This is a genomic window from Glaciecola sp. KUL10 (assembly GCF_003203515.1).
Lineage (GTDB): Bacteria > Pseudomonadota > Gammaproteobacteria > Enterobacterales > Alteromonadaceae > Glaciecola.
This window is the reverse complement of sequence record NZ_BGNG01000003.1, coordinates 1-57,671: the sequence shown is the minus strand read 5'-3', so window position 1 is coordinate 57,671 and position 57,671 is coordinate 1. Positions and strand designations below refer to the sequence as shown.

Annotated in this window: 50 protein-coding genes, 1 tRNA gene, 1 other RNA gene, 1 pseudogene and 1 riboswitch; of the genes and pseudogenes, 40 read left to right on the top strand and 13 right to left on the bottom strand. The window is 40.9% G+C overall.

Going from position 1 to position 57,671, the window contains the following annotated elements; genetic code table 11:
• Window positions 1-307: 307 nt before the first annotated feature.
• The 10 genes from KUL10_RS06435 (at window position 308) to KUL10_RS06390 (ending at window position 13,140) form a co-directional block, all read left to right on the top strand.
• The gene (locus tag KUL10_RS06435; protein ID WP_110428101.1) at window positions 308-2,239 is read left to right on the top strand and encodes a hypothetical protein; all 1,932 of its coding nucleotides are present in this window, start codon (window positions 308-310) and stop codon (window positions 2,237-2,239) included.
• A gap of 9 nt (window positions 2,240-2,248) precedes the next feature.
• The gene (locus KUL10_RS06430) at window positions 2,249-5,218 is read left to right on the top strand and encodes a carboxypeptidase regulatory-like domain-containing protein (protein ID WP_110428100.1); all 2,970 of its coding nucleotides are present in this window, start codon (window positions 2,249-2,251) and stop codon (window positions 5,216-5,218) included.
• Between the two features lie 102 nt (window positions 5,219-5,320).
• Window positions 5,321-6,289: an SPOR domain-containing protein gene (locus KUL10_RS06425; RefSeq protein ID WP_110428099.1), complete on the top strand. Its 969-nt coding sequence runs from the start codon at window positions 5,321-5,323 to the stop codon at window positions 6,287-6,289.
• The gene (locus KUL10_RS06420; RefSeq protein ID WP_110428098.1) at window positions 6,286-6,753 is read left to right on the top strand and encodes a DUF4402 domain-containing protein; all 468 of its coding nucleotides are present in this window, start codon (window positions 6,286-6,288) and stop codon (window positions 6,751-6,753) included. The genes KUL10_RS06425 and KUL10_RS06420 overlap by 4 nt, the downstream gene beginning before the upstream one ends.
• Window positions 6,754-6,767: 14 nt before the next feature.
• Window positions 6,768-7,613, top strand: a complete 846-nt coding sequence (locus KUL10_RS06415) for a fimbria/pilus periplasmic chaperone (RefSeq protein WP_110428097.1) — start codon at window positions 6,768-6,770, stop codon at window positions 7,611-7,613.
• A 170-nt stretch (window positions 7,614-7,783) separates the two neighbouring features.
• Window positions 7,784-8,479 carry a hypothetical protein gene (locus tag KUL10_RS06410; RefSeq protein WP_110428096.1) on the top strand — a complete coding sequence of 232 codons (696 nt, stop codon included), beginning with the start codon at window positions 7,784-7,786 and terminating at the stop codon, window positions 8,477-8,479.
• Window positions 8,480-8,704: 225 nt separating this feature from the next.
• Window positions 8,705-9,901: a hypothetical protein gene (locus tag KUL10_RS06405; RefSeq protein ID WP_110428095.1), complete on the top strand. Its 1,197-nt coding sequence runs from the start codon at window positions 8,705-8,707 to the stop codon at window positions 9,899-9,901.
• Window positions 9,898-11,016 (top strand): GDP-mannose 4,6-dehydratase, encoded by a 1,119-nt coding sequence (gene gmd, locus KUL10_RS06400; RefSeq protein WP_199509195.1) that lies wholly within the window; start codon window positions 9,898-9,900, stop codon window positions 11,014-11,016. The genes KUL10_RS06405 and gmd overlap by 4 nt, the downstream gene beginning before the upstream one ends.
• Window positions 11,016-11,945 (top strand): GDP-L-fucose synthase, encoded by a 930-nt coding sequence (locus tag KUL10_RS06395; RefSeq protein WP_110428093.1) that lies wholly within the window; start codon window positions 11,016-11,018, stop codon window positions 11,943-11,945. The genes gmd and KUL10_RS06395 overlap by 1 nt, the downstream gene beginning before the upstream one ends.
• On the top strand, window positions 11,938-13,140 hold the full coding sequence (locus tag KUL10_RS06390) for a DegT/DnrJ/EryC1/StrS aminotransferase family protein (protein WP_110428092.1): 1,203 nt from the start codon (window positions 11,938-11,940) through the stop codon (window positions 13,138-13,140). The genes KUL10_RS06395 and KUL10_RS06390 overlap by 8 nt, the downstream gene beginning before the upstream one ends.
• Window positions 13,141-13,376: 236 nt before the next feature.
• Here the strand turns inward: KUL10_RS06390 and KUL10_RS06385 are convergent, their stop codons facing one another.
• From KUL10_RS06385 to pspF, 6 genes and pseudogenes are all read right to left on the bottom strand, one after another.
• On the bottom strand, window positions 13,377-14,171 hold the full coding sequence (locus KUL10_RS06385) for an ATP-binding cassette domain-containing protein (RefSeq protein ID WP_110428091.1): 795 nt from the start codon (window positions 14,169-14,171) through the stop codon (window positions 13,377-13,379).
• Window positions 14,172-14,335: 164 nt separating this feature from the next.
• Window positions 14,336-15,319 (bottom strand): annotated as a pseudogene (locus KUL10_RS06380) (oligopeptide/dipeptide ABC transporter ATP-binding protein); the annotation flags it as partial.
• A complete protein-coding gene (locus KUL10_RS06375; protein WP_110428402.1) occupies window positions 15,319-16,212 on the bottom strand; it encodes an ABC transporter permease subunit in 894 nt (297 codons plus the stop codon). The gene KUL10_RS06375 and the pseudogene KUL10_RS06380, both read right to left, overlap by 1 nt.
• Window positions 16,199-17,230, bottom strand: a complete 1,032-nt coding sequence (locus KUL10_RS06370; protein ID WP_110428089.1) for an ABC transporter permease — start codon at window positions 17,228-17,230, stop codon at window positions 16,199-16,201. Before KUL10_RS06370 ends, KUL10_RS06375 begins: the two co-directional genes overlap by 14 nt.
• On the bottom strand, window positions 17,227-18,867 hold the full coding sequence (locus KUL10_RS06365) for an ABC transporter substrate-binding protein (protein WP_110428088.1): 1,641 nt from the start codon (window positions 18,865-18,867) through the stop codon (window positions 17,227-17,229). The genes KUL10_RS06370 and KUL10_RS06365 overlap by 4 nt, the downstream gene beginning before the upstream one ends.
• Window positions 18,867-19,946: a phage shock protein operon transcriptional activator gene (gene pspF / locus KUL10_RS06360; protein ID WP_110428087.1), complete on the bottom strand. Its 1,080-nt coding sequence runs from the start codon at window positions 19,944-19,946 to the stop codon at window positions 18,867-18,869. The genes KUL10_RS06365 and pspF overlap by 1 nt, the downstream gene beginning before the upstream one ends.
• Before the next feature lie 296 nt (window positions 19,947-20,242).
• On the opposite strand from pspF, the gene pspA reads away from it, so the two are divergent.
• From pspA to maiA, 7 genes are all read left to right on the top strand, one after another.
• Entirely contained in the window at window positions 20,243-20,956 is a 714-nt protein-coding gene (gene pspA, locus KUL10_RS06355; RefSeq protein ID WP_110428086.1) for a phage shock protein PspA, read from the top strand.
• A gap of 117 nt (window positions 20,957-21,073) precedes the next feature.
• Window positions 21,074-21,313 (top strand): envelope stress response membrane protein PspB, encoded by a 240-nt coding sequence (pspB, locus tag KUL10_RS06350; RefSeq protein WP_110428085.1) that lies wholly within the window; start codon window positions 21,074-21,076, stop codon window positions 21,311-21,313.
• Window positions 21,310-21,792, top strand: coding sequence for an envelope stress response membrane protein PspC (gene pspC, locus KUL10_RS06345; RefSeq protein ID WP_110428084.1), 483 nt, complete (start codon window positions 21,310-21,312; stop codon window positions 21,790-21,792). The genes pspB and pspC overlap by 4 nt, the downstream gene beginning before the upstream one ends.
• A gap of 237 nt (window positions 21,793-22,029) precedes the next feature.
• Window positions 22,030-22,830 carry a phenylalanine 4-monooxygenase gene (phhA, locus tag KUL10_RS06340; RefSeq protein WP_110428083.1) on the top strand — a complete coding sequence of 267 codons (801 nt, stop codon included), beginning with the start codon at window positions 22,030-22,032 and terminating at the stop codon, window positions 22,828-22,830.
• A 149-nt stretch (window positions 22,831-22,979) separates the two neighbouring features.
• Window positions 22,980-24,503: a sigma-54-dependent transcriptional regulator gene (locus tag KUL10_RS06335; RefSeq protein ID WP_110428082.1), complete on the top strand. Its 1,524-nt coding sequence runs from the start codon at window positions 22,980-22,982 to the stop codon at window positions 24,501-24,503.
• A gap of 200 nt (window positions 24,504-24,703) precedes the next feature.
• Entirely contained in the window at window positions 24,704-25,708 is a 1,005-nt protein-coding gene (locus KUL10_RS06330; RefSeq protein WP_110428081.1) for a fumarylacetoacetate hydrolase family protein, read from the top strand.
• Complete coding sequence (gene maiA / locus KUL10_RS06325) at window positions 25,705-26,358, top strand: maleylacetoacetate isomerase (RefSeq protein WP_110428080.1); 654 nt, start codon at window positions 25,705-25,707, stop codon at window positions 26,356-26,358. Before KUL10_RS06330 ends, maiA begins: the two co-directional genes overlap by 4 nt.
• On the opposite strand, the gene KUL10_RS06320 is transcribed toward maiA, so the two are convergent.
• Window positions 26,355-26,822, bottom strand: a complete 468-nt coding sequence (locus KUL10_RS06320; RefSeq protein WP_110428079.1) for an Lrp/AsnC family transcriptional regulator — start codon at window positions 26,820-26,822, stop codon at window positions 26,355-26,357. The genes maiA and KUL10_RS06320 overlap by 4 nt on opposite strands.
• 203 nt (window positions 26,823-27,025) lie before the next feature.
• On the opposite strand from KUL10_RS06320, the gene KUL10_RS06315 reads away from it, so the two are divergent.
• Window positions 27,026-28,072 carry a Glu/Leu/Phe/Val dehydrogenase dimerization domain-containing protein gene (locus KUL10_RS06315; RefSeq protein ID WP_110428078.1) on the top strand — a complete coding sequence of 349 codons (1,047 nt, stop codon included), beginning with the start codon at window positions 27,026-27,028 and terminating at the stop codon, window positions 28,070-28,072.
• A gap of 168 nt (window positions 28,073-28,240) precedes the next feature.
• An RNA gene (gene ffs / locus KUL10_RS06310) (signal recognition particle sRNA small type) lies at window positions 28,241-28,337 on the top strand.
• Window positions 28,338-28,370: 33 nt separating this feature from the next.
• Here ffs and KUL10_RS06305 read toward each other — a convergent pair.
• Window positions 28,371-28,643 (bottom strand): late competence development ComFB family protein, encoded by a 273-nt coding sequence (locus tag KUL10_RS06305; RefSeq protein WP_110428077.1) that lies wholly within the window; start codon window positions 28,641-28,643, stop codon window positions 28,371-28,373.
• A 208-nt stretch (window positions 28,644-28,851) separates the two neighbouring features.
• Between KUL10_RS06305 and KUL10_RS06300 the strand changes: the two genes are divergently transcribed.
• The 7 genes from KUL10_RS06300 to KUL10_RS06270 all read left to right on the top strand — a co-directional run bounded on the left by KUL10_RS06300 (window position 28,852) and on the right by KUL10_RS06270 (window position 37,035).
• Window positions 28,852-31,755: a TonB-dependent receptor domain-containing protein gene (locus KUL10_RS06300; protein WP_110428076.1), complete on the top strand. Its 2,904-nt coding sequence runs from the start codon at window positions 28,852-28,854 to the stop codon at window positions 31,753-31,755.
• Between the two features lie 333 nt (window positions 31,756-32,088).
• A complete protein-coding gene (locus tag KUL10_RS06295; protein ID WP_110428075.1) occupies window positions 32,089-32,853 on the top strand; it encodes a DUF3450 domain-containing protein in 765 nt (254 codons plus the stop codon).
• A gap of 6 nt (window positions 32,854-32,859) precedes the next feature.
• On the top strand, window positions 32,860-34,218 hold the full coding sequence (locus tag KUL10_RS06290; RefSeq protein WP_110428074.1) for a MotA/TolQ/ExbB proton channel family protein: 1,359 nt from the start codon (window positions 32,860-32,862) through the stop codon (window positions 34,216-34,218).
• 1 nt (window position 34,219) lies between these two features.
• Window positions 34,220-34,744: a MotA/TolQ/ExbB proton channel family protein gene (locus KUL10_RS06285; RefSeq protein WP_110428073.1), complete on the top strand. Its 525-nt coding sequence runs from the start codon at window positions 34,220-34,222 to the stop codon at window positions 34,742-34,744.
• Between the two features lie 12 nt (window positions 34,745-34,756).
• Window positions 34,757-35,155, top strand: a complete 399-nt coding sequence (locus tag KUL10_RS06280) for a biopolymer transporter ExbD (protein ID WP_110428072.1) — start codon at window positions 34,757-34,759, stop codon at window positions 35,153-35,155.
• A gap of 3 nt (window positions 35,156-35,158) precedes the next feature.
• Complete coding sequence (locus KUL10_RS06275; RefSeq protein WP_110428071.1) at window positions 35,159-35,767, top strand: energy transducer TonB; 609 nt, start codon at window positions 35,159-35,161, stop codon at window positions 35,765-35,767.
• A gap of 2 nt (window positions 35,768-35,769) precedes the next feature.
• Window positions 35,770-37,035 (top strand): lipopolysaccharide assembly protein LapB, encoded by a 1,266-nt coding sequence (locus tag KUL10_RS06270; RefSeq protein WP_110428070.1) that lies wholly within the window; start codon window positions 35,770-35,772, stop codon window positions 37,033-37,035.
• An 82-nt stretch (window positions 37,036-37,117) separates the two neighbouring features.
• Here KUL10_RS06270 and KUL10_RS06265 read toward each other — a convergent pair whose 3' ends face one another.
• Window positions 37,118-39,223 carry a GNAT family N-acetyltransferase gene (locus tag KUL10_RS06265; protein ID WP_110428069.1) on the bottom strand — a complete coding sequence of 702 codons (2,106 nt, stop codon included), beginning with the start codon at window positions 39,221-39,223 and terminating at the stop codon, window positions 37,118-37,120.
• A gap of 52 nt (window positions 39,224-39,275) precedes the next feature.
• On the opposite strand from KUL10_RS06265, the gene KUL10_RS06260 reads away from it, so the two are divergent.
• The 10 genes from KUL10_RS06260 to argS all read left to right on the top strand — a co-directional run bounded on the left by KUL10_RS06260 (window position 39,276) and on the right by argS (window position 48,356).
• Window positions 39,276-39,698, top strand: coding sequence for an acyl-CoA thioesterase (locus KUL10_RS06260; RefSeq protein ID WP_110428068.1), 423 nt, complete (start codon window positions 39,276-39,278; stop codon window positions 39,696-39,698).
• Window positions 39,699-39,843: 145 nt separating this feature from the next.
• Window positions 39,844-39,953: riboswitch (TPP riboswitch) on the top strand.
• A 53-nt stretch (window positions 39,954-40,006) separates the two neighbouring features.
• A complete protein-coding gene (locus KUL10_RS06255) occupies window positions 40,007-42,049 on the top strand; it encodes a TonB-dependent receptor (protein ID WP_110428401.1) in 2,043 nt (680 codons plus the stop codon).
• Window positions 42,050-42,164: 115 nt separating this feature from the next.
• The gene (locus tag KUL10_RS06250; RefSeq protein ID WP_110428067.1) at window positions 42,165-42,419 is read left to right on the top strand and encodes a YkoF family thiamine/hydroxymethylpyrimidine-binding protein; all 255 of its coding nucleotides are present in this window, start codon (window positions 42,165-42,167) and stop codon (window positions 42,417-42,419) included.
• Between the two features lie 6 nt (window positions 42,420-42,425).
• Window positions 42,426-43,028 (top strand): nicotinamide riboside transporter PnuC, encoded by a 603-nt coding sequence (gene pnuC / locus KUL10_RS06245; protein WP_110428066.1) that lies wholly within the window; start codon window positions 42,426-42,428, stop codon window positions 43,026-43,028.
• A gap of 23 nt (window positions 43,029-43,051) precedes the next feature.
• Window positions 43,052-43,843 carry a phosphotransferase gene (locus KUL10_RS06240; RefSeq protein ID WP_110428065.1) on the top strand — a complete coding sequence of 264 codons (792 nt, stop codon included), beginning with the start codon at window positions 43,052-43,054 and terminating at the stop codon, window positions 43,841-43,843.
• Window positions 43,844-43,900: 57 nt separating this feature from the next.
• Window positions 43,901-43,977: transfer RNA gene (locus tag KUL10_RS06235), tRNA-Trp, on the top strand.
• A 36-nt stretch (window positions 43,978-44,013) separates the two neighbouring features.
• Window positions 44,014-44,361 (top strand): hypothetical protein, encoded by a 348-nt coding sequence (locus tag KUL10_RS06230; RefSeq protein WP_110428064.1) that lies wholly within the window; start codon window positions 44,014-44,016, stop codon window positions 44,359-44,361.
• Window positions 44,362-44,393: 32 nt separating this feature from the next.
• Window positions 44,394-44,840 carry a ribosomal protein S18-alanine N-acetyltransferase gene (rimI, locus tag KUL10_RS06225; protein WP_110428063.1) on the top strand — a complete coding sequence of 149 codons (447 nt, stop codon included), beginning with the start codon at window positions 44,394-44,396 and terminating at the stop codon, window positions 44,838-44,840.
• Window positions 44,841-45,025: 185 nt separating this feature from the next.
• Window positions 45,026-46,612, top strand: coding sequence for a peptide chain release factor 3 (gene prfC / locus KUL10_RS06220; protein WP_110428062.1), 1,587 nt, complete (start codon window positions 45,026-45,028; stop codon window positions 46,610-46,612).
• 10 nt (window positions 46,613-46,622) lie between these two features.
• Window positions 46,623-48,356 (top strand): arginine--tRNA ligase, encoded by a 1,734-nt coding sequence (gene argS, locus KUL10_RS06215; protein WP_110428061.1) that lies wholly within the window; start codon window positions 46,623-46,625, stop codon window positions 48,354-48,356.
• Between the two features lie 121 nt (window positions 48,357-48,477).
• On the opposite strand, the gene KUL10_RS06210 is transcribed toward argS, so the two are convergent.
• Window positions 48,478-49,425, bottom strand: a complete 948-nt coding sequence (locus KUL10_RS06210) for a LysR family transcriptional regulator (RefSeq protein WP_110428060.1) — start codon at window positions 49,423-49,425, stop codon at window positions 48,478-48,480.
• A gap of 365 nt (window positions 49,426-49,790) precedes the next feature.
• Between KUL10_RS06210 and KUL10_RS06205 the strand changes: the two genes are divergently transcribed.
• The 4 genes from KUL10_RS06205 (at window position 49,791) to KUL10_RS06190 (ending at window position 55,111) form a co-directional block, all read left to right on the top strand.
• Window positions 49,791-52,391, top strand: a complete 2,601-nt coding sequence (locus tag KUL10_RS06205; RefSeq protein ID WP_110428059.1) for a TonB-dependent siderophore receptor — start codon at window positions 49,791-49,793, stop codon at window positions 52,389-52,391.
• 11 nt (window positions 52,392-52,402) lie between these two features.
• Window positions 52,403-53,230, top strand: a complete 828-nt coding sequence (locus tag KUL10_RS06200) for a sulfite exporter TauE/SafE family protein (protein WP_110428058.1) — start codon at window positions 52,403-52,405, stop codon at window positions 53,228-53,230.
• 28 nt (window positions 53,231-53,258) lie between these two features.
• Window positions 53,259-54,428, top strand: coding sequence for a histidinol-phosphate transaminase (locus KUL10_RS06195; protein WP_110428400.1), 1,170 nt, complete (start codon window positions 53,259-53,261; stop codon window positions 54,426-54,428).
• Window positions 54,429-54,550: 122 nt separating this feature from the next.
• Window positions 54,551-55,111: an NADPH-dependent FMN reductase gene (locus tag KUL10_RS06190; protein WP_110428057.1), complete on the top strand. Its 561-nt coding sequence runs from the start codon at window positions 54,551-54,553 to the stop codon at window positions 55,109-55,111.
• A 65-nt stretch (window positions 55,112-55,176) separates the two neighbouring features.
• Here the strand turns inward: KUL10_RS06190 and KUL10_RS06185 are convergent, their stop codons facing one another.
• From KUL10_RS06185 to KUL10_RS06175, 3 genes are all read right to left on the bottom strand, one after another.
• Entirely contained in the window at window positions 55,177-55,752 is a 576-nt protein-coding gene (locus KUL10_RS06185) for a hypothetical protein (protein ID WP_110428056.1), read from the bottom strand.
• The gene (locus KUL10_RS06180) at window positions 55,745-56,263 is read right to left on the bottom strand and encodes an RNA polymerase sigma factor (protein ID WP_158525332.1); all 519 of its coding nucleotides are present in this window, start codon (window positions 56,261-56,263) and stop codon (window positions 55,745-55,747) included. The genes KUL10_RS06185 and KUL10_RS06180 overlap by 8 nt, the downstream gene beginning before the upstream one ends.
• Window positions 56,264-56,385: 122 nt before the next feature.
• Entirely contained in the window at window positions 56,386-57,360 is a 975-nt protein-coding gene (locus KUL10_RS06175) for an integron integrase (RefSeq protein WP_110428054.1), read from the bottom strand.
• Between the last annotated feature and the right edge of the window lie 311 nt (window positions 57,361-57,671).

Below are 57,671 nucleotides of genomic sequence, written 5' to 3'. Positions count from 1 at the left end.
ATTAGATGTGCCAACAAAAGCCTCGCGCGGCAATCAGCTAAAAATACTCAACAGCACTTAATTCTCGATGCGTTATACAAAGTTATATCAACGCGATGTATGCACATTTATGCCTCGTTAATTTCTCTATCGGAAAATATTTGCCAACACTGAAGTTAAAAAAAGATATTAGTTGATTCGCGGACACGTAGAATCCCTTTCCAAGGGGGCACACTCGGTGGAGTTACTGAAAAAATTACGAAGTGTTTTTTTGGCTCAGCTTTTGCAGGTTGACTGTATATAGTGACAAACTGAAGAGCGTAAAATAATGAGTTATAGTCCTCAAGAATTAGAAGTTTTGATTAAGCAAGGAAAATTCACCCTTGTAGAACAAGAAATCATTTATTTTATTGAGAATGCTAGCGACAAATCCAATTACATCAAACTCAATGTACCCGCCGGCATGCATAGTGATAACAAAGACGCATACGAAGTCGAGTGTAATAGTATTGTTGCAGCTTATGCCAGTTTAATTGTTCAGATGTTTTGCAATGCTAAATATGCACCTTCCAAAATTCTGCTAGACACTTTTTTGACTCATAAGGTGGTTCTAGAACTTCTTTTTTCACTGAGCGCGTGGAAAACCACAGACGCACTGATTGAAAAACTAAATATGCTTGAGTTACTTAAATTTAAAAAGTTTCAATTCACTAAAAAACGAATGTATCAGTTGCACGGTTTTTTGGCGCTTTACTGTGTAGGGAGCAAATACAGGTTGCCATGGAAACAATTGTTTCATATTGCGCCAGAACTCACTTTGATTGCTTATCAAAGCATGCTCATTCACGGTGTATCTTTAGTAGATAAAGACCGTAATCGAGGCTTCGAAGCTTTGCTTCATGCTGCTGAGGGATTGCCGATCATTGAAATTAAAAACCCTGAGCAGGCTAAGGCTTTAGCACATCCTTATTTTTATTGCAGCTACACTACATCTAAAAATAAATACGAAATAAAAAAGTGGGTCGCAAAGGTACTGAATCATAACGCTAAACGTTGGTTAGAGCGAGATTTGTATGAGTTCAGTGCATCCTGTGATTCAAGACCGATATCTGAAAACCCAACGATTGGTGTTGTTTTAGAGCGATATACTAAAACACACGCTATGTACCGTTGTTACAATGCTCGTTTAGCTGAGCTATCGAAAGAATATAAGTTAGTCGCAATTATCGAACGTGGAGAGGCTCAAGATGCTGATCTCAGCGTTTTTGATCATATTGAAGTGTTCGAACCAAATGAAGATATCAACTCGATTGGTTGCCGAATTCGAGATTTAGAGCCTGACATCATGTTATATCCTTCTGTTGGTATGTCATGGTGGGGAATGTTTCTAGCTAACATTAGGTTTGCCCCTGTTCAAGCAATGCTTGGAGGGCATCCTAGTAGCTCATATAGTGATGCAATGGATTACTTCATTTTTCCAGGTGACAATCTTGACCTGGATGATATTCAAAAGTTCACTTCTGAAAAAGCAGTGGTTATAGACAATCTAGGCATTATCAAACAGGCGGCTGTTAAACATGACACTCTAACCAATGAAATGATCGAAGACTTTTCCAAACGCCAACCTGATAAGGAAGTGTTCACGGTAGGTGTGAACGGCGTCATTCAAAAAGTTAATGCAACTTTGATCAGCGTTTGTAAAGAAATTGAAATACAAACAACGCGACCTATCAAATTTATATTTTTCTCGCAGCATAAACCATACAGCCTTGGATTCATGGCAACAAAAGCACAACTCAATCGGTATATCAAGAATTTTGAGCTAGTGAGTTACGCAGAATATGTTGACTATTTAGCAACTCTTAGTCGTTGCGAACTTTTGTTACCAACAATCCCATTCGGGGGGTCCAATAGTAATATTGATGCAATGATAGTAAAACGCCCGAAATTGTTTATTGAAGGCAGTGGCGAACTATATACAAGAACTGATGGTTTCGATTGGTTGCAGGTTGATATGTATCATACTCTTTGTTGTAAGGGCACTGATGAATTACTCCGGCGGGCAGTGGAGATAATTGAAAATCAAGAAGTACTCGCTAGCCTGCAACAAGAAGTCAACGAGAAGTGTAGTCTTGATAAAGTGTTTTTCGATCCAAACTTAGTTACGGATTCGCGAGGTTACTCTATTAATCCGCATGTTCACAAAATAATTGAGATTGAATCAAGCAAACTCCTCGAACAAGATTTGATGGCCTCCTAGGAAGTTGTGATGCTTAGTAACTCTCTCAGGGGTTTGTTTTTTATTTTTTGTCTATCGTATTTGTCTGATTCAAATGCGCAAGATAGCGAACAAAACGCTAATTCACTGGACGCGCTAGCTTCAGAATTCAGTAATATGAATGAGAATCTGGTCGCTGGGAGGTTTGCAGAAGGCGATGAATTAGTCATTTCCGCAACATTAACTAATATACAGTTGGGCACTATTATAGGTGTTGCGAAAAACGAATCCGTTATGTTTGATTTCGAGGATTATATCAAAGTTCTGGATTTTTCGATTAGCTATGATCCCATCAATACTAGTTACATAGGCTGGTTTATTTCTGAAGATAAATCTTTCAATTTGAATATTTTTGCAGGTCAAACTGATAGTGGCAATAACCTTTCACTAAAATTATCAGAATCAGAGGTTTTAATCTCTGAAAATGAATATGAATTTATCGATGATCGACTATATATAGCAGAGGAAGTATTGAGCAGTATCTTTGAATTAAATCATAACTTTAATTTTCAAAGACTCGCAGTGAGAATTGTACCAAAAGGTAGTTTCCCTCTCCTTGATAAGCTAAAAAGAGAAAATGCGCGGGTTTATGGTAGTGGCTCCAGAACACCTGTGATGACGAACCTTCCCCGTTATTACGAAGTTCTTTCACCTCAGATAATCGATATACAAACATTCAGTACTTATCGCGAATCAACAGACAAAATACAAACCAGTGCTAGTATACAGGGTGCTCGAGATATTGCCTTACTGCATACTCAACTCTCGCTTACCGCAAATAGTGAGTCTGGTCTAAATACTGGAAGGCTGAACTTTTCGAGAGAGTCGCTAGATGGGCAAATACTGGGTGATACAGGTATCACTCGCTTTGAGTTTGGAGACGTAAGAAATGTCAGACAAGCTCAAGGTACTAGTTTGTCTGAGGCAATAGGGGTAAAGATTGGTAACACTAATTTAAATAGAAATTATGATAATGAACGTATCAATATAGATGGAGATGTACCTGATTCATGGGATGTTGAGCTATACCGCAATGGTGTATTGGTGTCTCAGCAGTTAAATGTGCAAAGCGGGCGTTACGAATTTTTAGATACTCCTTTGCTTTATGGGCGTAACGACTTTGAAATTATCCTTTATGGTCCACAAGGGCAAATTAGAACGAGAACTATAAATAGATTTGTCGATGAAAGTATAAATTCGGAAAAAAACATGACTTATGAAGCCTCTATCACTAAAGCGGGTAGGTCACTTCTTGGATTGAATGAATCGAATACTCAAACAGACTTAGGGTACAATTTGTCGTCAAGAGCGTCTATTTTTTCTGGAAATGGCAGTTCTTTGAATGTAGGTCTGCAGTCACAATTTGGCGGAGATATCGATAACAGTTCAATGACACTTGGAGCCAGTAAATCCTTCTTTAATAGAGGTGTGATTGACGCAAATTTGTCATACAACAATAGCAATCAAATTGGTTTCTCCTCTGGTCTGCGGTTTTCTGCCCTCGGACAGGCTATATCTGCCGGATATGGCGAGAATGACTTGAATGCAGAATCAATTGATCGCAGACGCTCATATCGATTAACTTTTGATGGCAACATATCTCCCTTTGATAGCCTTCGCTTACCAATGAGCAACGAGTTTCAATGGCTTGAATCATCATCTGGCAACGAATTTCAATATTCAAACTCATTAGGGCTGCGATTCGGTCGTTTTTCGTTATTTAACAATATTGATTACACCGAAGTGCGGAATGCTAATGGCAACACGTTCAATGAGTTAAACGGGGGATTGAATGTCCAAGCAAATTTTGGGACCGTTTTCGGTAGACTTGGTGTGAGTTACAGCCCAGACGCTTTAAAAACTATCACTTCTTTAAGAGGTAGTCTTAATTTCAACTTTGGAAATAATTACCGTTTTGGAATTGATAGCGCTAAAGATATGATTAGCGGTAATACGTTTTCAAGTTTGATTTTCGGTTACTCATTGCCAAATATTCGGTTTAGCGGAAGACTAGGGCATTCGAGCTCCACTGGGTTCGATTTGGGTTTAAACGCAAGCTTTAGCCTAAGTGGACATGATGCTAAATATCCTCATATCGAACAGAGTGCGCTCTCCAGCTCATCTTCTGGGCATCTTGCCGTTAGAGTGTTTTTCGATAAAAACCTAGATGGTATATTTGATGAGGAGGAGGATACTGTTTTACCCAATGTCGAGGTTCAGGCGGTTCAGTTTTTCCGAAAAGAAAAAACAAATTTTGAGGGGGTAGCTTTGCTTCAAAGGCTACCTAGTCAAAGAACGTCAGATATCATTCTCAATCGAGATTCGTTGCCTGAAAGCTTTTTAGTGCCTTTCATTGAGGGAGTATCTATTACGGCTAGAGCGGGTTTGGTTGATTTCCTTGACTATCCTGTCGTTATTTCATCAGAGATAGAGGGTTTACTAGAGGCTGATACAGAAACAGGTCTAGCACCTTTGGTTAGAATGCGTATTAACTTACTCAATACAAAAGGAGAGGTGGTTGCTCAAACACTGAGTGAGTTTGACGGATATTATATCTTTGCTGGCGTCCTGCCAGGTAAATATACACTTCAGATTGAAGAGGAAGACTACGAACTATTCGACTTGAAAGCGATTGAACCGATCGAAATTTTGTCGCCTGACATTCCTGATATTCTGACACAAGATATAAAGTTTGAAAAAAGAGAATACTATAAGGGGTATATAAGTGGTCATGGGCGATTTAACAATAAAGCATTAGCGTTACTTTACGCAGACAAGTTAAAAACAAAGCTCCCAAACACTTCTTTTTATGTAGAGAAGCACAATGAAAGTGGTGGATTTTATGTGTTCTCTAGTTTCCACCCACAAAAGCAGACAATTGAAGATGAGTGCTCATATTTCGAAAGCAATCAAGTTAGCTGCATCGCAACAATCTTTAAATTTAAAAAAAATAACCGTTAACTGAATGTAATTTAAATACTTGGTGCTAATTTTGCTTTGAGTCCAATACTACTTGATTAAACCCGAAAATGTCATGTTTTCGTCATCAGTTTGGAGCAGACCATGATTGTAAAACGAAATCAACTATTAATAGCTATCACAGTTGTCAGCACTCAACTAAGTCTTGCCGGCTGTGCTTCTTTGCCGAGTGTCAATCCTCTCAATTGGTTTTCTGAAGAAAACAAAGCATTGGTCAAAAATGATGATAATCAGAATATTCCACAGATTGATTATTTTAATGAGACAATAGAGTCTGAAATTCCCCTTACTACTCAAAATACTGATGAAGTCATTGAGGAAGTAGCTGTCATTATAGATCAATGGCAAGAGATGCAACCTAAACTCGCTAGGTTAATAGAGTTTGAATCTGACCTTTCTTATTTTATTGATAATTTTCAAGATGCTTCAAATAAACCAAGCTTTAACCAAACGCCCGATATTCCTAGATTCGACGCACAAAGTAACTTGGCTCAGGCAGACAGCTTTGAAGCGGTCGCAACAGAATCTGAATTAACCGAGTTGGCGGCAAACTTAAACGGTTCTAGCATGCCGATTCAACCCGCAGTGCAACTTCAATCGGTTCAGCAGGTGTTGGGAAGCTCCGAGGGCGTTTCTAGGGATAAATTTTCAGGTCTTGATCAGGCGTTCACGCCAAGTACAACCGAGGGGGTAGTAAAAGAAAAGTTTTCTGGTTTTAGTAATACCGATGCGTCTCCCATTATTTCGCAAACATCAAATGTTGAATGTTTAGCAACTCAGTCAGATGGGTTTTCAATGCATTTAGCCTCCTTTAAGAATAGAAACGCTGCACTTGAAATAATACAAAAATACAAACAAGTAGTGCCCAAGGACAACAGTTCGTGTTTGTCGTCGGGAAGTATTGCTGAGGTGGTAGTTAACGGCGTTAAGTTTTATAGCGCAAGGATCGGCCTTTTCTCTTCAAGAGAAAAAGCAGTTGAAACTTGTAGCGTGGTCAGAAAAGAACAAGATTATTGTGGAGTGGCCTTGTATAAGGGTGAAGCTATTTTATGAGTTTCGGCAAACGCTCGCTTTTATGTTTGTTGATTATAATTGCTGCTTTTTTTTCTCAAGCAACAATTACTGAATTACAACCTTTAGATTTTGGCAAAGTTGCTATCACAAAAAATGATGCTAGCGGCAGTATATCTATTGATGAGAGCGGCAATACGCAGGTGTCTGGTGGATTTGCTATTTTGGAACAAGGCCAACATGCTATTTATGAATTAAGTGATCTTCCAACCAGCCGAACACTCACAATTGATGTAGACATTATTAATTCAACTATGATTCCTGATCTAAGCAGTGAGGAAACGTTTGAACTATCAATAATACGAAACTCAAATACGGTATTCACCGGTGACAGTGGAACTGCAATTTTGTCCTTTGGAGGGCAAATAACTACATCTGGTTCTGGTTCAAATCGCTTTACGGATACAGATTACAACTCAACCATTCAAATTACTATTAATCTTTAACGGAGTTATTAACGATGAAAGTTCGTTGCAATAAATTGAGATTTAATACTCGCTATTTAAGTCTGTTCTCAATTATTTTGAGTCTATTGTCATTTCAAGTAAATGCTAGTCTATTGATTTCGCCGACTCGAGTTAGCTTTGACAGCAGAGAACGAAATAAGGAAATCATAGTTGTAAACACAAGTGATGAAGTAAGGAGTTACGCCTTAACATGGGACGAAAAAAAGCAAAATGAACGCGGGCTGTACGAAGATTTGGATAAAGATGAAGCAAATGTATTTAATACCGCCTCACCTTATCTGAGATTTTCACCTCGCAGAATAACATTGTCACCAGGTGAGAGTCAGAGAGTCAAATTACTCTTAAGACGCAAAGCTAACATGCCAACCGAAGAATTTCATTCGCATTTAAAGTTTACGTTGATTCCAACATCAGTGACCGCTCCTTCTGATTCTGAGCAAGAGGGTATTAGCATACGAATGAACTTCTTCTTAAATTATGCTATTCCAATCATAATAAAAAATCACCGAAACACGCCTGAAGTGAACTTATTATCCGCGACTTATATTAGGGAAGCTTCAGGAGAAAGCTTTGGAAATGTTGAGTTAAAGCTGGAAAATCTCAATCAGACGTCTAGTCATGGAAACTTCACTGTTTATTTCAAACCACAAGGTGGCAGCGAGTTTGAACCTGTTGGCTATGATAATGCGGTTAATATCTTTCATGAAATTGATACTATGACACGCAGTATTCCACTAGTTAAACCCGTTACGACACCAAACGGCAGGTTTAAATTAGTCTTTGAAGGAAAAGAAGAGTACACAAACAAGCTGAAAAGCGAGTTTTTTTGGGATATCTAAAATAAACGTATTTTTTTCTCAAGTATTGTTTTCTGTTGTCGATACCAATCATGTAGGCAATAAAGCCTTCTCGATGGCTCGAATACTTTTGAGTCTCTTCGAGTAAGACAGAGTAAGCGTAATGTAAACGTAGCTGTGTCATTGTATTACTTTAGAAATTGGAGAATTCCATGTTTAAACGCAAAAATTTAAGTGTCGCTCTTGCGGTATCATCTGTTTTACTTGCAAGTAGCTCATACGTTCAAGCAGAGGTTGCAAATGGTACCGCGACGGTAACTGTGCAAAACGCTTTCACAATAGCCAATACCGCATCTATCGATTTTGGTACATTGAGAGTTACTCGTGCCGGAGACAACACCTTGGATGTTGGAACACCTGGGTTTACAACACTAGATGTTGACGGAACTCAAACTGCGACTGCTGGTGCCAACAGTGGCGATACCGCTTCAACACTGACTATTACAGTTATTGCAGCGGGAACACCAGGACGTGTAGACGTTTCTGGCGCTGCTCCGTTTACTAACTTGCAAGTTGAGTTGGTAGCTACGGCAGGTGCTGATGCGAATGATGTAACAACTACAACAGATAACAATGCTTTTGCTGGTATCAACAACGTTGATTTAACAACAGCGGGTGCAGGTTCTGACGATAAATTTGTTATGTTTGTTTCTTCTGCTGATACTCGTATTGAAGGTGGCGTAAACAACGGTTCTGAATATGACCCAGCAACTCCAAACCTTCGTACTGATGCAACAGGTGCGGTTGGACTATCTTTCGGTGGTAACTTGAAGTGGAACGAAGCTTCGTTGATATCGCCAGCAGATGGAGCATATACAGGTAACTACTCGATTACTGTAACATACTGATTTACCGCATTTAAACGTTTAAATGCGTTTGTAAGACGTCATTCAAAAGCCAGCAATTGCTGGCTTTTTGTTTAATACATTTTTAATTCCATTTTTCTAATCTACTCTCTTTATCAATTATACCTCGAATTCTTTTTGTTTTTAGTGTTGGCTTAATGTTTGCTTTAATCTGCTAAATGACAATCTTTCGTCATTCATTTCCCTTAAATCGGAGTGAATATTTGTATGTTCGAAACTGCAGAAATTGAAATTTTAAAAGACGCGATTCTTCAATTGGAGCCAAAGTCGCCCGGTAGTGCACTTAATTTGACTGCACTAACGCTTAATCGCATGCCTGATGATTCGTGGTTCAAGGAAAGGCGCTCATCTATCGGTGAATACATAAAGCAAATGTCGGGTAATGTACTTACGGCAAGACATGACGGGACAACTGAAAGACTAAATGCCATCGTTCACGGGCGGGCACTTTCTTTAAAATATGATTTGCCATTCAAATTTAGTTGGGCGACCGATGTGGGTTCTATTCATAACGATTTGATCAGCATTGATAACAATCTGCCTAGCTATTTCTCAGAGACCTTTATCGAGCAACACTACATCACATTTGATGAAATGAAAAAATATAAGCTCTCAAGTCAAAGCCCCACTCCCGCTGAATATATTTCGGGTCTTCGATATTCTAAATTACTAAAGCCCGCGGAGTTGCAACATGTTTTGCAAAGTTATTGTAACTTGGTGGGGCCTGAGCGATTCAACGATGCACACTTAATAAGAAAAGAATTAAATCAAGCATTATCAGAAGTTTTTAGTTCGAGCTACCATCAAGAATTTAAGCGTTTGGACGCGATCGTTAGCAAGCAATCAGTTGGTATTCATTATCGAGGAGGCGATGTTATTTTTGGCATTAGTCGGCATGAAATGAATGGAGTATGGGGAAAATCATTTGCGCTACCTGCTGTTGAAAAATTAATACAAGAGAATCAAAAGAGAGATGTAATTATCTTTGGCACTCCCTTGGGCGATACAAAAGATGAGCTATTTTATCTCAAAGAAAAGTATTCAAATGTGTCATTGAGTCTAAAGTTTTTAGAGGGGGATTTTGACGGTGTAGTAATAGATTCATACATAATGTCGTTGTGCCGTCAACTTTATAGCGCTGGGAATACGGGAGTGGCTGTGCTAGCGAATCTATTTAATCCAAAGTTGTTAAACAGTCAAATTGCGCCTCAACAATATTTTGATACTCTAAAATCTTCTTTCAATGAGTCTGAAGGAAGTGATTATAAACCCCTGCAACGCTCGTTTATCAACATACAATTATATTTGCTCGCCAAAAGCTTAAAACGACCTAGTTCAGAGTGCGATCTTTATTTAGAGAATGTTAAAACACTAGACCCAGAAAATAGGCTGGAATGGCAATGAAGAAAGCACTGATCACTGGCGTTACAGGCCAAGATGGTTCTTATCTCGCTGAGTTATTGTTGAGTAAGGGATATGAAGTTCATGGGCTTAAGCGTCGAGCTTCTTCGTTTAACACCGAGCGCATCGACCATATATTCCAAGATCCGCATGTTGAGAATGCTAAGTTTATTTTGCACTATGGCGATTTATCTGACAGTTCAAATCTAACGAGAATTCTTCAACAAGTGCAACCTGATGAGGTCTATAACCTGGGTGCTCAGTCTCACGTTGCCGTTTCGTTTGAGTCACCGGAATATACTGCAGATGTTGATGCACTCGGAACCCTAAGAATACTCGAAGCAATCAGGTTACTCGGTTTAGAGAAGAAAACTAAGTTTTATCAAGCTTCTACTTCTGAATTATATGGGCTCGTTCAAGAGAGTCCTCAAAAAGAAACAACTCCTTTCTATCCTAGGTCACCCTATGGCGTTGCCAAGCTGTATGCATATTGGATCACTGTGAATTATCGTGAATCTTATGGCATGTTTGCCTGTAACGGCGTTTTGTTTAATCACGAATCGCCAAGAAGAGGCGAAACCTTTGTGACCAGAAAAATAACAAGGGGGTTGGCCAATATTTCACAAGGATTAGAAACCTGTATACACATGGGGAATCTGGATGCCAAGCGCGACTGGGGGCATGCCAAAGATTACGTTCGCATGCAGTGGATGATGTTACAACAAGACGAAGCAAAAGATTATGTGATTGCGACAGGTATTCAATATTCAGTTCGACAATTCATTCAGTGGAGTGCTGAAGAACTGGGTATTACTCTCGAGTTCACCGGCCAAGGCCTTAGTGAGATTGGGACGGTAGTGGCCGTTGATAACTCAAAAAGTCCTGCGCTTTCTGTAGGTGACGTTATCATTAAAATTAATCCTCGATACTTTAGACCTGCAGAAGTCGAAAATCTATTGGGTGATCCCACTAGGGCCGAGCAAGAATTGGGCTGGAAACCAGAAATAACAGTCCAACAGATGTGTGCTGAAATGATCCGGAATGATTTGGAAATCGCTAAACAGCATGCCTGTTTAAAGAATAATGGATTTGATATTCCTGTTTGTGCGGAGAATTAATGTTCAAGCGTATTTTATTGACGGGTGCAAGCGGTATGGTGGGTAAAAACATATTAGAATGTACGCATTTTAATAAGCACCGATTGCTAACGCCCTCTAGTCGTGAGCTAAACCTACTTGAAATAGATGCTGTTGCAAAATACTTCGACCAAAATGATATAGATTTGGTGATACACGCTGCTGGTGAAGTAGGTGGAATTCAAGCAAACGTTAAGTATCCTATAAATTTTTTGGTTCAAAATACTCTGATGGGAATTAATCTCATCAATACTGCTCATCAAAGCGGTATCAAAGATTTAGTGAACATTAGCTCTTCTTGTATGTATCCCAGAAACGCAGTCAACCCAATATCAGAAGAGCAGTTGTTAAACGGTGAGCTGGAGCCTACCAATGAAGGTTATGCACTGGCAAAAATTACATCCACCAGACTATGTGAGTATATCAACCGAGAGGATCCCTCATGTCGATATAAAACGGTGATTCCCTGCAATCTCTATGGCAGATACGACAAATTTGGGCCGAATAATTCTCATATGATTCCAGCCGTTATTAGAAAGCTTATCCAAGCTAGAGATAATAAAAAAGCATCTGTTGATATATGGGGAGATGGGCTTGCCAGAAGAGAGTTTTTATACGCGGCAGATTTAGCGGAGTTTTTGGCATATGCCATTAACAATTTTTCAGATATGCCTCAAAACATAAACGTTGGGCTGGGGGACGATTACTCAATTAATGAGTACTATCAAATTATTGCGGATATCATTGGTTATAAAGGTGTATTTGAAAATGACTTATCAAAGCCAACAGGCATGCAGCAAAAGCTAGTGGATATCAGCCTGCTCAAGCAGTTCGGGTGGCACCATACAACCTCACTAAAAGACGGAATACAAAAAACGGTGGAATATTACGAAGGAGTAAATCATGAGTAACTATCCGCTAGCAAGTAACACATGGGACAAGGATGAGCTAGCAGCAATTCAGCAAGTCATCGATTCTGGTATGTTTACGATGGGTAAACATGTTGCAGATTATGAACATAACTTTGCAGAGTTCTTTGGTTCAAACTACGCTGTGATGGTCAATTCAGGTTCCACAGCAAACCTACTTATGATTGCTGCTATGTTTTACACGCAAAATAAAAACATAAAGCTTAAACGCGGTGACGAAGTCATCGTGCCGGCTGTTTCATGGTCCACAACTTATTTCCCACTGCAGCAATATGGTTTGAAAGTTAAATTTGTAGATATAGATGAAGCAACCCTAAACATCAATCTTGAGTCACTTGAAAAAGCCATCACCCCCAACACAAAAGTTATATTTTTAGTTAACTTACTGGGTAACCCAAATGATTTTGATGAGATAAAGCGGATCATTGATAGTCGCAACATAACAGTGTTAGAAGATAACTGCGAATCGATGGGAGCACAGTACAAAGGAAAATATGCTGGTACTTTCGGCCTAATGGGTTCGTTCAGTTCGTTTTTTAGTCATCATATAGCGACCATGGAAGGCGGGTGCATCGTTACCGACGATGAAGAGCTTTATCATATTCTTTTGTGTTTAAGAGCACACGGTTGGACGAGGGATTTACCTAAAAACAATCACATTGTGGGAGAAAAAAGCGATGATTGGTTTGAAGAATCATTTAGGTTTGTGTTGCCTGGTTATAATGTGAGACCGCTAGAAATGAGCGGGGCCATTGGTATAGAACAGTTAAAAAAGTTGCCAAATTTTATTCACGTTAGACAGCAAAATGCGTTGTATTTCCAAGTTCTCTTTAAAGATCACCCTTACATTCGGATCCAATCAGAAACAGGCTCTAGCAGTTGGTTCGGGTTCTCGCTAATAATCAAGGATGGAGCACCATTCTCAAGAGCAGATTTAGTTAATGTACTAAAGGAAAATAAAATCGACTGCAGACCAATCGTTACTGGAAATTTTGTAAAAAATATAGGCGTGTTAGAGCATTTCGATTACGAAGTGGTGGGCGATCTTATAAATGCTGAAGAACTCGATAAATCTGGTTTATTTGTGGGAAACCAACAAACCGATATCACAAGCAATATTTTGTTTCTTTTCCACACTATACAGTCGTGTCTTTGTGATAAAAATGTAGATGGCTAAAATAACACTTTGTTGAATATTGGTGTAACGCGTCGAGACCATTCTGGTTATGAGTCTTGAAACCAGTGCTTACAGCGTTTGACAATGAAAGGCGATGTTTCTGTACTTTTAGGCATATCCTTTTTCACGGTTTGCATTGAGGATGGTTTATTTGCTTTGGTCACGGGCCCAATTGCATTTCGAATCACCTCACATAGAATGGTAATTATATTTTGGTACGAAATGCATAGATGCAATCACATTTGACTAAAATGCCGCTCAACTAAACTAAAATGTGACTCAATTAACTTAGCTGTTAATTCTTGCTTCGGTTGCTCAAATACTTCTTTGGTCAAACCGGATTCAATGACTTGTCCCTTGTCTAATACCATTACTGAGTCACTAATGTGCCTTATGATCCCAAGATTTTGTGAAATAAATACAAAAGCTAAGCCAAGCTCTTCTTGTAACGCTAATATGAGATTAACGGTTTGCGAGCGAACAGATGGATCAAGTGCAGCAAATGGTTCGTCGGCTACGACTACTTTGGGCTCTAATATTAATGCGCGAGCTAAGGCAACCCTTTGTTGTTGACCGTCAGAAAGCATGTGACGATAAAAATAGTAATGCTCACGCAACAGTCCAACCTTTACCAAGATATCTTCTATTTTTTGTTTTCTGTCTAAGGCATCAAGTTCGGTATTCAGTAATAGTGTTTGGTCCAGCATCGAACCAATTGTCACCGCAGGGTTGATAGCATCTTTTTTGTGCTGAAGAATTAAACGGATATCTTTGTTTGATTGGTGTAGGTGCTCTTTAACCAAACCTTGCCCCTCAAGCTCTATCTCCCCTTTAATTGGTTTTATTCCTCCCACCAAGGCTTTTGCTAAAAGCGTTTTACCTGAGCCATTGTTGCCAGTAATCGCCAAAGTCTTACCTTTTTCCAACGAAAAGCTAATAGGACCTAATTCAAAGCACTCTGTTTTGCTTAAAAGTGTTCTTTTCGTTTTGTAGGTGTAGACCAAGTCTTTAACTCGTAAAACACAACTCATTCGTTTTCACCCTTCAGTTCTTCGATAATTTGCCCTAAAGCACTTTTAGGCGATGCTTGTTGTGGCATGCGCTGATAGAGTTTCGTTTCGGTCTGCCCCGCTTCTTGTTTTGCGGAAACCTTATCAATATTTTGCTTTTTCGCTTTACCTTGACCTGAATTCGGCATGTGTAGCGGGAAGTGGCAGCTGTATGTATGATTTTGGATACTTCTAAGTTCTGGTACTTTAACACAATCTCGTTTTGCACTAGGACATCTTGGCCCCAAGCGACACCCTATTGGCAAGTGCTGAAGGGTAGGGATTGTGCCTTTAAGCGTTGAAAGTTTTGATTTAGGCGGCAAGTTTGTTTGAAAACTAGGCGCACTGTCTAAAAGTGCTCTGGTGTAAGGGTGCAATGGTCGCCTATGTAAATGTCTCACTTTTCCTGATTCAACCGTTTGTCCACAGTATAAAACAGTCATCGTATGCGCCATACTGGAGATCGCTAACAAATCATGACTGACAAATAAAATACCTAAATTTTTAGTCTCGTTTAACCTTGTCAGTAACTTTAATATCTGGTTTTTTGTAGTTGACTCCATACTGCGAGTTGGGTCGTCAGCAATTAAGATAGCTGGCTCTGATACAAGTGCCATGGCAATCATAAATTTTTGACTAATATCGACTGCGATTTCGTGCGGGTACCTGTTCATACAACTGACATGATCTTTAATACCAACTTTGTGAAGCAAACTGATGGCAATCTCTTTTCTTTGCTTACGTTTTTGCCAAAATGCACCAGACCCTACAAATTCTGGCGGAATACTTTCTTCTAGTTGATCGCCCAATGTTGCAGAAGGATCAAGTGATGATGTAGGGTCTTGAAATACAACCGCAATCTCTCGTCTCATTATTTGACGCCTTTGCTCTTGCGTCATCGCCATCAAATTTTGGCCTTTCCAAGTTAATCTATCAGCGGTAATTGTCCAATGATCAGGAACCGCACCAATAATTGAACGCACTATTAGACTTTTACCTGATCCAGATTCGCCAACTAATGCCCTGATTTCACCTTCATTTACGGTGAGACTGACTTTATCAAGTGCTTTTACGCGTTCTGTGCCAGCGTCGATTTCCAGCGTGAGGTTTTTGATGTCTAGTAAAGGCATTAGTGTATTAACCTATTTCGCAAGGCAGATCGCAAACCTTCACCTACGATATTCACCGATAAAACGAGCATGAAAACGCATAGGCCAGGCACAATTACCAACCAAGGTGCTACATAGGCAGATTCTAGGCTTTGCGATAACATAGCGCCGAGTTCTACTGTTACTCCCTGTGCCCCAAGGTTTAAAAAGCCTAATGCTGAAATGTCAATAATCGCAATTGAAAGAGCGATGGTGCTTTGGACTGCGAGTAATTCAAACATGGCTGGCAGAATTGAATGCCAAAAAATCCTGAATTTTCCAGCACCATCTAGCTTGTCTAATAATATGTAGTCTTTTTCCATTTCATTGCGCACAAACGTTCGGGTCTGATGCACAAATTGCGGTATCAAAGCCAATATAATTGCCAGCATCGAGTTGATAAGACCGGTGCCCAGAATCGCAACGATAATAATCGCGATTAATAGCGTTGGAATAGCGAGTAGAGCATCTAAAAAGTGATTCAAGATACTGGAACGTACACCAGATGACATGCCGGCCAAGGTCCCTAACGTTACTCCAACAATCAGTGCAACTGCAACAAGCACTACTGATGAAACAAAGGTGGTTTGACTGCCATACAATACTCTTGCAAACACATCGCGACCAAGACTGTCGGTTCCTAAAAGGTGTGAAATACTGCCATTACTGGCCCAAGAAGGCGGCAATAATAAAGCATTAGTATTTTGTAAACTTGGATCATAAGGTGCGAAAATAGGCCCGACAATGGCGATAGTACAAAAAACGAGTAATACCGCTAGCCCAGCGAGGGCAAAATGGCTTTGTTTAAACTCTAGCCAAATGTTCTTAATCGGAGAGGGCTGAAACTCTTCTTGGTATAAATTAAACTGAGACACGTTCAAATCTGTCCCTTGCAGGGTCGATTGCTCGACTTAAAAACTCAATAGTGATTGTTAATGTCACTACAAATACTGAAACTACAAGCATGCCCATTCGTATTGCAGGGTAGTCTCGTTGATAAATTGCTTGGATTAACCAACTTCCAATACCTGGCCACGAAAATATTGTTTCGACCACCATTGCATTCGTAATGAGCGTTGATACTTGCAAAGCCATGAGAGGCAAAATGGGTAATAGGGCATTGCGCAGGCCGTGCTTGAAGAAAATTTGTGTAGTAGTGAAGCCTCGTGATTTAGCAGCATCGATATACCCCATTTCCATCACATCCATAATACTTCTTCTGGCAAAACGAATGAAAATAGCAGTTGTTACAATCGCGATGGATAACGTTGGTAAGGCTAAATGTTTAAATGCATCGATGTAGGCCGCCGATTTGTTATCAATATTTGAATAAAAAATATCGAGCAAAATAAAGCCACTTTGATGAGGGATATCGAAGAGTAGGTTGATTCGACCGGACAGTGGGAACATACCTGCTTGTAATGAAAAAATAGTGATGAAAATCAGTGCTAGCCAGAAGACGGGGAAGGAATAGCTGATAACGCTATAACACACTACGCCAAAATCAAAAGGTTTATGGTGATTTAAGCCGCCGATAAAGCCTATGGGAATACCTATAAATACTGCGACAAGGAGTGCATAAAGCGTTAATTCTATTGTGGCAGGAAATGCGATTTTTATTTCACTTAACAAGTCCGCTTGGGAAACGAAACTCACCCCCCAGTTTCCAGCAAATAGATTACTTAAATAGTGCCAAAATTGAGAAAATATACTCTGGTCGAGTTTATAAGCTTTTTCAAGTGCTTGGCGCTGGGCATCACTTTGCGGCACTATACCTGACATATTGGTGAGAACATCACCAGGAAACAAATATGCTAGAGCAAATGAGAAAACGATCAACACACCAAATGTAATGGTCAATAGGTTTAGATAGCGAATTAACAATGTGATCATGGTTTTCGCACCACGTTATCAAAACGAATACCGCCAAAGGGGTTAATGACCATTCCATCAATATCATTTGAAATTGCTTGATATTGAAACGCATGTGCAATAGGCACCAATGGCGCTTCGTCAAATAAAAGTTGATTTGCCCGATGATAAAGCACTTTTCGTTGCTCAAAATCATCAGTAAGTAAAGCCGCTTCGATGATGGCATCGTATTGTCGATTGCACCACATCGCTCTGTTAGTCCCCGAAGGGATAGCTGCACATGTTAGAAGTGGACGATAGAAATTATCAGGGTCTCCGTTATCAGCAGACCAACCGATCAAAACTGAATCATGCATGCCTAGCCGTAAATTCTCTCTAAATCGATTCCAATCGTAACTTACAATTTCGACGTTTATCCCTACCGCCTCTAAATATGCGCTCATTAATTGTGCCATTTTCATTGCATTAGGATTGTATGCACGCTGAACGGGCATGGCCCAGATGGTCATGGCAAAATCATAAGCAATTCCAGCCTCATCCAACAAACGCCTAGCTTCGACTGGATTATAACCACTTTCACTTGCATTTGGCTGATATGCCCAAGAGGCAGAAGGAACAAGGTTTTTAGCGCGTGTAGCTTGGCCCAAATAAATAGCTTCTATCAATGATGTTTTGTCTATTGCAAGCGAGAGTGCTTTTCGTACATTGGGATTATTAAATGGCGGTTTACTTGTGTTAAATGCCCAAAAACCCACGTTTAATCCCGGTTTTTGCATAAGGGTTAAATCTTCACGCTGACTGATAACTTCTAAATCAGCTTGAGAGGGAAAAGCAACTGCATCACACTCTCCAGTGATTAACTTAGCGAACCTAAGTGAACTTTTTGGCGTGATATCAAAAATAAGGTGCTTTGCACCTTTGGTCTCCAAAAAATAATCAGGATTGCGCTCAAACCTTATGTATTGATCTTTGCGGTAGCCAACAAATCGATATGGACCAGTTCCGATAGGTGATTTATCCAATTGACTTGGTGAACCTGCCGCCATAAGCTGCATTGCATATTCGGCAGAGAGTACTACTGAAAAATCAGTTGCAAGATTTGCAAGGAACGAGCTATCTGGCTTGTGGAGTGAAATTTCTACTCGATAGCCATTAATGCGTTTAACATCCTTAATCGTATTTTGAAGGTTTAGGCTGTCAAAATACGGATAACTACCGCCAGATACTGCATGATAAGGATGGCTTGCTTTGCGCCATCTATCAATACTGAAAATCACATCGTCAGCATTAAAATTGCGCGTAGGCGTAAAATATGACGTTGTATGAAATTTAACGTCCTTACGCAATTGAAATGTATAGGTCAGTCCATCCCTACTGACTAACCAACTGCTGGCAAGTCCAGGTTCAATACGTCCATTTTCTGGATCAAACTCTAACAAACGATCGTAAATTTGATGAGCTGAAGCGTCGGCCGTCGTGCTCGAGGTATCTAGCTGAGGGTTAAAGGTATTGGGACTGCTCTCAGAACAAAATGTAATACCATCTTTATCTACTGTTTCAGTCGGTTGCGAACACGCTTGAAGCAGGCCGGCTAGCCCTATGGCAAAGCAGCGAAAAAGAGCTAAATTGAACGCGTTCAAGTGCTTCTTCGGTTTCATTATTCTTCGGCGTTATCGAGTAAATTATATTTCTTCAAATATCCTCTAAGTTGATGATACGTCAACGAAAGCTTCTCTGCAGTTTTTTTCTGGTTAAATTGCGCATCTTTTAGTGCTTGCTTTATTAAATCAATCTCAAAATTTTGGGATGTTTCCTTTAGGTCAATCGGAAAAGTAAGAGGCACCGTAGTGTCAGTGCTAGATTTCTCAGATGTTTCGCTTAGGATTTGTTCATCTATGGCTGAAGAAACGCTATCAACTGCAATTTGCTTAGGGGCCTTTGTACGAGATTTAGGTCTAAAAGCTGATTCAAAAGGGTCCAGCACAATATCGTGAACAGGCAAGTGCGGATTGTTTCGATAGACTGCGCGCTCAACCACGTTTTTTAATTCACGAATGTTCCCAGGCCAGTCGTATTCAAGCAGTTTACTTTTTGCTTTTGCGCTGAATCCACTAAATAGCTCAAGCTCTAATTCTCGAGCCATATTGATCGCAAAGTGCTCTGCTAACATCATGATGTCTTCTTGCCTATTGCGCAGGGGCGGAATCGTCACAACGTCAAATGCAAGTCTGTCTAATAAATCAGCTCTAAACTCACCTTGATCCGCAAGCGTCGGGAGGTCTTCATTAGTGGCCGCAATTAAGCGCACGTCAACCTTGACAGTACGAGTGCCACCTACACGCTCAAATTCGCCATATTCGATAACTCTAAGCAGCTTTTCTTGGATAAGTGCCGAGGTGTTTGCAAGTTCATCTAAGAATAACGTGCCGTTATCGGCATATTCAAAGCGTCCTTCTCGTCGTTTTGATGCGCCGGTAAATGCGCCTGCCTCGTAACCGAAAAGCTCACTTTCCAGTAAGTTATCATTCAATGCAGCGCAATTTAGTTTAACGTAGTTTTGCTCCCACCTTTGAGACAAAAAGTGAAGGCGGGCAGCGATGAGTTCTTTACCGGTTCCGCGTTCGCCTATTACTAAGACCGGTTTATTGAGCGGCGCAATCTGCGATATTTGCTCAAGAATCTCTAAAAAGCTATTGGCTTGTCCAAGAAGATTATCTTGTTGTCTAAAACGACTCATTATGTGACCTATTATATATACTAGTAACGAGTTAAGGTGCCAAGCATTTGAGTTATGGAAAACAAATGAACAACAAAACACACTTAATTAGTCAATTTCGCTAATTAATAGTGTACTTCATAAAATCACAAAACTCTGTAAATATCTGAAATTTAATAATATCCATAATAAACAATGGCTTAACTGTTATTTTTAAGTTGGCAAGCATATTGAATAGGTATTAGTAAGTTTGAACGGCGTGATACTCACATCTCGTTCTTAATTAGAAATTACGACAAACAGCAGAGGTAATTATTATGGGTATATTTTCAAGATTCACAGATATTGTTAACTCGAACATTAACGCACTTTTAGATAAAGCTGAAGATCCAGAAAAATTGGTTCGTCTTATTATCCAAGAAATGGAAGATACCTTAGTTGAGGTTCGCTCTGCTTCAGCAAAGACTATCGCAAATAAAAAGGATGTTGCGCACCAAATAAGTAAATACGAAGCGGAAGAAGCTGAGTGGGCAGCGAAAGCTGAACTTGCGCTAAGTAAAGACCGTGAAGATTTGGCAAGAGCCGCTCTACAAGAGAAGAAAAAGTCTGCTGAAGCTGCAGCGACACTCAAGTCAGAGCTTGAGCTTATTGAAAACGAGTTGGCTAAGTTGCAAAGTGAAACAGCACAGCTTCAAGAAAAGCTAGCAGATGCAAAGAGCCGTCAAAAAACGATAATTATGCGACAAAAGACGGTAAGTTCTCGTCTTGAAGTTAAAAAGCGTCTAGATAGTTCTAATATCGATGCGGCCATGGGAAAGTTTGAGCAATTTGAGCGTAAAATTGATGGCTTGGAGTCACAGGTTGAAGCCTATGATATAGGTAAAAAGACGTTGAAAGACGAATTTGCAGAACTTGAGTCAGATAGCAAAATTGAAGATGAACTAGCTGCTCTTAAAGAAAAAATGAAAGGTAATAGTGCACCGTCTAAGCCAACTGCGGTTAAGACGGCGAGCAAAGCTAAAAAAGCTTAAGCTAAAACATTGTTGAGTGGCGTGTTATGTGCCACTCTTTAATTAATAAAAACGAATTCGATAGGGGTTACCTGAATTCGAAACCGTTAGCACTATTACACTTTAAGGAGATCGAAAATGGATGAATTGATCGTTATATTTATGGGCGTTCCTTTAATCTTATTCGTTTTATTTGTTGCGCCTATCTGGCTCATATTGCATTACAAGAGCAAGAAGCAAGTTAGCCAAGGGTTATCAGAAGAAGAATTTGCAAGCTTGCAAACCTTAGCGGAAAAAGCCGAATTGATGTCTGACCGTATTCAAACCCTTGAGCAAATTCTTGATGAAGAAGCGCCTAAGTGGAGGGAAAGAGCATGAGTGGATTTGATAGAACAAAAACGCTTTATAGAGATTCAAAAAATGCTCGTATAGCAGGTGTTTGCGCTGGTATAGCCGAATATTTTGGCTTAGAGAAATGGTTGGTCAGAATCCTTACTGTTACTGCTTTTTTCTTACTAGCGGGCCCTTTTGTTATTGTTACTTACATCGCCGCTTGGTTTATTTTAGATAAAAAACCGATTGGGTATAGCGACGATATGACTTCGAAAAATGCTTATGTACCCAATCCGGTTTCGCCAAGTGGCGAGTACGCTGGTAAAGGCTACAAAAATGCACAGGCAAATGGCGATAGTAAAATTGAAGTTAAATCTAGAGTTTGGCAAGCAGGTGAACCTCCTAGACAAGCTTTTTTTGATATCCAACAAAGGTTTAGAGGAACCGAAACTCGGTTAAGAAAGCTTGAAACTTATGTAACTTCAAAAGAGTTTCAATTGAATCGAGAAATTAGTCGGCTTTAGGTATAAATTCCTATATTTATCAAAACTAGCTATTCATTCTGTTTGCACACACAATCCAGTAAAAACGCCGCTTCAAGCGGCGTTTTTTTATTTGACGTTAATGCTTGGTAATAGCACGAGTGTAAACAAATAATTACAAAAGTTTGAATTATCATCACCACTTGGAAAGCCAAAAGATGGTTAAAAAGTGAAAATTAAGTAACATCCGCACATCATTTTTAACATTGTCGTGAAGTAATGAGTAAAAGCACTAGTTATTCATCGAAGCAAATTGATGAGCAAGGCTTGATCGAATGGTCAAATGAGGAAAATGAAACTTGGAAGTTGTTATACGAGCGTCAAATTGAGCTTCTCAAGGGACGTGCTTGCAAGGAGTATATGCAAGGTATTGAGTTGCTCAAGTTGCCGAGTGACTGCATTCCACAACTTCCTGATATAGACGAAGTTTTGATGCGTGAAACTGGTTGGCAAACGGCGGCTGTCCCCGCATTGATAAACTTTACAGAATTTTTTACCCTGTTGGCTAATAAGCGTTTTCCTGTCGCTACGTTTATAAGAAGCAAGGACGAGTTCGACTACCTCCAAGAGCCTGATATTTTTCATGAAATATTCGGGCATTGCCCGTTGCTCACTAATCCAGCATTTGCACACTTTACACATGTCTATGGTCAGTTGGGTTTAGCCGCGAGCAAAGAGGATCGTATTTACCTCGCTAGACTTTATTGGTTTACAGTTGAATTTGGCTTAGTAAAAACAAATGAAGGGCTTCGGATATATGGTGGTGGTATATTATCGTCGCCAGGCGAGACTCACTACGCACTTGAAAGTAATGAGGCAATTAGAAAGCCCCTTGTGCCTATTGATGTGTTAAGAACCCCTTATCGAATTGATATAATGCAACCCTTATATTACATTTTAGAGCAGTTCGACGATCTATTTGAAATCTCTAAAATGGACATCATGGCAATGGTCGAAGAAGCTAAAAAGCTCGGTTTGTTTGAACCACGATTTCCTCCCAAACAAAAACTTGCAAGTTGATTGTCAACTTAAAACAGACAACCGCTTGAAATGATCAGGAAAAAGCGTGCATGCTATGCGCGGTTTTTCTGATCTTCGCCACTACCTCTGCGTAAAAATGGACAGATTAAGCAAATTCACCTCGGGGTGACAAACACGGACAAAATATCATGCGCTTGGAAATAACATGTCAGGACAGGTTAGGCATCACTCAAGATGTTCTCGATATTCTTCTGGAGTACGAGATTGACCTACGCGGAATCGAAATTGATGAGACGGGCAAAATCTTTTTAGACTTTCCAAACATAGAGTTTGAAGACTTCACACACTTAATGCCAAAAATCAGAATGATTGAAGGTATCGACGATGTTAAAACCACGCCATTTATGCCAATACAGCGAGAGAGAAACCAACTTCGCGCGCTGTTGAGAACGTTACCGGATCCTTGCTTTTCAATAGACACGAGTGGCCGTATTATTCTCTTTAATGACGCTGTTTTAAGCGGATTAGAGATGCCAACGGAAGAAATTTTAAAGCTCAATATTGATGAAGTTATCACAGGCTTCAGTTTCACTAAATGGCTTGACCGAAAAGAGACCTACGCGCAAACGCAAAAAATCAAGTTTATTGAACAAGACTACATCGCGGATATCTTGCCTGTTGATGTGCCTGACTCTGACAAATCTGTGTTGGCAGGTGCAGTAGTGATGCTTAAGTCCGAGATTCGCCTTGGCAAACAGATGACAGCACTTAATAAAATGTCTAATAACGGTTTCGCAGGACTCAATGCTCAAAGCACCGCGATGAAAAAGTTAATAAAAGAAGCCAAGTCAATGTCGGCCTTAGACGGTAATATTTTAATTTACGGTGAAGCAGGTACTGGTAAAGAGGTTATCGCACGAGCATGCCATGAAAGTAGTAAGCGCGTTGATCAACCAGTTGTCACTATTAATTTTGCGGGTTTGCCAGACGATATTGCAGAAACGGAACTCTTTGGTAGTGATACGCATACCGGAAAACTTGAGCAGGCACAAGAAGGTACCTTGATACTTGATGAGGCATCTGAAATGTCTGAGTCATTGCAACTCAAACTGTTGCGCGTCTTGCAAGAACAGCAGGCGACGATTAAAGGCGAGCCTATCGAGTTAGACATTCGGTTTATAGTGCTGACTAGCAAAGACATTGGTGAGATGGTTGATATGGGCACCTTCAGGGAGGACCTGTTTTATCGGTTAAATGTTTTGACCTTAGTCGTGCCGCCATTAAGAGAAAGAAAAGCTGACCTTGTAGGCTTATCAGAAACTATTGTTAGAAAACATGCGAAAAAACTAGGTATTCGCCCTCCTAAACTCAGCAAATCGTGTGTTGATTATTTACAAGGATATCCATGGCCCGGCAATATTCGTCAACTGGAGAATGCGCTATATAGAGCAATCACTTTAATGGAAGGGAATGAAATCACCCGAGAAACCATTCAGTTGCCAAATTGCAGTGCTACGGTCAGCTATATTGATGATGATTTTGATGGGACACTTGACCAAGAAGTTAAACGCTTTGAGAAAGACTTGTTAAAGCGACTATATCCTTCATATCCAAGTACTCGCCAATTAGCTCGCAAACTCGGCTTAAGTCATACTGCAATCGCGAATAAATTGAGAGAGTATGGAATTAGCAAGGCTTCTGTAAAGTATTGAGTACAAAAGTTCTCTGTAGCCGTTATAAAAAAGGGCGAAATAGTAATATTTCGCCCTTTTTTATTTATCATCTATGCTTTGTATTATTGCCGTGCAACTTTAGACTATCGACATTGACAGAATAGCGTCCAATAACGATTTTGTTAGATTAAATATTTTAAAACAAACATAAAAAACAACGTTAGAAAATAAGGGTAACGATGAAGCTAGCAACCTACAAAAATGGCTCCAGAGATGGCCAACTGGTCGTAGTGAACAAAACGCTCACAAAAGCATGTTTTGTGGATGGTGTACCAACGATGCAGTATGCAATCGACAATTGGGCGGGGCTTGAGAGCGACCTACAGTCCCTTTACGCAAAACTATGCGAGGGTGAAGTTGATGATAGCTTTGAATTTGAGCAAACATTGTGCGAAAGCCCATTGCCCCGCGCCTATCAATGGGCGGACGGAAGTGCTTATGTCAATCATGTCGAATTGGTCAGGAAAGCCCGCGGTGCAGAAATGCCTGAAAGCTTTTGGACGGACCCGTTGATGTATCAAGGTGGGTCAGATGATTTTATAGCGCCTTGCGACGACATTGAATTACCCAGTGACGAATGGGGAATTGATTTTGAAGGCGAAATTGCTGTAGTGACCGATGATGTCCCTATGAGTGTAAGTGCTGATGACGCACTAGCGCATGTAAAGCTAATTATGCTTGTTAATGATGTGTCACTCAGAGGACTTATTCCTGGCGAGTTAGCTAAAGGGTTTGGTTTTTTTAACTCAAAACCTGCAAGTGCATTTTCGCCTGTTGCTGTGACCCCTGACGAGTTAGATGACTGGAAAGATGGAAAGCTTAACTTACCTTTAATATCACATTACAATGGCGCTCTATTCGGGAAGCCAGAAGCTGGGGAAGATATGACTTTCCACTTTGGACAGTTAATTGCTCACGCAGCAAAATCTAGAAATTTAGGTGCAGGTGCAATTATCGGCTCAGGCACCGTGTCTAATAAACAAGGCACGGAGTATGGCACTGCTGTGACTGAGGGGGGAGTAGGTTATTCATGTATTGCTGAAGTTAGAATGATCGAAACAATTCGTGACGGTAAACCCTCTACCTCATTTATGAAATTTGGTGACCAAATAAGAATGGAAATGTTTGACAAAAATGAACAGTCAATTTTTGGCGCGATCGACCAAAGAGTAAAACAATCATGAGCCTAACACTACACGGATATTGGCGGTCTTCTGCCACCTATCGCGTGCGTATCGCCATGAACTTAAAAGGGCTGTCTTATGATTATCAGCCCGTTCATTTGGTCAAAGACGGTGGCGAACAAAAATCTGAGGCCTATAGTCGATTAAATCCAACTCAATTGGTGCCAACATTAGTTGACGATGATGAAGATATTATTTTAAATCAATCGCTATCTATCATTGAGTATCTAGATGAAAAATACGAGCAGGGTTGCAAACTTCTGCCAGAACATACTCTAGATAGAGCAAGAGTGCGGTCTGTTGCTTATGATTTAGCCTGTGATGTACAACCTATCACGAATCTTAGAATATTAAATAAGTTAAAAGGTGATTTTGAGGCTGACGCAACTTATATTGAAAGTTGGCAACAGTTGTGGATGTCCAAAACGTTTAGCGCGCTCGAGAAGAAGTTAGCGACCCGAGCTGGTAAGTTCTGTTTTGGGTATGATGTGAGTTTGGCAGATATTTGCTTAATTCCTCAAATTTATAATGCAAAGCGTTTCAATTTAGATATGAAGCAGTTTCCATTGATTTCTAAAATTAATGAAAACTGCAATAGTCTTGATGCGTTTATAAAAGCACTTCCCGAGAATCAAATCGATGCCAATTAGACGTTTTTGATTGGCAACTCGGTTGTGTTTTTGACTTGCTTAAGTGCAAATGTTGAGCTTAAGTGATCGACTAAAGGTAGGTGAGTCAGCTTGGTCTTAAGTAAGTGTTCGTATTCTTCTATACTTTCAACAATGACTTTAAGTAAATAGTCTTTCTCCCCACTTGTCGTGTGACACTCCACAATTTCATTTATTTCTTGTACGGCGCTTTCAAAGTCAGTTAAAGAGTCACCGTCATGATTTTTTAATGTCACATAAATAAAAACAGACACACCCAGATTAAGTTTTTTGGAATCTAATAATGTCACTTTTTGGCGAATGACACCATCAGCTTCCATTCTTTTCACACGTCGCCAACAAGGTGTGTGAGATAGCCCTACATATTGACTCAATTCCGCCATTGATACAGTGGCGTCTTTTTGCATTACGCGAAGTATTTCTCTGTCAAACTTATCTAATTTCATTTATTAATCCATTTAGAGCGAATATCATTTTGCAAGCTTCATTATAGGATACTTATCCTCAATTGCGAAAATAAATATCACATTAATTTAACAATACAATTGTTTACGGCATTAATTAGCAAAGCTGTTTTAGATATTTAACGCATACTATGTGCTAATTAAAATAATAAGCGATTCGACTAACCGTATAACAAGAGGTCACAATGTCAGTTTTTGAGCATCCAGATTTTGATCAGCATGAGCACGTTGCATTCCACCAAGATCCAATTAGCGGACTAAGCGCCATTATTGCAGTTCACAACACAAACCTTGGTCCTGGACTTGGAGGTTGCCGGATGTTTAATTATGCCGATTCACAAGCTGCGTTAACCGATGTTCTTCGTCTTTCTAAGGGGATGACATATAAGGCTGCGATGGCGTCTTTGCCATTAGGAGGAGGAAAATCAGTTATTATTGGCGATCATCGTTCACAAAAAACGCCTCACATGATGGAGCAAATGGGACGATTTGTCGAAAGTTTAGACGGTCAATATGTGATTGCTGAAGATTCAGGTATCAGTGTTTCCAATGTTATCGATATGGCTAAACATACTAAACATGTTGGCGGAGTAGGAGGCAACTTACAATTTGATGGTAGCCCTGCGGATGGCAATCCTGCACCAGCAACAGCATACGGCGTGTTTGTTGGCCTTCGAGAAGCAGTTAAATACAGGCTAAATAAAGGCTTGGGCGAGGTAAGCGTTGCTATAACGGGAATTGGTAGTGTAGGAATGCGCTTGGCTGAGCATCTTTATAATGCCGGTGCTAAGATTTTTGTCGCAGATGTTTTTGAGCCCAATTGTAAAATCGCAAAAGAGCGTTTTGGTGCTACGATTGTAAGCGTTGAAGATATTAGTACTCTAGATGTAGATGTCTTTGCTCCTTGTGCGTTAGGCAATGCAATCAATCAAACTAATATTAACCTGATAAAGGCGAAGGTAATTTCAGGTGCGGCTAACAATCAGCTTCAGCACCCTGAAATTGGCACAGAACTTCACGCTAGAGAAATATTGTATGCGCCTGATTACGTAATCAATGCAGGTGGGATAATCGATATTCATCATCAAAAAATCGCCAGTAAACCAGAGGCTATTAAAACTCATCTCGAAAAGGTCGCACAAACGTTAAATACTGTTTTTGAACGTTCGGAGTCTCAAGACTTACCAACCTCATTAATTGCAGATCGGCTTGCAGAAGAGCGTTTTAGCTAAAATAGTACTTTGAGCACTTCAATTTATAGAGGATGAGTTCAGTTACGCAAATTTGAATGCATATTGAGCACTTGACTCATATATGCAACAAAATCAGTTGCAACTCCTATGCTAGTTGTTCATAATCCACACCGCTTGAACGACACTCAAGCGGTTCACAATGGTGAACCTTGGTTCTCTCGCAATAACAGTTTGGAAACCCGGTCAGGCCTGGAAGGGAGCAGCCGTACCAAAGGACTTATGTGCCGAGATGTGGCTGAGGTTTGCCACCTAACTTATCGTTTTTTATTATTCGCAACTACTCACTAGGCTTTGGATGCTCGTCCAAATACTTAGTGGCGTTTTCTATCGCTTGTGCTACGTTCATCTCCATCTGTTGACGCTCTGATGCCGGCAAGTAAAAAGCCATATCGACTTCATACCTAATATAACGTGGTGGCATTTGATTTAACACTAAACAAGTCAAGTCAGCTAAATAGTCTGAAGATTTCTTTTTATCGAGGCCTAAAGCAACAATTTTCTCAAGGACTAAATGCTCATAGTAGTTGTGTATATCGTCGTCTAATTTCATTGTTTGGTTCCTGTTTTACTCTTGAACTGGCGGTATTTTAAGCAATGTTTTTCTTTTTTCGCTCGTGTAACAATAAGTGTACTAAAAAGTGATCCTTTTATCTTTTTCTAAGTGTACTACAATATGGACAGACCAGTATTGTTCGTGCAAACTTTACTCGCGTCAACTTTATAAAAATTATAATTTAATAAAAAGCATAGGGAACATTATGTTTAACAAAAAACGACTAGCAATATCCATTGCCGGTGCACTCGCACTTGGCCTTAGTTCACAAACAAGCCTAATCGCACAAGAATCAGAAGCTGATACTGAAACGGTAGAGAAGATTCAGGTAACTGGTTCTCGTATTGCGAGAGCGGAAGCATCTACACCATCTCCAATTGTGACAGTTAGCCAAGAAGAGATTCAGCGTTTTGGTACACCTGACCTAGGTAGCATGCTTGCAGAGCTGCCAGCGATCGCTGCGGGTTCAACTCTCATCGGTAACAATAACAGCAACGCAAACGCCGGTTTGAGTTCACCTGACTTACGTTCACTTGGTGCAAACAGAACACTTACGCTTGTTAATGGCAAGCGCCACGTCGCAGGTACGCCTTTTTCATCAGCTATTGATACAGGAACGATTCCTGCTGCAATGATCGAAAGAATCGAATTAATCACAGGTGGTGCATCGGCCATTTATGGTTCTGATGCGGTATCAGGTGTTATTAACATCATTCTTAAAGATGACTACGAAGGTACCGAAATTCAAATGAATGGTACTCGCGATATGGAAAGCATTGATTACCAAACACATGGGTTCAGCGTGCTTTCAGGTTCTACAAGCGATGACGGTCGTGGCAACGTTACTTTCTTTGCTGGCTATGACAGAATCAAGCAAGTTATGCGTCCACAACTGCAACAGGCAGAAGCTAACGGTACTATCGCAAACCCAGATAACACCGGTGAAGAAGACGGTATTCCAGACCGTTTGCGTGTTCCTTTTGTTGGTTCAGAAATGATCAACGCATTTGGTGTTTTAAACCCATTTGGCGGCGGTCCGCGTATTACATTTAATCCAGATGGTTCTCCGCGTGATCAAGTTTCTCGTGATGGTACTAACAGCTTTGCGTTTGGTAACTTTAGTGAGCGCTTCGACTCAGTATTCTTTACAGATGAGTACATCAACTACATTCCAGACCAAACAACGATGACCCTAGCGTCAACATTCCGTTACGACATCACTGACGATCTCCGTTTTTACGGTGACTTCAAATATGTAGACAAGGAAATTGCGCAGCAGTTCCAACCGTCTTTCCGTTTCGGTAATATTTCTATCAACGCTACTGATAACCCTTACCTCGACGAAGTAACTCGTCAGCGTTTGTTCGATAATGGTCAGACAGGTAACGTTCAGTTCTCTCGTTTCTTTGATGATATTGGTAACCGTTCAGCATCTAATGATCGTAAATTATTCCGTGTAGTTGCTGGTTTTGACGGTATGTTTGAGTTATCTGATACGCTAATCGACTACGATGTGTTCTACACGCGTGGTGAAACTTCAAATATTCGTCGTACTCTTAATGACTTAATCCCTACTAATTTTACTGCTGCACTAGATTCTGTTATTGACCCAGCAACGGGTGAAATTGCTTGTAGAAGTCAAGTTCCTTCAGCCCAAGGTGAAGGTTACACTGACCCTGCAGCAGTGAATGGCGGAAATTGTGCTCCGTTTAATCCGTTTGGATTCGGACAAGCAAGCGCTGCGGCGGTTGATTTTGTCTCGGGCGATGTTCAGCGCGAAGATGAAATTACACAGGAAGCATACGGTGCAAGTTTGAGTTTCGATTCTGCAGAACTCTTTGAGTTACCAGGTGGTCCAATCGGATTCGCATTTGGTTATGAGTTTAGAGAAGAGACTGCTAATACAATCACTGACGAATTTACTCAACAAGGTTTCTTCACTAGTGCGCCAACTCCAAATTCTTCTGGTGGTTATGATGTAGAAGAATTCTTCGGTGAGGTTCGTTTGCCTATATTAGCTGATATGACTTTCGCTGAAGAGCTATCAATCGATGCTGCTTATCGCTCTGCTGATTATTCTCATGCAGGTTCTGCAGATTCATGGCAAGTTGGTTTCATGTGGGCGCCTATTGAATCATTAAGAATTCGTGGTACCTCTGGGGAGTCTGTTCGTGCACCAAACGTAAACGAAGCCTTTAGCCCTCAATCACCTGGTTTCTCGAACATTAATGACCCTTGTGATAGAGATAACATCGACAACGACCCAGACCGCACCGCAAACTGTGCTGCCTTGGGTATTCCGTTACCATTTGATGCAAACGATAACGTAAGTATCCAAACACTTAGCGGTGGTAACCCAGATCTATTCTCTGAAACTGCGACCTCAACAACTATTGGTTTAGTATTTGAGCCGAGCTTCGTTGAGAATTTAACGGTTACACTTGACCATTACGACATTGAAATTGAAGATGCGATTCAGCAGGTTTCGGCGCAAGATATCCTAGATAATTGTGTTGATGCAACGGGCGGCCCTGATGCTGCATTCTGTAGTGCAATCGACCGCGACCCAAGTACTAATGACGTTGTGCTTGTTCGCTCTGGTTTTATTAACTCATCAGCTTTCACTACAAAAGGTATAGAAGCACAAGTCCTTTATTCAACTGACCTGTCAAACTTTGACCTTCCAGGTGAAGTACGTTTAAGACTACAAGCTAACCAGTTGTTAGAACTTAACGAATTTGCATTCCAAGAGCGTCCGGACGAAATCAACGTAGAAGACGGCGAAGTAGGTGACCCAGAGCTACAGTGGAGAACTAGTATCGACTACCGTATCGATGATATTTCTTTCAACTGGTCTAGCCGTTTCATTGATCGTTCATTTACACTCGATATTTCGCCAGGCGGTGATATACCTGAAGATACTTCGCCTGCGTTTGTTCCATCTATCTGGACACACGATTTCTCAGTCAGATACGACTACACTGAGAACGTAGAAGTATTCTTTGGTATTCGTAATGCATTTAACAAAGTTCCACCAAGCTATTCATTCAACGCGTTGTATGACTTACTTGGTAGACGTGCTAATGCTACAGTTACAGTAAGATTCTAAGTTTTTAACTAGATTTTGCATTTCAAAAACGGCCGATTTATCGGCCGTTTTTTTTGTTTTCGGCGCAAGTCCCTACAAAGTTTCTTCATGTGAATAAAAAGCGTACAAAACCTCAATGAGGTCGATCTCGCCACTTAGATAATTGTCAAGTTATTTAATACGGCTAAAGTCGCAGATAAACCCCTCTTCAATCTTGACATTTATGTAACATCCTGTGAGTATTTGCGATGGGTGCCCCCTATTATCGGGCGAGCACGTAGCAGAATAATATAAAAAGCCGCGTCGAAGTTTTTCGGCGTAAACATCAAAATATTGGTTGGGAATATGTCCAAAATGAGCAAGAGAACTCTAATCGCGTCATGTGTAGTGGGTGCATTCGCACTTGGCAACACAGCGTTCGTCTCTGCGGATCCACTTACAGACTTGAAAAACGAAGAAGTGAAGATTCAAAAAGCAGCTGCGAAATCTCAAGAGAAGATAAATAACTACTTTGAACAATCGCAAGAGTTATTAGTTGAATACAGACAAGTACTAGATTCAACTGAGAACTTGAAAATATATAATGATTATCTTGCAAACTTAGTTGCAGACCAACAGCGCGGTATAGATTCGTTACAACGTCAAATCGATTCAATTGAAGAAACTAAGCAAAACATTGTTCCTTTAATGTTTAAAATGATCGATAGCCTTGAGCAATTCATCAATCTTGACGTGCCTATCAATCTTGAAGAACGTATCGAACGCGTTCAACGTCTTCGCGACTTAATGCAAAACTCTAATGTTACGGTTGCTGAGCGTTTTCGCCAAGTATTAGAAGCTTATCAAACTGAAAACGAATACGGTTCGTTAATATCTACTTATCAAGGTAATATTTCTGATGCTGGCACTGAGGTTACAGTAGATTTCTTCAACCTAGGCCGTACCGCTCTTCTTGCGCTTTCGCTAGACCAAAAGAACGCTTGGGTTTGGGACAACAATGCACGTAGTTGGGAAAAACTAGGTGATGAGTATCTTGATTCAGTGATCAAATCAGTCCGTATGGCACAAAACTTAGTACCTTACGACCTTATCAAATTACCAATTAAAGCTGCGGAGTAATCGGGAATGAAATCAACAATAAAAACCCTTGTTGCTGCTGCTACTATTGCATTGATCGCGCCGTTAGCTAGTGCGCAATCAGCATCAACATTGCAAGAATTATTAAACCAAGTTAAAAAAGACCGTGTGTCTGAAGCTAGAGTTAATGCTCAACGCGAAGCTGAGTTCCGTTCAGACCGTGCTGACAAGCAAGCATTACTTAGACGCGCTCAAGCTCAGTTAAAAGCTGAAGAAGATCGCGGTGATCGTCTAGCAGCTCAATTTGCTGCTAACGAACAAACACTTATCGACAAAGAAGTTGAATTAGACCAAGCTACAGGCGATTTGGGTGAAATGTTTGGTGTTGTTCGTCAAGCATCAGCTGACGCTTACGGCCGTATTTCAACATCAATTGTGAGCGCACAATATACTGGTCGTGAAGAGTTTCTTGCAGAAATGTCTCAAGATTCTAAAGGTCTTCCAAACATCAACGAGTTAGAAGAGCTTTGGTATGCACTTCAAACTGAAATGACCGCTTCTGGTGAAGTAGTTAAATTCAGCGCTGAAGTTATTGACTTAGACGGTGGTAAAACGACTCAAGAAGTTTTACGTGTAGGTACATTTAACTTATTCGGTGATCAAGGCTACTTAATCTACGATGATGAGAATAAGCAAATACAACCGCTAGGTCGTCAGCCAGACGGCTTCCAAGTTGCTACTACTCAAGACTTAAGAGACGCAACTAGTGGTGTCGTGCCAACATTTGTTGACCCTTCTAGAGGCGCTATACTTGGTCTACTGAAGCAAAAGGCAACAATGTCTGAACGTTACCATGCAGGTGGTCCAGTTGGATATACCATCACTGCTATGCTAGCGATAGGCCTATTAATTGGCTTGTACAAAATCGTAACGCTCTCTGCTGTAGGCGCGAAAATGAACGCTCAAGCTAAGAACATCGATAATCCATCTGATAAAAACCCACTGGGTCGCATTCTTAAGGTTTACGCAGATAACAAAACTGCTGATACTGAGTCACTAGAGCTTAAGCTAGATGAAGCGATTCTTCGTGAACTACCAAGAATCGAATTTGGTATAAACTTAATCAAGATTTTCGCTGCTATCGCACCGTTATTGGGTCTACTAGGTACGGTACTTGGTATGATTGAAACCTTCCAACAAATCACATTGTTTGGTACAGGTGACCCAAGAATCATGGCGGGTTCAATATCAATGGCATTGGTAACAACTGCACAAGGTATTATCGCAGCGTTACCTCTAATCCTAATGCACAGCATCGTTGCTGGACGCAGCAAGTCAATCGTTCACGTATTAGACGAGCAGACTGCAGGGTTTATTGCTACTCACGCAGAGTCGGAGTCTAAGTAATATGATGAGCCTGATTGGATTATGGGAATCTGTCAGGGAGTTTATCGCTACCGGTGGTGACGTGTTGTATTTCGTCGCTGCCGCGCTCTTCCTCATGTGGGTATTAATGGTTGAGCGTTATTGGTATTTGACCTCTGTGTTTCCAAAAGTAAGAAAGCAAATTATTGCTGATTGGGATGCAAGAACAGATACCACTTCATGGTATGCGCATAGAATCCGTGATACATGGATCTCGCAAGCTTCAGATTCTTTGAGCGCAAGAATGCTAATCATCAAAACGTTGGTGGCAATGTGTCCACTGATTGGATTGCTAGGTACCGTAACAGGCATGATTGGTGTTTTCGAAAACATGGCTACTCAAGGTACGGGTAACCCAAGGTTGATGGCTGCTGGTATATCAATGGCGACGATTCCGACAATGGCGGGAATGGTTGCTGCATTATCTGGCTTGTTCTTTAGCTCTCGTTTAGAAGCTAAGTTGAAAATTCAACGTGAACAGCTAATTGATAGCCTGCCGCATCACTAAGAGAGAAGAATAATGGGTCGTAAAGTAAGAGCAGAAGAAGAAGACGCACAGATCGACATGACGCCGATGCTTGATGTTGTCTTTATCATGCTTATTTTCTTCATCGTGACGACAGTTTTCGTTAAGCAGGCGGGGGTTAATGTTAATAAACCCGAAGGCGTGACGGCAACACTGAAGAAAAATGCAAACATCTTTATAGCCGTTACCGAAGATGGCAATGTGTGGATGGATAGAAGAGAGATTTCATTAGATTCTGTAACTGCGAATCTTGAGAAGCTGCTTTCTGAACAACCTACAGACATTGTGTTTATTCAAGCCGATACCAAAGCTAAGCACGGTATCGTTATCGAAGTAATGGATAAGGTCAAAGCAGCAGGCATTGATCGTGTTTCCGTAGCAGTGAGGGATTAGCAAATGATTAGATTTATTGTTTCTATTTTTCTTGGCGCTACGATCGCGTTCGGTTTGTTTGTAGTAATGGCTAAATTAGTTGAAAATACAGGACAGCGTGCTGAAGCGTTACCGCCACCCCCTGTGATTGATATCGTCATGCAAGAGCCTGACGATGAAACACAAACACGTGTGCGTACGCCACCACCACCTCCACCTCCGCCTCAAGAGCCGCCCAAGGTGGAACTTGCTGAGCCAGAAGTATCTGAACCTGATCCATCTGGATTCAGTATGAATCTCGGTTCAATTGATACAGGCGGTGTTGATATTGGTATCAGTGGTGTGGGTGCAATGCGCGACGGTGAAGCGACACCAATCGTTCGTATCGATCCAAAGTATCCTCCACAAGCTGCACGTGATGGTAAGGAAGGTTGGGTTAAACTTTCATTTACAATTAACGAAGTTGGCGGTGTAGAAGACGTAAAAGTCTTGGATGCTGATCCAAAACGCGTATTTGACCGCGAAGCAAGACGTGCGCTTCTCAAGTGGAAGTACCGTCCTAAAGTTGTTGACGGTGTTGCTGTAAGGCAAGAAGGTCAGCAAGTTCAACTTGACTTCAAACTGGGAGAATAACGATGAAAATGGTAAGTAAAATTAAAACCTCTTTGATTGTTGCTGGTGGTATAACACTTTCGGCTTTTTCTTCTGTTAGTTTAGCTCAAGAGCCGCCGGTACTTTGTGCCGGCTACGAGCGTCCCAAAACTCAACTTTTGGGTGAGCGCGTAGGTAAAAAGCTAAATGCCGCTTTTGAAGCTTACAACGAGGACCGTGTAACAGAAGCAATTGCAATGTTACGCGAGATTGAAGCCAAAGAAGAGTTTGACCAAGCGTCAGTGGATAAATTTCTTGGGCAATTGTTAGCGTCGCAAGATGGTAAATCACAAGAGTCTTTGACTTTCTTAGCTCGCTCTGTTGAAAAGAAGATTCTTAATGATGGCGACTACGCCTCAATCACAAAAGCAGTCGGTGATTTAAGTCTCAATGAAGAAAAATACGAAGATGCACTTAAGTATTATCAGCGTTGGATGGACTTTACTTGTAAAGAAGATGCAAATGTATATCTGCGCATGGCGAAAGCTCATCTTGACTTAAAACAGTACGACAAAGTAATCGGTCCTGCTGATAATGCGATTAGGACGTTTGACAAGCCAAACAAGAATGCCTACGCGTTGAAGGTTTCTGCTTTTTACGAAAGTAAGAAGATTCCAGAAGCAATTGATGTCGTTGAAACGGTTGTTCAGCTTTTTCCAGATGACAAAACTTGGTGGAATCGCCTAGGTATGTTTTATCTGCTAGAGGAGCGTTATGATGATGCTTTGTCTGTATTTGAGTTGTCGTATAAACAAGGCTTCTTGACAACAAAAAGTCAAATTAACACACTTGCTCAGCTTTATTCCTCGCAGGACGTGCCCTTTAAAGCCGCAGAAATTCAGGCGAAATACGTAAAAAGTGGACTGTTAGACAGCGATGAGAAAACGCTAGCTAATGTTGCAGCTCTTTATGCGCGCTCGAAGAATTTCAAGCAAGCCGCTGATTTTTATGGTCGAGCTGCAAAGATTGAGAACAATCCTGAGTACCTTTCTAAGAAAGGCGAGATGTTGTTGACTGCGGAAGACTACAAAGGTGCAATTACTGCTTTAGAAGCTGCTTTAGCGCAAAACGTTGAAAAAGAAGGACGTGTCAGTTATTCGTTAATGGAAGCTTACTTCTATACGGGTGATTTCCGCAAAGCTTTTGAATACAACCAAAAAGCAAAAAGTGACCGTACTATTCGTCGTAACGCATTGGCGTGGGAACCGTACATTAAAGAAAAAGCTAAGAACAGAGGCATTAGAATCTAGTCTTAGACTCTTTTGTGTATAAACAGTGTGAAGCCCCTTTTTAGGGGCTTTTTTTTTGCGCCGTAGTTCACGACCCAATAAATCACGAGGCCATATTTAATGATTCTAATATGTCGATGATTTGCTGATTTAAAGTAAGCTTGAGTTCTGCACTGTTTCCCTTAATCATTAATTTTCTTAATAATATCAACAGACTATTGCTTTGTAGCTGATGTGCTACAAAGAATAATTCTTCTAAGGTATTAGTGATTTTAAGCTCATTAGCAATGATTGCTTCAGTTTTATCGGCAACAAGCTTTTCAAACGCCTGTCGTGCTTGTGTCGAAAGATAATGTTTTTGTTTGTTGTATTCGTTACGTAAAAGAGTTGGCATCAACACACCTAACTCACCCAAATATATTTTCGTTAGCTCAAAGCGCAGAACTAGAAGCAAAGTAGTTGATTCGATATCTTGATTGATAGGCTTTATAAACAAACCAGAATAATGTCCACTTGAAGTGTCTCTTCGAGTGCCTATCTTGATTAACTTGAAGTTGGCGTTCTGCCAAAACCTTAGCAGTGCGGCTTCTACACCGAACGATGTACTAAGAAGATCTACATTATTATTCAATGCTAATCTTTCGGTACAACTTAATAATTGACTGCCAATGCTTTTATTTTGAACGTTTTCTAATACTGCAATTCTGGTTACTCGCCAGCAATTGAGGGTTAGGCAGTTCTGATCAAATAGCATGCTCGCGATAGTTTGTAGGCTTAAATTTCCTGATAGACGTCTTTGCGATGAGATAATCTGCTGGGCTAGTTCTTCGTCGACAGTTAAGTGTTCTTTAACCACTATGCAGGCGCCGCAGATAATATTGTTAACGTGAGCAATAATAACGGCTTGATCATCGCTGTCTAATAAACGCATTAAATCATCTGGGGTCGTTTGATAATGTGCACTCATTAGTAACTGATGACATTCAATCAATTTACCTATTTGCTGTTCCGTTTTATTCGAACTGTCGATGAACTCGAATCTAAGATTACTTACACTAGAATGATTGTTTGAAAAGGTCTCAAACGACTTTGTTTTCCCTTTTGAATAATGGCTTGCAAATACTTTTTCAAATAGCGGCTCAAGAGGGTCATCAGCAGGCCACCTAATTGGTGTCAGCAACTCAATACTTTTTACCGTCTTGTCTCGTTGAAGTATGGGTTTAAGCTTTTTGTTAAAACCAAGACCTGAACCTTCATAGCCAATTTCAGTTGTAGCAATCACAATATTATTAAGTCGTTTGAATGCACTAATAATAATCGAGGGTGCTAGGGCAGCTGCTTCATCAATAAGCACCAAAGCTGATTGATCGACTGAGTGTAGGTTGTCTGGTGACACAAATAACACATTGTTTGAAGACAAGTTTGGGTAAGCTTCAAAGATTACCTTAAAAATGCTGTCACAATTTTTACGGTTAGCCGCACAAATGAAAACAGACTCGAAAGTGTTGAGACCCCATTTATACAGTTCACCTAGTAGAGCAGACTTACCTCTGCCTCTTTTTCCGATGATTATCGATTTAATATTGCCTTGTTCTGCGTAACGGTGTGTAAGCGTATTAAGATGAAGGTGTTGCTCGTTAGTCAAATAGCTATTTTGTACACTGGCTATAGACCCTTTATTTGCTGTTGCAGTTGAATCATCTAGCACCAAAGGTAAGTTAAAATCTGTATCGCTAATAAATGCAGTGTTTTTATCAGATAGCAGAGTGTCGCAAAAATACTTTATAAATAGACTTTCATCATGTGTGTCATGATGTGAAAAGTTTAAGCCTCTGTTATGAGCCTCATGTTTTGGCCAACGTTCAATAAATGGAGTGAAAATAACAAGCAGTCCAGAGGTTTTAATGCATCCCTCCAATGCATACAAAGCACTGGGTTTTAAACCTATAAATGCGTTATACGCCAGTAAATCCGTTTCATTACCCAGAAATTGACGAAAATTTTGCGTAGTGCACTTATTTATCTTTTCATCTGCTTTTAAATCAGTCTCGAAGCCAAGCCAAAGTTGTGTATCAAAGTGGTTTTTAAGTACTTCAATTAACTCACTATGAACGCTTTCTTCTACAGAAATCAACAATACTTGTCGATGACTATTGATAGCGTGTCGTTGTTTAAGCCAATTTTTTAATGCTTGGGTACTTGATTTCACGTTTTTAAATATTACTTAGTCTTTCTTTTAGTGTAACCAAAAAGGAAAAGCGATGCGCTTTTTATCTAGACGCCTAGTCATGCCTAATGACCTTAACTATGCCCAATCTTTATTTGGAGGTCGAGCCCTAGCATGGATTGACGAAGAAGCGGCCATTTATGCAATCTGTCAGCTAGAAACAAACTGTTTGGTGACCAAGCATATTGGTGAGATCAGCTTTGAATCACCTGCTACTCAAGGTGATATTGTTGAGTTTGGTTTGGCAACAAAGAAAGTCGGCAAAACTTCAATCACCGTAACTTGCTTGGTCAGAAACAAGGCGACGAAAAAGACCATTTGTTTGGCGGATGATATTGTGTTTGTTCGCGTTGACCCTGCCACTAGACTACCTGTTCCTCATGGCAAAACACTAGAAGAATTAGAAACGCAAACACAAGACGAAATGGCGCAACTGGGTTTAGGTAAGGGCATTTAAATCTTCGTATGGTTTTATAGTTTAAAACGTGAATATATATTCACAAATAATCAGTGAAATTATTAAGTAAATAGCTGAAAAACTTTACTTTTAATAATCTACTGTTAGTATTCCGCGCGTTATCGATAAAGCATTTTGCACATCGATATAAACCAAGGGGTGCCATTGCATAAATGCAATGGCTGAGATTCGAAAGAGAACCCTTATTTACCTGATCCGGTTAGTACCGGCGTAGGAATGGTTGGCGAAATCATCAATTCCATGCTTTAAAAACAACCGGTTCTTTTTGTTTTAACGAAGAGACCAACATGAAATCTTTCCAAAATAAACCAATTTCCCTTGCGATTTTGCTCGCATTGTCAACAGCTAATGTCAGTGCACAAGAGGACATCGAGCGAATTGAAGTCAGCGGTGACTTGTCGAGTAGAACCCTCGACCAACTTGCAACCAGTGCTACGGTAATAGGAGAATCACTGCTTGCGCAAAAGCAGGCTCGTCACCTTGAAGATATTCTAATCGCAGCACCCAACACTAACTTTGCAAGTGGTGCATCACGCGGCAAGTTTATTCAAATTCGCGGCATCGGTGAACGGAGTCAGTTTGCTGAACCCATTAATCCATCAGTTGCGCTTGTGGTCGATGATATTGATTTTTCAGGTATCGGCGCATTGGGTACACTGTTTGATGTTCAACAAGTTGAAGTATTATCTGGCCCACAATCAACTGCATCAGGCGCATCAGGCCTTGCTGGCTTAGTTAAAATTGTCAGTCAACAGCCAACTGACACACAAGAGGGTACATTAGAGTTAAGCGTAGCTGAATTTAACACTTCTCAAATTGCTGGCGCATACTCGAATGCCTTAACAAGCAATATTAATGCACGCGTGGCGATTCAACAGGTCAAGAGTGATGGTTTTGTTGAAAATGCGTTTTTAGGTCGCTCTGATACCAATAACATTGATGAACTCAGCGCTAAATTGGCAATAGATTATTTGGCATCAGAGAGCACTGTGGTTAAGTTACGTTATTATCACTTTGATATCGATAACGGCTATGATGCATTCTCACTAGATAATGACAACATCACACAATCAGACGAGCCCGGAAAAGACGCTACAAGTGCAGATGCGCTCAGTCTTAAGCTTGAACATGATTTAAGCTTTGCTCGCCTCAATTTGATTTTGTCGCAGACTGATTCAGAACTTGATTATGGTTATGATGAAGACTGGACATTTGTGGGCTTTCATCCTGATGGTTACAGCTCGACGGACCGTTATTTCAGAGAAGTTAATACCAAGAGTATTGATCTTAGATTAAATGCAGACAATTGGGTTGCAGGTGTTTATGGCAAGCAAACCGACGAAGACCTATTGCGAGAATACACCTTTAATTCAGCTGATTTTTTAAGTGTTTATCAGCCAGAGTCGCTGGCGCTATATGGCGAGTATGAGTGGTCTATCAATGCGCTTTCTTTATCGTTAGGTGGCCGCGTAGAAGAATTTAAAGCCGATTACTCAGATACATCGGTATATACAGAAAACTTAAGCGATTCACTTTTTGCAGCTAAGGCAGCTGTCAGCTACAACTTAAACGACAACTTGTTATTTGCGAGTATCTCTCGTGGTTATAAAGCTGGCGGTTTTAACCCAGATCAAGCAGTGAGCCAAGAGGATCGCTTGTTTGACCCTGAATACAACTGGAACTATGAACTTGGTATCAAAGGCAACATAGAGCAGTTTGACGCTGATTTGGCCCTAACCTTCTTCTACATGAAGCGCGAAGATGCACAGGTCAGCGACTTTTCTGTTATTCCTCGAAATGACGATTCGGGCGCGGTTGAGTTTATTGACGTGATTGGCAATGCGGATACTGGCACAAACAAAGGAATTGAGTTTCAGTCAAATTGGCGCTTAAGCGATGCCTTAACGCTTGCTGCAAATATCGGTTATTTAGATGCGACATTTGGTAACTATGAAAAGACCGATGGAAGTTTTGTTGATCTTCAAGACCAAGCACAAGCGCCAAAATGGACCTTTTATTTAGCTTCAACGCTCGCCGTAACTGACGCGCTAAATTTTACTATAGAGTTTGAAGGAAAAGATGAGCACAGATTTTCAATCGGACACGACGAACGCGCGCCGTTTACCCCTGTCTTGAATGCCGAAATCGCTTATCGTATTGACCAGTGGTTAGCTAAGTTGTGGATTAAAAACGCGTTGGATAGACAAGTGTTTACGCGTGGTTTTGGCGGTTTCAGTAACGACCCACGAGATGGTTACTTCCCAGCAGAACCATACTATCAGTTTGGTCAAGAGCGCCAAATGGGTGCGACTATAACGTATCAGTTTTAAAGCTCATTAGGCTTTCTAGCGAAGACCATATAGTCTGAAACGATGGTTACTTATGATGAAGTAACCATCACCTTTACTCACTAGATAATATAGTAGAGCAACACAAGGAATGAATATGCAATTAGTAGTAGAGATATCGCTTTATCCCCTAGTCAACGAATATATCGAGCCCATTAAGGACTTTATCGAAAGGCTAAATCAAGACAAAAACCTGAGTGTTAATACGTCACAAACAAGTACCGTCATAAAAGGCGAGTGTGATTATGTGATGCAATTGATGTCAAAGGAAATGCAAACTACCTATGAGCAAGTAGGACAAGCTATTTTTGTTTGTAAGTTTTTAAACGGCGACAAGATGAGTCAGGGGTAACAAACAATGTTTGAAGCATTGATCAATCAATGGCAACAACAAAGCCTGCTCGAGGTCGTGGCTTTTTTGTTATCCGTTGCCTATGTTTGTCTTGCTGCAAAACAAAATATTTGGTGTTGGCTTTGTGCGTTTGTCAGCACCAGTATTTATGTTTATCTTTTCTATTCGGTATCACTGCCGTTTCATAGTCTTTTGAACGCTTATTATATAGTCATGGCCGTAGTTGGGTTTATGAGTTGGCGCAAAGGTACTAAAGCCGAACCATTGCAGGTTCAGGCGCTGTCATTTAACCAACATGCCATTGTTATTGCACTAGGTGCTGTTTTAGCTTCTATTTTGAGTATGTTTGCAGGAAGTTGGTTTGATGCAAGCTGGTTGGCTTTAGATGCGACCATCACGGTATTTTCTGTATTTGCCACCTTGATGACTGCGCGTAAATACATCGATAATTGGTATTATTGGTTAGTATTAAACAGCGCAGCTTGTTTTCTGTTTGTTCAAAAAGAGTTATATCTTACCGCGTTGCTCATGATTATTTACACATTCGTCGCGATATACGGATTATTTGAATGGCGAAAGTCGCTTAAGCCTGCCATTATAAATCCCTAACAAATTTTTGTGGCTCGACAAACTTGACGCAAGAACAACTGATACAGCGATTAACAGAACCTTTATCACTCAGCCCAAATGCAATTATTTTTGAATTGCCAGGCGGCACGATTAACGAATCTTACCTTCTGAACGATAGTGACGCAGACTACATGGTCAAACGTTTTATCGGTACCGACGAATTCGCAATTGATAGACAAGACAGGTTTTTGCTGCAGCAACGCTTGGCAACAAGAAAACTTGCACCAAAACCGTTGTTTCTTGATCAGGATCAGGGCCTCTATGTCGAACAATGGGTGCATATCACTAAACAACAAATACCGCTATTCTTTGATGAAATGCACATCGATTTGCTCGCAAAGACACTCAAACGCATCCACAACTGTATATTTGACTTACCTATTATTGACTTACCGAAAGCTTGGCAAGGTTATTCAGAGAAGCTGTCACATATGAGTGGCGAGCAAAAGGAATCGTTGCTAGCGCTTAGTCACAAGTGGCAAGCGTTGTGCGATGTTAGTCGTTCTGATAATCGCCTTTGTCACAATGATCTGGCTTGGGCACACATTGGTGGTGCCTCTCAGCTCATTCTTGATTGGGAGTATGCGGGCATGGGCAATCGCTATTTTGATTTAGCCTCTTGCGCAAAGATTAATCAGTTGGATACTTTCCAAACTGATTTATTGATAGAAAAATACGCCAAACACACTAAGATAGAACACCAAGAAGTGAAAGAAAAAACCATCCAACAGTTTGAATTTGTTAACTTTACTTACGATTTATGGTTCGATGTGTTAAAACAAAATTTGAATTAAATTTGTTGATAAAGCGCTTTATTTTTTCAAAACGCGCTGTATACTACGTGCCTCGCTAGGGGTGTAGTTCGAATTGGTAGAACAGCGGTCTCCAAAACCGATGGTTGGGGGTTCGAGTCCCTCCACCCCTGCCACTTCTTTTGGGCAACAAATTACTTAGCGTGAATAGAGTGAATATCACACCTTATCAACAAGCAATTCTGCAAGCCTTAGACATTCCTTTGTATTCTCAAATTGGGTCGGAAAAAGCAGATTCAGAATCAAGTGCTATACTTCAAGCAAAAGAAAGTGAATTGTTGCCAGTTGAAGCCAACAACGCTTTATACCAAGACCTCGCTCATGCATTTGAAAATCAGTTTAAAGGGACGTTTTCATGGGTGCAAAGTACTGATAAAAAAACGATTGAATTTGTCGATAACCAACTAATAACGCCTGAAGTTACATCACTCAATGGCGAGCAGAAAAAGCAAATTTGGTTAGCTCTTGATCGTTATTTCGACGCAAAAAGCTGGTCTTAACTTCTAGTCATAGTAAAGGATTGTAGTTGTTAATGTTGACGGTAGAGCTATTACAAGTTGATGATTTTGATCGCGCTTATGCCGTGTTCAATAAAGTCACGTCGACAAACTGGACCTATTCTTTGTTTATGCAGTCTGCTATCAAAGGGCATTCTGTAGTTGCTAAAAAAGATGACCAAGTTGTCGGTTATTGTATCTGCAGCAAAGTGTTAGATGAACTTAGCATCGAAGACATTGCAGTGAGTAAGGATTTTTTGAGGCAAGGTGTGGCAAAAGAAATGCTAACTTTTTTGGCTAATCAATCGATTGATTGGCAAGTCAATTCTATTTTGTTGGAAGTGAGAAGAAGCAATAAACCCGCCCGTAATTTGTATAAACGCTCTGGTTTTGAGCTGGTTGCAGAACGCAAGGCCTATTATCCGGCTTACAAAGGTGCTGAAAAAGAAGATGCCTTAGTGTTGAAGTACCTTGTTGCATAGTACTTAAAGCACGTTTAACAAATTCAGATTCACTCGTCTAAACACTTTTCCATCTTAGTGATTTATCCATCTTGCTTATTTTGTTACAATCGCGCGAAATTTTTTCCAGATGGACAAACTCGCTTTGTTTATCTGATGAAGTGCTTAGTTTGTGCACTTATTAGCACCTAAAAGGTTAACAAAAAATGGCAGATGCCAAGATAATTGAAGAAATAAGTAAGCGTAAAACCTTCGCAATAATTTCCCACCCCGATGCAGGTAAAACAACCATTACTGAAAAAGTGTTGTTATTCGGAAACGCCTTGCAAACAGCGGGTACAGTAAAAGGTAAAAAATCGGGTCAGCACGCTAAGTCCGATTGGATGGAAATGGAAAAAGAACGTGGAATCTCTGTGACCACTTCAGTGATGCAATTTCCATATGCGGACAAGTTGGTCAATCTACTAGATACGCCAGGACACGAAGACTTCTCAGAAGATACTTATCGCACATTAACAGCGGTTGATTCGTGTTTAATGGTGATTGATGCGGCAAAAGGGGTTGAGGACAGAACACGCAAATTGATGGAGGTCACACGCCTGCGTCAAACGCCCATCATTACCTTTATGAACAAGCTTGACCGTGATATTCGCGATCCAATGGAATTGTTGGATGAAGTGGAGTCAGAGCTAGATATTTTGTGTGCACCCATCACATGGCCGATCGGATGCGGTAAAGAATTCAAAGGTGTTTATCACCTTCATCGCGACCATGTGATTCTTTATAAAACGGGTCAAGGTCATCAGATACAAGACGTACGCATTATTGAAGGACTCGATAATCCAGAGTTAGAAGAAGCAATCGGTTCTGGCCTTTTAGAAACACTAAAAGATGAACTCGAGCTAGTGCAGGGCGCTAGTAATGAGTTTGATCATGAATTGTTTATCAGTGGTGACTTATCACCCGTATTTTTTGGTACTGCATTGGGTAACTTTGGGGTTGACCATATGTTAGATGGCCTTTGTGAATGGGCGCCAGCCCCCCAAGGCCGTGAAAGCGATGCAGGTACAACCGATGCCAATGACGAAAAGTTCAGTGGCTTTGTCTTCAAAATACAAGCTAATATGGACCCAAAACATCGCGATCGCATTGCGTTTTGTCGTATCGTTTCGGGCAAATACGCAAAAGGCATGAAGATGCATCACACCCGCATCGGTAAAGATGTGCGCGTATCCGATGCGTTAACATTTTTAGCTGGCGACCGTGCATTGTTAGAAGAAGCTTATGCAGGTGATATTATTGGCCTTCATAATCATGGCTCAATACGCATTGGCGATACCTTTACCGCGGGCGAAAAGTACCGATTTACAGGTATTCCAAATTTTGCACCCGAGCTATTTAAACGTATTCGTTTACGCGATCCACTTAAGCAAAAGCAATTGCAAAAAGGCTTGATTCAGCTATCTGAAGAAGGTGCTGTTCAGGTATTCAGACCGCTCATGAACAATGACTTGATTGTAGGCGCAGTTGGTGTGCTTCAGTTTGATGTGGTTGTTGCTCGATTAAAAGCAGAATACAACGTAGATGCCATGTATGAATCAGTCGGTGTTTCTACCGCACGTTGGGTATACGGTGATGAGCGCAAAGTTGATGAGTTCAAGCGCAAAGCACAGGCCAATTTGGCCTTAGATGGTGGTGATAACCTGACGTACATCGCACCCACCATGGTCAATTTATCACTAGCGCAAGAGCGTTATCCCGATATCGAATTTCACAAGACACGTGAACACTAGGTTTTATTAAATGAATATTCAGCAGGTTTTAACTCAACGATTTACACAAGCGCTCGCAGATATGGACATCACTGATGCTCCAGTGCCTTTGAGCAGAAGCACAAGACCCGAGTTTGGTGAATACCAATTTAATGGTGCAATGGCCTTAGCAAAGCGCTTAAAGCAAAAGCCAAGAGACATTGCCGAAAAAATCTTAGCACACGTAAAACTAGATGATATTGCTAGTAAGCTAGAACTGGCTGGCCCAGGTTTCATCAATATTCATTTAAACGATAGTTTTTTAGCAGATTGGGCGCAAAAGGCACTCGCAGATGAGAAATTGGGCGTTGATTCACCAAAACCCGATCGTATCGTAGTGGATTTGTCTTCGCCGAACTTAGCCAAAGAAATGCATGTTGGTCACTTACGCAGCACGATCATTGGTGACGCTACAGCCAAGGTGCTTGAGTACTTGGGACATACCGTGATCCGCCAAAACCACATGGGTGATTGGGGCACGCAGTTTGGTATGTTATTAGCTCATTTAAGCGATAAATTAGCATCTTCAGAAGTGGCAGAAACTGCACTTAGTGATTTAGAAGACTTTTACCGCGAGGCAAAAGTAAGATTTGATAACGAAGAGGGCTTTGCTGATCGTGCTCGCGAGCATGTTGTGAAGCTTCAAAGTGGTGATGAGCAGTGTTTGGCTTTGTGGCAGCAGTTTATTGATATCTCAATTAAGCACAGCGAAGAAGTTTACGAGAAGCTGAACGTTTCACTTACGCGCGAAGATATCATGGGCGAAAGCGCGTATAACCATGATTTACATAATGTTATCGACGAGCTAACAAAGCAAAACGTGGCGGTAAGTGATCAAGGCGCAAAAGTTGTCTTTATTGAAGAAATGAAAGACAAAGAGGGTAAGCCTGCGGTTTATATCGTTCAAAAATCGGGTGGCGGATTCTTATATTCCACAACCGATTTAGCTGCAATTCGCTACCGTACTAATACCTTAAAGGCTGATCGCACGCTAATCTTTACCGATGCAAGACAAGCGCTACACTTTAAACAAACCGAAATCGTTGCGAGAAAAGCTGGCTTTTTGCCGCCAGCATTAACCTACGAACACTGCCCATTTGGTATGATGTTGGGCAAAGATGGTAAACCATTCAAAACCCGCAGTGGCGACACAATAAAGTTGTCGGATTTACTGGATGAAGCAATCGAACGCGCGCAAGCCCTCATTGCTAAACGCGAGAATAACCTTAGCGAAGCAGAGCAGTTAGAAGTGGCGAAAGTCGTAGGTATCGGCGCAGTTAAATATGCGGATCTAAGTAAAAATCGCACAACAGATTACATCTTTGATTGGGATACAATGTTAAGCTTTGAAGGCAATACAGCCCCTTATCTTCAATATGCTTACACCCGTATTCGAAGTATCTTTAGAAAAGCTGATGTCGATATGGGCAAAGTGAGCGGCAAGATTACTATTGAGTCTAAAACCGAGCATGAATTGACCACAAAGCTTATTCAGTTTGAAGAAGTATTAAGCGCCGTAGGCAAAGAGGCAACTCCGCATTTGTTATGTACATACTTGTACGACGTTGCCAGCGCCTTTATGCGATTTTACGAGGCCAACCCAATTCTCAAGTCAGATGTTGATGCCACTACTCGTGAGTCTCGACTCTCGCAAGCGGCTTTAACGGCTAGAACCTTGAAAACGGGCTTAGAGATTTTAGGGATCTCGACTTTAGAAGCGATGTAGGTTGTCCAAAAGAGCCCGTCATTCCCGCGCATGCGGGAACCTCCTTGGAACCCACCAAAGTAAACAACGAAGAGTCGTCATTCCCTTGAAAAAGGAAACCTCCTTTAAACCGTCGGAACCGTTAGCATAATTCACCACGCCAAATGCCGGCGCGGTGAACAGCTCTGACAATTGATTGAATGATACCAATCACCTCAATCACGCTTTTTGACCGAGGTTTGTTCTTGTGGGTAATTGCAAGTACTCTTCTGCGCATTTCAGGTTCAATGATTTTCAATGAGCTCACAAGCGCCTGTTCTTCTAGATGATGAAAAGCGGCAGAGGGAAGAATTGCAAGGCTCTTTCCCATTAAGACTTGTCTTAACCCCGTCATTAAATGCCCCGTATAACTTGCGTCATGGTTTAGTCTTACCCCTGTGTCATGCTCATATTTTCTAATAAATTTGCCCAAAGCGTCTTTGTTGCCTGGTACTAACACTTTAAATTCACCGAGTGCCCAAAAGGGAATACTGCTCTTATTCAAAATCGTTTGATGATTAATGTCAGCCGATTTTGTGCCGACCACAAGGTACATAAATTCTTCAAGCAAAGGCGTTGCGACCATAAAGTCAGATGCGAAAGCTTGTTCATAAGACAAAGCAAGATCTATCTTGTTATTCTCCAACCAACCCGACAAGGAATAGGATGGGCCGGTACTAATATCGATGCTAATGCCTAAATCAAGATCAGATAGCTCATCAATAAGCGGGATAGAAAGTACGTTGCAAATTGATGGCATCATGCCAATTTTGATTTCGGTATTTTGCAAGGCTACAGACTCGTTAATACTGGCTTTTGCCTGATCAAACTCACGCAGAATGTTGCGTGCGTGTTTGGCAAAAATAAGACCTTCTTCAGTGGGGTAAACGCCTCTAAAGTCTCTCACTAAAAGAGTCGCGTCTAAACTCTCCTCTAGTTTTGCAATTTGTTGGCTGATTGCAGGTTGTGTCACTTCTAGCTTTCTTGCTGCAGCAGCAATGCTATTGGTCTCTAATGCAGTTAAAAAAAACGTGAGCTGTTTTGAATTCATGATGACCGTTGTCAGATTATAGGTGCAGTAAAAGCTCTTTAAATGCTACTGAAATTACTAGCAAGGATTATTCCGTTCAAAATTTGACCTCATTAATGAATTGTTAATACATTAAGTGGTTCAATTTTTCCTAAAAATAAATCCAATCATAATACTGTTATTATTTCTATTAAATTCAGTTATTTAGAAAGGCAATAAAAGTTTTATTTATATCCCTCCATCAATTCCTTTCTTCCCACAATCGTCGGTGTTTTTTACTTTAGGGGCGAGTATTCATTTAAATGAAACCAACAAAAAACGTGTAGCAATGAACCATAAAGGTGCGTTTGGCTTTCACAAGATCAAAAATTGGGAGAACGTTGTTTATGGAAAATTTCAAACTTAACAAAGTCGTAGTCGCGCTACTTGGCGCAAATGCATGCCTGTTTCCAGCACTTGCTCTTTCACAAACCAATGAATCAGAGACGCAGCTTGATAACGTCGAAAAAATTGCTGTCGTTGGTGCAAGGGGCGCCCCTCGCTCAGTGGGTACTTCACCCGTTCCCGTGGATGTACTCAGTGTAGAAGACATTGAGGGCGTCGCTTTTTCTGACTTAAATGATGTCTTGAAAACACTCGTGCCGTCTTACGATTTATCAAGGCAGCCAATATCAGATGGCGCAACTTTCATTCGTCCTGCGACCTTAAGGGGGATGCCTACAGACAAGACGCTCGTGCTTGTTAATGGTAAAAGAAGGCACCGTTCGGCATTAGTTCAAATTGGTGGTTCTGGAACTCAAGGTCCTGATTTAGCGACGATTCCAGCAGTATCTCTGGGGGCTGTAGAAGTACTAAGAGATGGTGCCGCGGCGCAGTATGGTTCAGATGCGATTGCCGGTGTGATCAATTTTCAGTTGAAGGAAAATACTGAAGGCGGCACGTTTAGTGCGGAGTACGGTGAACACTTTGAGGGAGATGGAGAGTCAATTACATTTGGCGCTAACAAAGGTTTTGCGCTCGGCGACGACGGGTTTGTGAGCGTATCATTAGAGATTAATGATACTCAATCCACAAGTAGAGGTGAGCAATATTGCGAATCTTGGTTCTGCGTTGATCCTAGCCTAGCGGACTTTAACCCCGATGCAAGCTATGCCCAATATGTCACCCCTGAATTCTTTGCGGCGGCGCAAGAGATGGGAAGAAGCGTACATTCTGCAGACGTAGTTCAACCATGGGGCCAGCCAAACGCTGAGGCATTCAGATTATTCGTCAATGCTGGTTATGACATTTCCAACGATTTATCTTGGTATGCCTTTAGCAACTATACCAGTAGCGAAGGTGATGGTTCATTTTTTTACCGTTATCCCTTTAATAGTGTTATGCAAAACATTAGGTTAGAGGACGGCAGTATTTGGAATCCGCTAGAAATTTACCCCGGTGGTTTTACACCTCGCTTTACAGGTGAGATAGAAGATTATTCATTTACGACCGGCATAAAAGGAAACACAAGTTCTGCTTTAAGCTACGATCTAAGCGCAAGGTATGGCTATAACGAAATAGCTTACACCCTTGCGAACACAATAAACCCTTCTCTTGGTGATGCGTCAGGCACTGAATTTAACCCAGGTACGCTGTCGAATGAAGAGTTTCAAGTTCAAGGCGACTTTATTTATGACCTTGACGATATGACACTTGCCTTTGGCGTGAGTTATCTTGATGAGACTTATGATATTGCCGAAGGTCAGTTGGAGTCATACATTGATGGCCCCTATGCAAAAGCAGATCCGTGGGGCTTTTGTTCACAGGACGCGCCAACTTCTGCTGGCTTGACGGTGATTGCTAACGGTTCAACACTTAATTGTGCAGATTCTGATGATCCGGTCTATCAAGTAATGGCGGTTGGTTCTAATGGTTTCCCAGGGTATTCTCCCGAATTTTCAGAGAGTTATTCGCGTGATTCATACGCTATTTATGGTGATGTAAGTGGTGATATTACCGATGATTTGTTTGCTCAAGCCGCGATAAGATTCGAGGACTACTCTGACTTTGGATCGGAGGTGGTTTATAAACTAGCAGGCTTTTATCAAGCAAGTGAAGAGATAGGGCTTCGAGGCTCGATAGGTACAGGATTTAGGGCTCCCACACCGGGTCAGCAAGGTACAACAAATGTGTCGACGCGCTTACCCAACGGTACACCAGTGGCAGTCGGTTTATTCCCTGCTTCGGGCGCTGTTGCTCAAGCGCTTGGTGCAAATGCCCTAAAACCAGAAACGTCTACTAACTATACCTTTGGTGTCACTGCGGATTTTGGACAATTGAATATCACGCTTGATTACTACTTAATTGAACTGGAAGATAGGGTTAATGCGGTTTCAACACGTGATGTATCGTCCGACGCTAGCAGTGGTGACGCATATGATAATTTCTTAGCATTACAAGCAGCCGGTGTCGTCGGTGCTGAGTCAATCGGTGGAGTAAACTACTTTCAAAACGCATTTGACACGTCAACTGAAGGGGTAGACTTTGTTGCCACCTATTCACTTAAAGGTGAGTTGGGTGACACTATGCTCACAGGTTCGATCAACTACAATAAGACAGAATTTGCCTCAGACCCTAGTGAATTCTTAAATGCCGAAAACCAGTTTGATTTTGAAAATGGCACGCCAACAATGCGCGGAGTCTTTTCGGCAAAACATGCATATGAATCATTTCAAGGGCTTGTTCGACTTAGCTACTACGGAGAGTACGACAATATTGACGGAGATGACGTGCAAACGTTTGGCTCAGAGGTCTTTGTGGATCTTGAAGGCACATATTTCATAACTGAAACCTTGTCCTTGGCTTTTGGTGTAAGAAACTTATTTGATAACTACCCTGATCCTTCTGATTTACCTGGTGATTCATGTTGCGGCCGAATTTACCGCTCAGATTCGGTTGTTGATTGGCAAGGTGGATTTTATTACACCAAGCTCGTCGCCAAGTTTTAGCAGCGAATTATATGGATGTTAATATTATCTGGCTTGTGGTTGCACTTTGTATTGCTGGTGCGGCCGCAGGTTTCACCTCCGGTCTATTTGGAAATGGCGGAGGGTTTGTCGTTGTGCCAGCCCTCACAGCCGTGTTTCCTTTATTCGTTGTCGAATCCCAAGAATTAGTGAAAGTTGCCATTGGGACATCATTAGCTTCAATCGTGATTTCTAGTGCAAGAGCTTTGGTTGCTCATAACAAAAAAGGAGCAGTTGATTTCAAGCTTTTAAAGTCTTGGTCTGCTTGGATTGTATTGGGAGCACTTGGCGGAATTTTAATCGCCAATAATAGTGATAGTTCAATGCTGACGGTCATATTTGCTGGTGGTGTTTTGTTTTACTCCGTTTATTTTTTGTTTCCTACGCTGGTGGTGCGTGAAGGAGCATCACACGCCATGCCTCAAGGTATGCTTAAAGCATCTTTTGCATTTGTGTTGGGAGGCTTTTCTGCCTTACTTGGCATTGGAGGTGGGACGCCAATGGTAATCACCATGACTGTCTGTAGGCGCACGATACAACAAGCTGTCGCCACCGCTGCTGGTGTGGGTGTTTTGATAGGGTTGCCCGGTACTATTGGTTTTTTGCTGATGGAGCAAGTTCCTAACACGCAGTTACCATTTGGTACTGTTGGCTATATCAATCTTCCAGCTTTGTTCTTCATAAGCATTGGGTCAATCTTAACGGCCCCAATTGGCGTCAAATTGGCCCATCACTTTAACGAAACGAGACTAAAAAGAGCTTTCGGTGTCTACCTCGTCGTCGTTTCGTTTGCAATGTTTTACAAGTACTTCAATGGCTAAAAAACTTTATAAAAAAGGAAAAAAAGTTATGAGCTACAATCATTCAAGAAGATTATTTTTAGGTCGCACGCTAGCAGCTTCTGCAGTCAGTGCTGCTGGAATTTTAACATACTCTGGCGCCACCCACGCTGATAAAGTTGCTGTTGAAAAACTATATTATGGTCCAAAGCCAGGTATCGCAAAGTTAAATGCTAATGAAAACCCTTTTGGGCCCAGCCCCGATGCTATTAAGGCGATGACAGAAGCAATTTCAACAGGTGGTGCTTATTATGCTTATCCTGCTGCAATGAAACTCTTAGATATGTTGGGTGAATACTACGGTTTAGAACGGGAAAACATCTCATTGAGCGCTGGCTCTAGCCCTGTTTTGTCTTTCGCTGCGATGGCTGCTGCATCAAAGGGGACCATTCTTGGCCCAGACTTATTTTGGGACACAACGTCCAGTGTTCCTTTGAAGCAAGGTGGGCCTGAAATTAAACGCGTCCCCAATACTGCAGACTTAGATATTGACCTTGATGCTTTGTATCAAGCGATTGACGAAGATGTTGCGATGGTGCACGTCTGCAATCCGAATAACCCAACAGGAAAAACGCTAGACCCTATTAAATTGAAAGAATTTTGCATAAAAGCATCGAAGAAAACCTTGGTCTTAGTTGATGAAGCATACAACGAACTGATTGATGACCCCGTAAAAAACTCGATGGTGCCACTTATTAAACAGGGACACAACGTGATTGTTGCAAGAACGTTTTCAAAGATATACGGACTTGCGGGCTTACGGGTAGGGTACATGTTAGGCGCACCAGAAAAAATAGAATGGATAAATCGGTATGGATTGGGAACTTACACGATCAATCAAGCCGGTCTTGCAGCAGCCATAGCCAGTTTTAATGACCAGTCATTTATAAAATTCTCAAGAGACAAAATTTCTGAAGCTAAAGGTATAATTCTGGATGCTGTCAAAGCAAATGGTTTAAGCGCGCTCCCGTCAAGTACAAACTTCGTATTTGTCGATTTGGGAAAAAATGGCGATGCAAATGCCTTTAGAATGGCAATGGCAAAAGAGAACATATTGATTCGAGGACAATATCGAACATATCAAAATTGGTCACGCGTGAGTGCAGGGCGAATTGCAGATGTTAAACGTTACGCTGATGCGATTCCAAAAGCTTTAGAGTTTATGCAACGTAGCACCTGATTAACGTGACGTGCTAATTAACCAGATTCCTAGTTTCTTTGAATACAGATTGTTTTCTAAACCAAAAATACTTCTTGTCGTATGATATAAACACGATTAAGTAATCATAACTAGGAAGTAACATGGCAAAGATACTCGCATTCTCAGGCAGTGGCAGAAAAGGCTCATACAATCATTCAATCGTAAAGTGCGCAGCAGAAGGCGCAATAGCGCAAGGTGCTGAAGTCACCGTTATCGACATGAGTGAGTTTGATATGCCCATATTCAACGAAGATTTGGAAGCGAGTGAAGGCATGCCCGAAAAAGCGCAAGCGTTTAAAGACCTGCTAATGGCACACGATGGATTTTTAATTGCCAGCCCAGAATATAACTCTGGATATAGCGCATTGTTAAAAAACGCAATCGATTGGGCATCAAGGATGCAAGAGGGCGAAAAGCCACTGCAAGCGTTTAAAAATAAAGCGGCTGTTATTATGGCTGCTTCACCTGGTGGTTTAGGCGGTATTCGTGGTTTAGTACCTTTAAGAATGTTATTGGGAAATATCAGTATGATTGTGCTTCCTAACCAGCTTGCGGTGAGCGGTGTTTCGAAATTAGTCAATGATGAAGGTGACGTGACTGACGAAAAAACTGTCAAAGGTCTGCATGGTTTGGGTAAGGCTTTGGCTGATTTTTTGAAGTAGTCTCTAGTAAACGCGTAGATTTACTAAATCATAAGCTTGGTGTGATTTGCACCAAGCCTTTTCTATCACTGCATATTCACTTCTCTCAACCTATCCGCTTGATCTTTAAATCGCTGTTGGCGTTTATCGGCCCATATATACCAAGCGGCCAGTAGCACGATCATAATGATACAAATTATGACAACCCTAAGACCGCGTTCTTCCCAGGTTCTGTCACTAAAGTGCAGCGCTAAAGCCATTGCAATTACTGATACGATGCATGATATCCACGCTGAATGTTTATTGATGCGTGCGATCAGTGCATTGTTTTCATATTGCTTTATCAATAACGTTAAATAATCAGCGGTTGTTTGAGTTTGCGCAAATGCAGCATTCCAGCGCAGTTTCGTAAAGTAGATGACCATTGATAGCCCAGCGATAAATACGATTGCAGTCAGTACTTTAAGAAAGGGCGGAAATGTGAAATCAATTAAAAACAAGAGGGCAAATGGACTTAAGCTTAAGAAGTCTAAGAAAATATAAAAACGCTGCTTATAAACTTGCTCTTGCGCTTGTTTAGCAACCTGTTGGCTATCTATATTGAGCGTTTGTTGTGTTTGCCAAATGCCCGCTAAAGGATCATTGTCAGGTGAATTATGCATCAGCTAATTGCTCTTTAATTTGTTGGCGAATACGGGTAATCATGACGCCGATGTTCGTTTTACTTAAACCCGTGATGTCTGCAATCTCATCATAAGCTAAGCCCTCTAATGATAAGGTAATAACTTGCCGAGCAGGGAGCTTTAACTCCCTAATAAACGATAACATTTGTTCAAGCTGTTGAGATTGCATCAGGTCAGTTTCGAGTGATTTTATATCACCATTGTGATTGATTAGCGTTTTATCTGCTTGTTCTAACGCGTCGTTTTCGGTGTGCGATTTAAAGCTGTTTGCTTCTTTATTAACGTGTGTAATACATCGATTATGGGCAACGCGCAAAATATAAGTTTTAATGCTCGACTGATGTTTAAAGCTTTTCAGGCTTTGCCAGACAGCGATACATATCTCTTGATAAAGCTCTTGCCTCACGCTTAAGTTTGCCTCATAGGTGCTCGCCACCCTAGAGAGTAAACCTCCATGTTCTTTGATTATAGTTTCAAAATGTAGACTCAAGTCATGCCTTTTTAAGAGTCGTGAAAACACCGTTATACTTATAGTCTGCAGTAAAAAGGCTTTATTACAAAAATTCTTTAAAAATACTTATAAGACAGGTCTGGGGGTTAAATCGTTGCAAGTCACGTCGATTCGCCTTTGCCGTTAAACCTGTCTAATGGGCTTGTACTACCTGCAAATTTATCTCCAACTACATGTGTGTATATTTCAGTAGTGCGAATATCTGAATGTCCCATTAATTCTTGAAGTGTTCGGATATCAGTTGATGATTTTAACATCTCAGTGGCAAAAGAATGTCTGAAGGTATGTGATGTCACTCTTTTATTTACATTTGATAATAGCACGGCCTTGCGTAGCGCTTTGCGAAAGGCGGTTTCGTGTAGGTGGTGTCTACATATGTAGCCGTCATAAGGGTGTATACACCTTGATGTAGAGGGAAAGATGTACTGCCAAGCCGTATCCTGCATTGCATATTTGTACTTTCGGTGAAGAGCCTTGGGAACCGAAGCTTTGCCATATCCTTCAGAAAGATCCCTTTCATGGATTCGCTTTGCTTTTCCGATTTGCTTTTTTAGAGGCTCTTTTAGCGTCAACGGAAGTATAGAGTATCGGTCCTTTTTACCTTTGCCGCGAAAAATGAAAACGGTATTGTCTTCAAAGTTAATGTCTTTAATACGTAAAGCTAATGCTTCATTGATACGCAGTCCACATCCAAAAAGAATTGATGCAATCAGGCAATGCAGGCTAGGCAAATGAAATAAAATTGCTTCAACCTCTTTGGGAGATATCACAGTTGGAATGCGCTTCTCTTTTTTAGTATACCCAAATTTCATGTCGACAAGTTCACGTTCTACAACATGCCGATAAAGAAATACTAGCGCACAAAGCGCTTGGTTTTGAGTTGCGGGTGATACTTCTTTTTTAACTGCGAGATGCGTTAAAAAGCGCTCAACTTCTTTTTCTCCCATATTGTCAGGGTGCTGTTTTTCATTGAAACGGATAAAGCGCTTTATCCAATCAATATATGCTTTTTCAGTACGCAAACTAAATTGTTTTACACGAATTACATGGCGTACTTTTTCTATATATTTAGACATAAAAAATCCTTTTTTTATAACTATTAGTGTTTGGCTCGCTATGCCACATCTGATGACTTGCTAAACCGCAAAATAAATCACATAAATGTTTTTTAAAATCATGGGCTTAGCAGTCAATATGGGTATAGAGAGAAAACCCACTTTACCCAGTCTCGCTAAATACAAGCCTGTTTAAGTTTTGATTCATTGGTATTGTTGATTTAAACGTTGTATAACAAGGTTTTAGAATACATAGGTTGGTGGGATGAAGCAGCTGTACGATTGTGCATATTCGGCATTCTTGCTAATAAGTTGTTAGCTTGGCTAGAAAA

Excerpts from the sequence above, each read along its gene's own strand:
- KUL10_RS06435 (WP_110428101.1), top strand. The coding sequence starts at position 308 with ATGAGTTATAGTCCTCAAGAATTAGAAGTTTTGATTAAGCAAGGAAAA.
- KUL10_RS06430 (WP_110428100.1), top strand. The coding sequence starts at position 2,249 with ATGCTTAGTAACTCTCTCAGGGGTTTGTTTTTTATTTTTTGTCTATCG.
- KUL10_RS06425 (WP_110428099.1), top strand. The coding sequence starts at position 5,321 with ATGATTGTAAAACGAAATCAACTATTAATAGCTATCACAGTTGTCAGC.
- KUL10_RS06420 (WP_110428098.1), top strand. The coding sequence starts at position 6,286 with ATGAGTTTCGGCAAACGCTCGCTTTTATGTTTGTTGATTATAATTGCT.
- KUL10_RS06415 (WP_110428097.1), top strand. The coding sequence starts at position 6,768 with ATGAAAGTTCGTTGCAATAAATTGAGATTTAATACTCGCTATTTAAGT.
- KUL10_RS06410 (WP_110428096.1), top strand. The coding sequence starts at position 7,784 with ATGTTTAAACGCAAAAATTTAAGTGTCGCTCTTGCGGTATCATCTGTT.
- KUL10_RS06405 (WP_110428095.1), top strand. The coding sequence starts at position 8,705 with ATGTTCGAAACTGCAGAAATTGAAATTTTAAAAGACGCGATTCTTCAA.
- gmd (WP_199509195.1), top strand. The coding sequence starts at position 9,898 with ATGAAGAAAGCACTGATCACTGGCGTTACAGGCCAAGATGGTTCTTAT.
- KUL10_RS06395 (WP_110428093.1), top strand. The coding sequence starts at position 11,016 with ATGTTCAAGCGTATTTTATTGACGGGTGCAAGCGGTATGGTGGGTAAA.
- KUL10_RS06390 (WP_110428092.1), top strand. The coding sequence starts at position 11,938 with ATGAGTAACTATCCGCTAGCAAGTAACACATGGGACAAGGATGAGCTA.
- KUL10_RS06385 (WP_110428091.1), bottom strand. The coding sequence starts at position 14,171 with ATGAGTTGTGTTTTACGAGTTAAAGACTTGGTCTACACCTACAAAACG.
- KUL10_RS06370 (WP_110428089.1), bottom strand. The coding sequence starts at position 17,230 with ATGATCACATTGTTAATTCGCTATCTAAACCTATTGACCATTACATTT.
- KUL10_RS06365 (WP_110428088.1), bottom strand. The coding sequence starts at position 18,867 with ATGAAACCGAAGAAGCACTTGAACGCGTTCAATTTAGCTCTTTTTCGC.
- pspF (WP_110428087.1), bottom strand. The coding sequence starts at position 19,946 with ATGAGTCGTTTTAGACAACAAGATAATCTTCTTGGACAAGCCAATAGC.
- pspA (WP_110428086.1), top strand. The coding sequence starts at position 20,243 with ATGGGTATATTTTCAAGATTCACAGATATTGTTAACTCGAACATTAAC.
- pspB (WP_110428085.1), top strand. The coding sequence starts at position 21,074 with ATGGATGAATTGATCGTTATATTTATGGGCGTTCCTTTAATCTTATTC.
- pspC (WP_110428084.1), top strand. The coding sequence starts at position 21,310 with ATGAGTGGATTTGATAGAACAAAAACGCTTTATAGAGATTCAAAAAAT.
- phhA (WP_110428083.1), top strand. The coding sequence starts at position 22,030 with ATGAGTAAAAGCACTAGTTATTCATCGAAGCAAATTGATGAGCAAGGC.
- KUL10_RS06335 (WP_110428082.1), top strand. The coding sequence starts at position 22,980 with ATGCGCTTGGAAATAACATGTCAGGACAGGTTAGGCATCACTCAAGAT.
- KUL10_RS06330 (WP_110428081.1), top strand. The coding sequence starts at position 24,704 with ATGAAGCTAGCAACCTACAAAAATGGCTCCAGAGATGGCCAACTGGTC.
- maiA (WP_110428080.1), top strand. The coding sequence starts at position 25,705 with ATGAGCCTAACACTACACGGATATTGGCGGTCTTCTGCCACCTATCGC.
- KUL10_RS06320 (WP_110428079.1), bottom strand. The coding sequence starts at position 26,822 with ATGAAATTAGATAAGTTTGACAGAGAAATACTTCGCGTAATGCAAAAA.
- KUL10_RS06315 (WP_110428078.1), top strand. The coding sequence starts at position 27,026 with ATGTCAGTTTTTGAGCATCCAGATTTTGATCAGCATGAGCACGTTGCA.
- KUL10_RS06305 (WP_110428077.1), bottom strand. The coding sequence starts at position 28,643 with ATGAAATTAGACGACGATATACACAACTACTATGAGCATTTAGTCCTT.
- KUL10_RS06300 (WP_110428076.1), top strand. The coding sequence starts at position 28,852 with ATGTTTAACAAAAAACGACTAGCAATATCCATTGCCGGTGCACTCGCA.
- KUL10_RS06295 (WP_110428075.1), top strand. The coding sequence starts at position 32,089 with ATGAGCAAGAGAACTCTAATCGCGTCATGTGTAGTGGGTGCATTCGCA.
- KUL10_RS06290 (WP_110428074.1), top strand. The coding sequence starts at position 32,860 with ATGAAATCAACAATAAAAACCCTTGTTGCTGCTGCTACTATTGCATTG.
- KUL10_RS06285 (WP_110428073.1), top strand. The coding sequence starts at position 34,220 with ATGATGAGCCTGATTGGATTATGGGAATCTGTCAGGGAGTTTATCGCT.
- KUL10_RS06280 (WP_110428072.1), top strand. The coding sequence starts at position 34,757 with ATGGGTCGTAAAGTAAGAGCAGAAGAAGAAGACGCACAGATCGACATG.
- KUL10_RS06275 (WP_110428071.1), top strand. The coding sequence starts at position 35,159 with ATGATTAGATTTATTGTTTCTATTTTTCTTGGCGCTACGATCGCGTTC.
- KUL10_RS06270 (WP_110428070.1), top strand. The coding sequence starts at position 35,770 with ATGAAAATGGTAAGTAAAATTAAAACCTCTTTGATTGTTGCTGGTGGT.
- KUL10_RS06260 (WP_110428068.1), top strand. The coding sequence starts at position 39,276 with ATGCGCTTTTTATCTAGACGCCTAGTCATGCCTAATGACCTTAACTAT.
- KUL10_RS06255 (WP_110428401.1), top strand. The coding sequence starts at position 40,007 with ATGAAATCTTTCCAAAATAAACCAATTTCCCTTGCGATTTTGCTCGCA.
- KUL10_RS06250 (WP_110428067.1), top strand. The coding sequence starts at position 42,165 with ATGCAATTAGTAGTAGAGATATCGCTTTATCCCCTAGTCAACGAATAT.
- pnuC (WP_110428066.1), top strand. The coding sequence starts at position 42,426 with ATGTTTGAAGCATTGATCAATCAATGGCAACAACAAAGCCTGCTCGAG.
- rimI (WP_110428063.1), top strand. The coding sequence starts at position 44,394 with ATGTTGACGGTAGAGCTATTACAAGTTGATGATTTTGATCGCGCTTAT.
- prfC (WP_110428062.1), top strand. The coding sequence starts at position 45,026 with ATGGCAGATGCCAAGATAATTGAAGAAATAAGTAAGCGTAAAACCTTC.
- argS (WP_110428061.1), top strand. The coding sequence starts at position 46,623 with ATGAATATTCAGCAGGTTTTAACTCAACGATTTACACAAGCGCTCGCA.
- KUL10_RS06210 (WP_110428060.1), bottom strand. The coding sequence starts at position 49,425 with ATGAATTCAAAACAGCTCACGTTTTTTTTAACTGCATTAGAGACCAAT.
- KUL10_RS06205 (WP_110428059.1), top strand. The coding sequence starts at position 49,791 with ATGGAAAATTTCAAACTTAACAAAGTCGTAGTCGCGCTACTTGGCGCA.
- KUL10_RS06200 (WP_110428058.1), top strand. The coding sequence starts at position 52,403 with ATGGATGTTAATATTATCTGGCTTGTGGTTGCACTTTGTATTGCTGGT.
- KUL10_RS06195 (WP_110428400.1), top strand. The coding sequence starts at position 53,259 with ATGAGCTACAATCATTCAAGAAGATTATTTTTAGGTCGCACGCTAGCA.
- KUL10_RS06190 (WP_110428057.1), top strand. The coding sequence starts at position 54,551 with ATGGCAAAGATACTCGCATTCTCAGGCAGTGGCAGAAAAGGCTCATAC.
- KUL10_RS06185 (WP_110428056.1), bottom strand. The coding sequence starts at position 55,752 with ATGCATAATTCACCTGACAATGATCCTTTAGCGGGCATTTGGCAAACA.
- KUL10_RS06175 (WP_110428054.1), bottom strand. The coding sequence starts at position 57,360 with ATGTCTAAATATATAGAAAAAGTACGCCATGTAATTCGTGTAAAACAA.